This window comes from Nonomuraea sp. NPDC049646 (assembly GCF_044465525.1).
Classification (GTDB): domain Bacteria; phylum Actinomycetota; class Actinomycetes; order Streptosporangiales; family Streptosporangiaceae; genus Nonomuraea.
In genome coordinates this window covers 1-55,976 of record NZ_JBITLU010000029.1, presented here as the reverse complement: position 1 = coordinate 55,976, position 55,976 = coordinate 1, and the positions used below count along the sequence as shown (strand labels likewise).

The window sequence follows — 55,976 nt, the reverse complement described above, 5'->3', positions numbered from 1 at the left end:
GGGGCCTGTAGGGGCGGTTAGCTGTACCGACCACAGAGGTCAGGCACGCGCACGACACGATGTCGATGACCTTGTGAATGGGTGTACGACCGCGCCTCCGACGACGTCGAAGGGGTGACCGGCGTGCCGGCCGGGACGATCGAGGCGTTCGTGGACGCTACCCCGGTCGGCCAGCCCAGACCGACAGCGCGTTGTTTCTCCGCCGCCCCGAGCCGCCGACCCGCGAGAAGTCGGCTGCGCGGTTCGTGACCTCGGCCGGCGCCGCCGCGCCCGCAAGGTCTCCACTCTCACCATCGGGCGACTGCGACAGATCGCCCTCGGCACCAGGTGGCGGCACGCCGTCCGATGAGGCCACTCTCCTGTCGGCGAAGGCTCGCAAGTTCGTCAGGCGCAGTTGGCTCCCCAGATCCACGTCCGCGTCACGCTCAAGGGATGCTCGACCACGAGGGCGAAGCGATGCGCCTGACCGCGCTCGGCTGCCGGGCGGGCATGCCGTCGCCCGGAGTGGCCAGTTCCGGCCGTCTGGTCACCCCCGCCGGAACCAGGCTGCTGCTCGACTGCGGGCCCGGAACCGCCCTTGAACAGGGTGTCTCCGGTGAAGAGGACTCCTTGGTCCGCCGCGTGCAGGCGTCGGCAACGCTACGGGGCAATGCAGCTAGCCGGCGGCCGCCTGGGCGACCGACCGGAGTCCGGCGGCCAGTTCCTGGGCCGTCGGGGCGTTGTCCGGGTCGATCTGCCAGCGGACCAGCAGGCCGATGAACAAGGTCAGCAGCACCTGCCCGCCCGCCGCGTCCTGGCCGGGCAGGCGATGGCTCAGCTCGCGCTGGGCGAGCGCCTGCCCCTCGGCCAGCCGGGTGCGCACGTCGGGCAGGTGCGGCGCCTGGGCCAGTGTCTCGACGTTGGCCCGCCAGACCATCGGGTTGGCCTGGAACGACTCGATCAGCCGGGCCCAGAACTCCTCGAACCACTTGGCCGACTCGTCAGGGAAGGCCTTGAGCACTTCTGCGACCGCCTGACCGGTGACTTCGATCATCGCCTGGGCGAGCAGGGCGTCCTTCGAGCGGTAGTGGTAGTTGATCGCGGCCAGGTTGCTGCCGGAGACTGCCACGATGTCCCGGACCGTCGTGCGGGCGTAGCCGCGCTCGGACAGGCACTGTTTGGCCGCTGCCAGCAAATCCTCGGGGACTCCCATCAGGTGATCTTACCAGCGCCACGAACAACTGTTTCAAACAGCCGCTTGGCGCTCGGTCACAGGGCGGAGCAGGGCGTCGAGGCCGCGCGACCAGTACGCATCGACCTCACGCTCGGTCCGGCCGAACCCGCCCGCCGTCTCCAGGGTGACGTAGCCGTGAAAGGTGCTGTGCAGCGCGCCCTGGGCAGCCAACAGCCGGGCGGTCGCCGCTCCGATGCCGCTGGAGGCCCCGGTGACGACGGCGACGCGGGTGGAGAGAGTCATGGTGGGGTCCTGCATGTCATTGGCGGTTCTCGCACGTCCGACTCTCGCGGCTGGTCAATTCGGGAGAAAAGACAGACGTCCGAACAGAGGTGCGGGCGGTGGCCCTGGAGCGCAGCGAGATCGAGACCTTCTGGCCCTCGCCCAGGAACTGCACTTCGGCCGAACGGCCGACTGGTGTCGCGCGCCCACGTCAGCCAGACCGTCCAGAAGCTGGAACGGCGCGTCGGCGTTCCGTTGTTCGAGCGCTCCGCCCGCCGGATCCGGCTGACTCCGATCGGCATCCAACTGCGGGACGGCCTGGCCCCCGCCACCGGACAACTCGCTTTCAGAACGGCCGAGGTGTTCCGCGAACGGCACCCGGACTGGCCGACCGTGCTGGCGGTGTCGTCGGGCCGTCGTCGTCCATTCCCGAATACCTGCGCGCCGCCCGTCGGGGCGGTGGCCGGCACCTTTCAGGAGGTGCTCACCCTGGTGGGGGCGGGCACGGGCGTCTTTCCCTGCGGGGCGAAGGGTGTCCGGTACGGAGGTGACGTCTAGCGCATCTCGTGCCTCGCGGGGTGGTTCAGGCGAGGATGTGGCCGGTTCGCCTGCCGTACGGCACGCAGCATGACCGGCGCGGCGAGCGCCATCAGGACCAGTGCCACCGCCGCGGCGATCATGGCGTAGTGCTGGCCCTGGGTGAACGCCTCACGCGCGGCGGCCGCCACAGCGGTCCCCGCCGGCTCCGGCAGGTGGCGCGCCGACTCCAGAGCGCCGCCGAGGGTGTCCAGGGCCGGGGCCGGAACGCCGGTGAGGTGCGCCCGGTAGACGGCGGTGCCGATGCTGCCCAGCAGCGAGATGCCGAGCGCGCCGCCGAACTCGGTGGCCACCTGCGACAACCCGGCGACCGAGCCTGCCCGCTCCGGCGGAGCGGTGGCGATGATCAGGTCGGAGGAGACCGTCAGGACGAGGGTGACGCCCCCGGCCATCAGCATGATCCCGGCGATCAGCAGACCGCTCTGCCCGGTCACGTCCAGCCTGGACAGTAGCGCGAATCCGCTCGCGCCGACGAGCAGCCCGGCGCAGACCACCAGCCCCGGCCTGACCTTGCGGACCAGCACCGGCGCGAGCCCGGCGGCGAGCATCGCCATGCCCGCCGAGGGCAGGGCGTACAGACCGGCGACGAGCGGCCTGGCGCCCATGACCATCTGCAGGTACTGCGTGGTGAAGAGGCTGGAGCCGACCATGGCGAAGACGCCGAGGGTGTTGGCGCCGATCGCGGCGGTGAAGGCGCGGCTGCCGAACAGGCGCACGTCCAGCATCGGATCGGCCATCGAGCGCTGCCGCCGCACGAAGGCGGCGCCCATCGCCGGCCCGGCGACGATGGCCAGCACCGGCGCCCAGCCGAGGCCGTCCTGCGCGATGTGCTGGATCCCGTAGATCGTGGGCAGGATGGCGCCCAGCGACAGGGCCACGCCGAGCAGGTCGAACCTGCCCGGACGCGGGTCGCGCGACTCGGGCAGCAGCAGCGGCGCCAGGATCAGCAGCAGCGCCATGACCGGCAGGTTGACCAGGAAGACCGAGCCCCACCAGAAGTGCTCCAGCAACGCGCCACCCATGAGCGGGCCCAGCATGGCGCCGCCGGCGAAGGCGCCGGTCCAGATGGCGATCGCGACCCGGCGCCGGCCGTCGTCGTGGAACATGTTGCGGATCAGCGACAGCGTCGAGGGCATCAAGGTGGCGCCGCCCACCCCGAGCAGGGCCCGGGTGACGATCAGCAGGTCGGCGCTGGGAGAGAACGCGGCCACCGCGGAGGCGGCGCCGAACGCCGCGGCCCCCGCCATCAGCAGGCGACGCCGCCCGACCCGGTCACCGAGCGTGCCCATCGGCAGCAGCAGCCCGGCCAGCACGAACGGGTAGATGTCGATGATCCACAGCAGCTGGGAGCCGCTCGGCGCCAGGGAGGCGCTGATGAACGGCAGCGCGTACGACAAGACGTGCAGGTCAACGGAGATCAGGAGCACGGGCAGGACCAGGACGGCCAGCCCGATCCACTGCTTGCGTCCGGCTTTCATGAACGGCCTTTCTCGCGGAGGGGTGCACCGGCGTGGTGCAGGTGACGCAGGGCCTCGGCGTGCGAGGCCGCGAAGCCGACCTCGTGGTACGGCAGGCCGAGCTGCCCGCAGTAGGCCCGCACGATGGGCTGGGCCAGGTGGAGATTGGGGGCGGGCATGCTGGGGAACAGGTGGTGCTCGATCTGGTAGTTGAGGCCGCCCATGGCCAGGTCGATGAGGCGGCCGCCGCGCACGTTGCGGGTGGTGAGCACCTGCTTGCGCAGGAAGTCCAGCTCCGCCGTACCCGTCAGGGTGGGCATGCCCTTGTGGCCGGGGGCGAAGACGCAGCCCATGTAGAGGCCGAACAGACCCTGGTGGACGGCGAAGAAGATCAGTGCCTTGCCGGGCGGCAGGACCCAGACCAGCGCTCCCAGGTAGAGGACGAAGTGGGCGAACAGCAGCGCGCCCTCCAGGACGCGGTGTCTCATCCAGGGCCGGCGCAGGGCGCGGACGCCGCCCAGGTGCAGGTTGAGCCCTTCCAGCAGGAGCAGAGGGTAGAACAGCAGCGCCTGCCTGCCGCCGATGAGCCGGGCCAGCCCGCGGCTGTCGCGGGCCTGCTCCTGCGACCACACCAGGACGTCGGGAACGACGTCGGGATCGAGGTCCTCGTGGTTGGGGTTGGCGTGGTGGCGGGTGTGCTTGTTCATCCACCAGCCGTATCCGAGGCCGATCCCGAGGTTGCCGCCGAGCCGGCCGAGGATCTCGCTCGGTCTCCTGCCGAGGAAGATCTGCCGGTGCGCCAGGTCGTGCATGACGAGGGCGACCTGGGCGAAGACGATCGCGAAGCCGGCCGCCAGCGGCACCTGGAACCAGGAGTCGCCGAGCAGGAAGAAGGCAGCCACACCGGACAGGTAGAGGGCTGCCACCACGCTGATGCGCCGCAGGTAGTGGCGGGGGCGGCGGTCGAGGAGCCCGGCCTGTCTGACGCGTCTGGACAGGCGGCTGAAGTCGCTCACGGCTGTGGCCGTTGCGGTTGCTTGTGCCATGCCTGGGACCATACACACGTTTGGAACGCTTGTGCAAAACATTTGTTTGTGACGATTGTTTGACTAGAATGAGCGCATGATCGAGAACGCCGCATACGCGCTGACAGCGTTCGAGACACACGCCGGCTGGGCGCACGAACCGGACAAGGGATACGAGACTTCCTGGCGGCGGGCGATCGAACTGCTCGCCCACGTGGCCGGCATCGAAGTCGTCGCCCCCAGTGCCGAGACGCCGCCAGGGCCGCTGCACGCCGTCCGGAAGCGGGCCGCGGGATGACGGCCCTGCCTCCGCTCAGCCTGCGGCAAGCCCTGCTGATCGTGGACGCGGTGAACGGGCTGCCCTCCGTCGACCGCCTGACCAGAGAGCGGCTGCTGGCGCAGGAAGTGGCGGCAGTGATCGCCTTGGGTGCGCCCGAGGTGTGGGCGGCGGACGGGGCTGCCTTGCTGGACATGATCGAGGCCTGGACGACCGGCCAGAGCCTGGCGGTCATCGATGCGGCCGAGCGATTCTGGGCCTGCACCGAAGGTGGTTATGAGCAAGGGCTGCGGGCCGTGGGACTGTTGCGGTGAGTTCTCACAGCCGGTCATGGAACTGACCGATCCCCAGCAGCTTCACGGATGCCTATGCCAACAACAATCCCGTCATGTGACCCATCTGGCCTGCTGACAGAACCACACCTCGTGCGGCAGATACGTCACGCCTGCAGCCGATCAGCGATCAGGCTGCGGTTTCCCTTCCGCCCCTTGCGTTTCCGGCACTGCGGGACCTCGACCATCCGCCCCAGGGCGTACGAGCACGCACGGAGCAGGGCGGCATCCCGCGACCACATCTCGCAGGTGATCATTCCGGTTCCAGGCGCACCGTGCCCGCTGTTCCGTCAATGGAGATCAGCTGCCCGGTCTTGATCTCGTTGGTGGCGTCACGGACGCAGATGACGGCGGGGATGCCGTACTCGCGCGCGACAGTGGGGCCGTGCGCCACCGGAGAGCCGGTCTCGGTCACGAGGCCCGCCGCGGTCATGAACAACGGCGTCCATCCAGGGTCCGTGGTGGGCGCCACCAGGATCTCGCCCGGCTCGATGCGCGCGCCGATCGGGTCGCGGATCACCCGCGCCCTGCCGGTCGCCTGCCCGGCCGCTCCGGACATCCCGGCCAGCACGCCGTCCTGCATCGGCGGGGCGGGGGCGAGTGCCTCGACGTCCGTCCCGTCGGACAGCAGGGCGCCGGGCACGGCACGCCGACGTAGCTCCCGCTCGTACTCCGCGCGCCGCGTCGCGGCCAGTTCCCGCTGGTCCGCCCCATCGTGGGCAGCGGCCCAAGCCTCGTCCAGCGTCAGGAACATGATGTCGTCGGCGCGCTCCAGCCGATTCCGGCCGGCCAGGTCGGCGCCGGCCCGCAGGAGTTGTCGCCGGCACGCCTGGATCGCGGGCAGCCAGGCGTACTTCGCGATCTCCCGAAGCCCGGTGAGCTGACGCGAGCGGCGCATGAAGAACACCGCCAGCCGGCCCCGCACCGGCCGCCTGCGCCGCGCCCGCCGCGCCAGCGTCTCGACCATCTGCTCCGCCTTGACCGCCGCCGCGTTGAAGCGCACGTCGGGCGCCTGCTCAGGATCGCCGCTGCGCAGGTAGTTGGCGATGACGGCGTACAGCGGCGCCGGGTCCTCGTCCCAGTGAGGCACGCCGACGTCGATCTCGGCCGCGGCGCGCATGCCGTACCTGTCCAGGAAGTCGCTCATGCCGATGTCCGGCAGTTCGCCCGCGAAGTAGCTGGCGGCGAGGTCCTCCGGCGGGGTGTCCAGGAACAGGTCGCGGTGCTCGCGCGCCCGCACTGCCAGGTCCCAGAGCTTGAGATCCATCTCGGTGGTCACGTTGTACGGCATGCCGCCGAGGACGGTGTCGAGTTCAGCGTCCGTCGCGACGCCCTTGAGCAGGACGGCCGGCATCGTCCCGGCCACCATGCCGGTGACCAGCGGCCACAGGATCCCGTTCATGTCGAGGCTCATGACCGCCTTGTGGGAATCCTCGATGACCCAGCGCAGCCGCTCCGCAGCAGTGGCGGACTCGCCCGGTGGGACGATCATCCGCTTGATCTCCGCGACCCCGCGAAAGGCGCGGGCCCGCGCACGAGCCGGGTTCGCCAGGCTCGACGCCACTCCGGCGACCCCGGCGGGCAGCATGCGCAAGGCGCCCTTGAGCACGGTGCCGACGTCGAAGGGGAGGCCGGGCCGCGGCGCGAACCGTGGGTCATCGAGCATCCGCAGCACGGCGCTCTGGACTCTCGGCCCGTAGACCTCCAGGGAGGTCCCGATGCGCTTGCGCGTGGTCTTGTTGCGCATGAAGTCGGTCGCGTCGAAGTAGATCCGGCCGCCGATGGGGACCAGCCGGGGCAGCGGGTCACGCCGGTCGATCCTGGCTCCCGCTGCCTTGAACCACAGGCTCCCGCCCGCCTTGAGCAGCGACACGCCCATCGGAGTGCATGGGCGGAGCATGCCCTGCATGTGACCGAACTCCAGATAGAGCCGTGTGTCGCCGGTGTCGGGCGGCAGCGGGAAGAGTGTGGTGACCGGCCGCGACTGCAGCAGCCACAGCACACCGCCGGCGTCGATCGCCCACTCGATGTCCTGCGGCGAGCCGAAGTGCTCCTGCAGGCGCAGCCCGGCCGCGCGCAGGTGTTCGAGTTGCTGCGCGCTCAGGCAGCCGTCGGAGTTCGGTACGGCCGACGCCCCCCGCCCGAGCACGTAGTGGTCCGGCACCACGGTGCCCTCGACAATGGCGGTCCCCAGACCGGGGGCGGCGTCGATGACCGTCTCCGTACGGCAGCCGGTGATCGGGTTGGCGGTGAACAGCACGCCCGCCACGACGGGGTCCACCATGCGCTGCACCACCACCGCCATGGCCGCCTCGCCGACGCCCGCAGCCGCCCGGTAGGCGACGGCGCGTTCGGTGAACAACGAGTCCCAGCACCGCCGGACTGCGGCGATCAGCTCACCCATTCCCTCGACGTCGAGAAAGGTGTCCTGCTGACCGGCGAAGCTGGCCTCCGGCAGGTCCTCGGCGGTGGCGCTGGAGCGTACGGCCACCCGCCCGCCGCCGAGCCGCTCGTAGGCTTCGGCCAGCTCCTTCTCCGGCAGATTCCCGGACCGGTAGGACTCGACGGTCAGGCAGAAGCCGTCGGGGACGCGTTCCCCCGCTCTGATCATCTCCCCGAGGCCGGCGCCCTTGCCTCCCACGAGGTCGATCATGGAGCGGTCGATGTCAGAGAGCGGGATCAATTCCATGACGCCTTCTCCTCCGGGCCGGCGACATCACCACATGTCCGACCAGACTTCCCGACGCTAACACCGCCAGAAAACGCGCACCAGGCCACGTCTTCACTGTCGCTCGGCAGCCCCCCACCGCACTCCGTGCAGCGGCCCAGGAGTGCCTCGCCTGCCACTGCATCGGGACCGTTCACCCCATGCGGCACCATCGGGCCATAGGCCGCGCCATGAAGGTCGTTGACTTGTACCCGCTTCGACGATCGACGGGAAAGCACGCAGCAGCGCACGCTTCGCGGCATGAGAGTGGCTTCCGACATCAGCACGGCCAAACGGCTGAGGAATGACTCGGCAGGCGGCCGAGGAGCGGGTGAGTTGGTCCAGTCAGCCCAGCGATGCGCTCGCGGCGCGCAGCTCGTCGAGGGCCTTCAAGAGGTAGGCGGCGAACCCGACCTCGGGGGCACGGTCGCCTTCGGACCATTCGGCGTACCCCCGCTTGAAGGCGAGGACGCCGAGCTCGCTGGCGAGGGCGGCGGTCGGATCGGGCACGCCGCGGGCGACCAGGGCGGCGGTCATGGCGGCCGCGAGGCTGACGCTCTTGAGAGCGTCGCGCTCCTGAAGTTCGGCGCTGGCGGCGACGGCCGCCTTCAGCCGCGGGGCGATCTCCCGGCTCATCGGGCCCATCGCGGTCGAGGCGCGCTCCAGGCCGGCGGCGACCGCCTCGAGCGGGCTGGCGTCGGCGGGCGCCTCGGCGATGCCTTCGGTCAGCAGCCAGCTCAGCGTCTCCTGCCCGGCGACCAGCAGCTCGCGTTTGTCGGGGAAGTGCCGGAAGAAGGTGCTCTTGGTGACCCCGGCGCGCTCGGCGATCTGCGCGACCGTCGTGGCGTCGTACCCGTGCTCGGTGAACAGGTCGACGGCCGCCATGACGAGACGTTCGCGCGCGCCCGGCTCCCATCGTCCCATGGCGCCCATCATACGTGATGGGACACTTGTCCCGTCACTCTGCTACGGTGATGGGACAAGAGTCCCATCACTCGCGGGAGAATTCCATGCGCGTCTTCATCACCGGCGGCACCGGTCTGATCGGGTCCGCCGTCGTCGCCGAGCTTCTCAGCAACGGCCACACCGTCCTCGCACTCGCCCGCTCCGACGCCTCCGCGCAGGCCGTCTCGGCGGCCGGCGCCGAGCCGATCCGGGGCGGTCTGGCCGATCTCGACGTCCTGCGCGCCGGCGCCGCTCAGGCCGACGGCGTGATCCACCTGGCCTTCGCCCACGACTTCAGCAGCCCCGAAGCCCTGGCGAACGCGGTCGCCGAGGAAAGCGCCGCCCTCGCCACCCTCGGCGAGGCACTCGTCGGCAGCGACCGTCCCTTCGTCGCCTGCTCGGGCACGCCCGCCGTGCCAGGCCGCGCCTCCACCGAGGCCGACCCGATTCCGACCACGGGGCCGGTCGGTGGTCGCGGTCGCGCGGTCACGGCAGTCCTGGGCCTGGCCTCGCGCGGGGTCCGGAGCTCGGCCGTCCGCCTGCCGCGGACCGTGCACAATGAGGGCACGGGCGGGTTCGCCGGCATGTTGACCGGGATCGCGCGTCAGAGCGGAGTGTCCGGCTACCCGGGCGACGGCACGCAGCGCTGGCCGGCCGTGCACGCCCTCGACGCCGCAGTCCTCTTCCGGCTCGCCCTGGAGCAGGCCGGAGCGGGCACCGCCTGGCATGCAGTGGCCGACGAGGGCGACCAGGTGCGTGACATCGCCGCGGTCATCGGCCGGCGACTGGGCCTGCCCGTCGAGTCCGTGCCGGTGCAGACCTACGGTCCTCTCGGCGCCATCTTCGCGGCCGACCAGCCCTCGACCAGCACCCACACCCGGCAGGCGCTCGGCTGGGAGCCGAAGCACCCGAGTCTGCTGGAGGACCTGGAGAACATCCAGCCCTGATCGGCAGCCCGGAACAGGGGCGGGCCCGCCGCCGCCGCACCGCCGGCCATGGCGACGGCTCCCGGCCGGGAAACGATCTTCCGGTCTCACCTCCGTCCGAGGCCGAGCCCGTTCGTGAACACTGCAGCGAGAAGGCTCATCTGCCAGCGGCCATACCAATTCGAATATCGGTCTTCCGTTGATATCGATATTGGACACGATCTATGTCCCGTGATGTCCTCTGCGCATGAAGAAGACAATCCCCCATGCCTTCCATTCCGGGCTGGGCGTCATCGCGCTCACCTCGCTCACCCTTCTTGGTGCTCCCTCGTACGCGGCCACCGCATCACCGGGCACCCCCGCCGCGGCCACAGAGGCACGGCCGGGAACCACGGTGCGCGACGACCTGCGTGCGGTGTTCGACACGGCCGGCGTGCGAGGCACGTTCGCGCTGCTGGACGTGTCGTCCAAGGAGACGACCGTGGTGGACCGGCGACGGGCCGGGACGCCGATGGTGCCCGCCTCCAGTTTCAAGGTCCCGCACGCGCTGGTCGCGCTGGAGACGGGCGTGGTCAAGAGCCCCGACGAGGTGATCCCCTGGGACGGCACTCCGCAGCCGTTTCCCGAGTGGGAGAAGGACATGACCATGCGGGAGGCCGTCCGCGTCTCCAACGCGGCGGCGTTCCAGGTGATCGCCCGGCGCATCGGCCTCGCGCGCGAACGCCAGTGGTTGCACCGGCTGGGCTACGGCAACCGGCAGACCGGGTCAGTGGTCGACCGGTTCTGGCTGGACGGGCCGCTGAAAATCTCGGCGGTGGAGCAGACCCGGTTCATGGCACGGCTGGCCGCGCTGCACCTGCCCGCCAAGCGCGAGAACCAGCGCACCGTCCACGACTTGATCCTGCAGGAGAAGAAGGACGGGTACGCGCTGTACGCCAAGTCCGGCTGGCAGAACGCCCCCGGCCCCGGCACGGGCTGGTGGACCGGCTGGGTCGAGCGCGGCGGACGCGTGTACACCTTCGCCCTGAACATGGACATCGCCAAGGACGGCGACGCCGCCAAGCGCGCCACGCTCGCCCGCGAACTGCTGCACCGGCTGAACGTCCTGCCCGCCGCGTGAGCGTCTCATCCGCAGAGCACGGTGACCGTCGCACGGTCACCGTGGTGGTCGCCGTCCAGGCGGCCATCTCGCTGGGCTACTTCGCGGCCATGACGCACGTCGTCCTGCACCTGCGAGCCGACCTCGGGCTGGCCGCCGGGCTGATCGGCCTGGTGCTGGCGCTGCGCAATCTCGTGCAGCACACGCTCTCCCTTCCGGTCGGCGTGCTGGTGGACGTGCTCGGCCCGGTACGGATGGGGATTCTGGCGTGCCTGCTGCGCGCGGCCGGGTTCGTCCTGCTGGGCACCGTGTCCACCCTGCCCTGGCTGATCATCGCCGTGGTCCTGCTGGGCACGGGCGGAGCGCTCTTCCACCCGGCGGCACAGTCGCTGCTGGCCGGGCTCGCCGAACGGCGAAGGGCGCGCGGATACGCGGCGTACGCGATCACGTTGCAGGCCGCGGCCGTGCTCGGCCCGCTGCTCGGGCTGGCGCTGCTGAACGTGGGCTTCTGGCTGGTCGCGCTGACGGCGGCGGCGCTGTGGGGCGCGGCGGCATTCCTGTTCTCGCTCGTGCGGCACGTCCCGCGCGTGCCGGTCGTGCGCGGGGTCGCCTCCGGGGTGCGAACGGTGCTGCGGGACCGGGTCTTCGTCTGGTTCGCGGCCGTGTCGGCGCCCGCCATGCTGCTCACGGAGCAGTCGTCGGTGGTGGTGCCGCTCGGCGGCGTGGACGCGACAGCGGTGGCCGTGTTCTCCTGCGTGCTCGCCGTTGTGTCGGCCGCGGTCCAGCCGTGGTGCGCGGTGCCCGGCCGCGCCGACCGCCCGCACGTGCTGCGCGCGGGATTGCTGTTCACCGCGGGAGGCCATCTGCTGCTGGCGGCCGGCGCGGGCGACGGATTGACGGGCCTGGTGCTGGTGGCCGTGCTGCACGGGCTCGCCGACGGGCTGCTGCAGCCGGCAGTGTTCCAGACGATCGTCCGGCTCGCCCCGCCGACGCGTTTCGGGGCGTACCTGGGCGTGCAGACGTTCCTGTCGGGCCTGTTGGCGTTCGTCGGCGGCAGCGCGGTGGGCTGGTTGTTCGACCGGGGACCGGCCGGTGCCACCGCGGCGCTGGCCATCCTGACGTTGACCGGCTGCGTCGCGGCGACCTGCGTCCGTCCACTGTCTGTCCAGGCGCTTGACGCCCGAGAGGTGATGCGGCCGGTCACGACCGATGCCGGCACCTTCCCGAGCCCTGCCGCAGAGCACAGGGACGGCGTCCGCGGCCCAGCGAGGTCATGACCCGGCGTTTCCGACCTGCTGCGTACCGAGGTCGCCGTACTCGCCGGCGTCAGCGTCGAGTACCACGCCGAGCTGGAACGCGGCCAGGTCGCCGGCGCGTCCGCCTCAGTGGCGGAGGCATCGCGCCGGCGCCGCACCAGAGCTGGACCCCATCGCCGACGCCGCCGCCCTCGTCCGCGACACCCGCCGGAACCTCCCGGCGGCCGGCGCAACTCCGCAGGACGGACGCCTTCTCCGCGAAAGCGCTCAGGAGCGGTCGAGGGCTACTCGTCGTAGGGCTACTTGTCGTAGGGCTTCGGCAGGCGCATGCCGCGGTCGGCCATGATCCGCCGGACCCGGTCCGGGTAATCCGTGATGAGACCGTCGATCCCCATGTCCATGAGGGCCTCGATCGTGGCCGGGTCGTCACAGGTCCACGGGATCACTTTCAGGCCGCGCGCGTGCGCGTCCGACACCATCTTCTCGGTGACGTAGAAGCGGAAGGTCGGGTCGCTGATCGTGCCGTTCTGCGGAAAGCCGTACACCGGGGACAGTGCCGTGACGCCCGGGACGGCGGCGGCGGCGCTGACGAAGTCGCCGCCGAAGTCGTCGGCGTCGAGCCCGCCGAGCCACGGGGAGGCGCCCGGCTTGCCCACCTGAAGGAAGTCGTAGTTGGTCAGAGCCACCAGCGGCCATTCCGGTGCGAGCCGGTGCATCTCCATCAGGGCACCCCAGTCGAAGGACTGGATGGTGACCTGGCGCTCGATGCCCGAGGCGCGGATCTCCTCGAACACGCGGCCCACGAACAGCTCGCGCGGCGCGGTCTGCTCCGGTGCGCCCGCCTCGACCTTGGTCTCGATGTTCAGCTTGACCTGCTTGGCCCGGTGACTCCTGACAAGGTCCAGCACGTCCTTGAGCTCGACCATCCGGAAGCCGTCGACCACCTCCTGCTCGGGGAAGCCGGGCAGTTGCTTGTAGCCGCAGTTCATGGTCTTGATCTGGGCCAGGGTCAGGTCCTTGATGAACTTGCCGACGTACGGGAACATCGGGTCCCCGGGGGTGACGGGCGCGGTGTCCTGGCACTTCTGGGCGCTGATCTGCCGGTCGTGGTTGACCACCACCTTCAGGTCCTTGGTCACATGGGTGTCCAGCTCAAGTGTGGTCACCCCGAGGCGCAACGCCTTGGCGAACCCCTCCAGCGACTCCTCGGTCGTCATACCGAGGCCGCCGCGGTGGGCCTGCAGGTCGAAGTGGGTCTTCTGGGGCAGCACGCCGGGGCCGTCGGCCGTCGACGCGTGGGCGACCGCCGGCGCGGCGAGCACGCAAACGAAGGCCAGACTTGCCAGGGCATGGTGATGACGCACGGGACACTCCGCTTGTTCAGGGTCTGAATGACCTTGGCGAGGCTAAGGGCCCGTCCGCACCCTCGTCCCGGCGCTGGCGTGATGAGATCATGAACGTTCGCAGAACGCTTCGGACGAGCAGATCTCCTCCCCGAATGTGCCCCCCAGTCCCGAAGTACCTTTGGAGGGCGTGGCGCCGAACCCGGGCGGGTGGACTGCAACGGGGACAGCACGGCCGACCACTGCCGCAGGACCGGCTCGGTCACCGCCCAGGGGATGGGGTGCACGCCGTCGGCCGGAGCCGGTTTCGGCACGTCGTTCTACTCTGCCGGGATCCACTGGGGTCAGGAGAACTGACCGGCTCGGTGAGCGGCCCCGGCCGTCCGGACGCCTGCCGCGCCCGGACGGCCTCGGCCCGCTCCCTGAAGGCCCGCCGGTAACGGCGGGGCGAGATGCCGTGCCGCCTGACGAAGTGGTCGCGCAGCACGGCGTCCGAGCTGAACCCCACGAGCCTGGCGATCTCCTGGACGGGCAGGGCGGTGGTCTCCAGCAGTTCCTCGGCCCGGTCGAGCCGGCGGCCGGTCAGCCAGGCGTGGGGCGTGGTGCCGGTGGCCTCGCGGAAGCGGCGGGCGAACGTGCGCGAGCTCATCAACGCGTGCCTGGCCAGGTCGTCGACGGTCAGGACGTCCCGCAGCCGGTCCGGTGTCATGGCGAGCACCTCGGCCATGCGGCCGTCGCCGTCGGCGTCCGCGCGCCCGGCGTGGCCGGAGGGCGCCGGGACGTACCGCACCTGGCCCCGCTCGCCGCGCGGCGCCACCATCGACTCCCACGCCACCGCGTTGGAGACGGCGGCGCCGTACTCCCGGCGCAGCAGGTGCAGGCACATGTCGACACCGGCGGCCCCGCCCGCCCCGGTCACGACGCGTCCCTCGTCGGCGTACAGGACGTCCGGGTCCACCGTGACCTTGGGGAAGCCGTCGGCCAGCAGGCCGGTCAGGCGCCGGTCGGTGGTGGCGCGCCGTCCGTCCAGCAGGCCGGTGCCGGCCAGCAGGATCGTCCCGCTGCAGTAGGCGGCGACGACGGCGCCGCGGCGGTAGGCGGCGACGAGGGCCCGCGAGACCGGTTCGCCCAGCGTCATGGCGCCGGAGCCGGCCGGCAGCACGATGATCAGGTCTGCCCGGTCCATGGCCTCGGGGCCGTGCTCCACCTGCATGCACAGGCCGAGGTCCGTCCGCAGCCGGCCGCCGGCCTCCGCGCAGACGGTGAAGGAGAAGGCGGGCAGCCCCAGGTGGGAGCGGTCGGCGAAGACGCCGCTCAGCGCGCTCACCCCGTACGAGCTGACCCCGTTCGCGGCGAACGCCACCACGGACCGGAACATCGTCACCCCCTGCGATCGACACGCCGAGCGTAGGAGAGCCGGTTTTCCGGGCACTGGACGCCGCCTGGAGCCCCCATCGTCCGGACGACCTGCGGGAACGGCGGGCACCGGCACCGTACCGGAAGGAGGTCAGGAGATCCTGTCGGCGCGGAGCAGTAGCGTGTCGGCATGAAGTTGGCGGAGAGCCTGCTCGCCTACCGGAAGCGGGAAGGCGTCACCCAGCAGGATCTGGCCGGCCGCGCCGGCGTCAGCGTGCGCACGCTGCGCGACATCGAGCGGGGCCTGCTGCGCGATCCGCGCGCCAGGTCGGTCCGCCTGGTGGCGGAGGCGGCCGGCCTGTCCGTCGCCGAGCCCGACCCGGCGCTGCGGATCGGGCTGCTCGGGCCGCTGACGCTGCGCGTGCGCGGGTGCGCCGCCGAGCTGCGGCCGCCCATGCAGCGCCGGCTGCTCGGCCTGCTGGCGCTGCGGGCCGGCCACGTCGTCACGACGGCCGACATCGTGGAGTTCCTGTGGGGCGAGGAGATCCCCGCCAGCTACCACAATCTGGTGCACACCCACGTGTCGCGGCTGCGCGGCTTCCTCTCCGGGGTGCGGGCCGGCTCGGGCACCGAGCTGATCGGCCGGGTCGGCGAGGGCTACCGGCTCGGGCTGGCGGGCGACGAGAGCGACCTGCTCGTGTTCACCGCCACGCTGGCGGTCGCCGCCGCCCACCGGGCGGCAGGCGCGCCGGAGGAGGCGGAGCGGGCCTACGAGCAGGCGCTGCTGCTGTGGCGTGGGCAGGTGCTCGCCGGTCTGGCCCCGCGTGCCGCCCATCATCCTGTCGTGGTCGGGGTGTCCCAGCAGCGCCTGACCGCCGTCCTGGCCTATGCCGACCTGGCCATGGCCCACGGGCGGCACGAGCCGGCGCTGGCGCGGCTGCGGGAGGTGGTCGCGGCCGAACCCCTGCACGAGGGCCTCAACGCGCGCGTCCTGCTGGCCCTGGCCGGGGCCGGTCAGCGGGCCGCGGCGCTGCGGCTGTTCGGCGAGCTGCGCGGCCGGCTCCGCGACGAGCTGGGCGTCGAGCCAGGCCCCGAGCTCTCCGGCGCCCACGCCCAGGTGCTGCGCCGCGGGGCCGTCGCGCCCCACGGCCCGGGAGCTGCCATGGCCTCCGATCAGGCCGTGACGTCCAGCGGCAGCCGGTCGGCGGAGCCGCCGCCGTCCTCCAGGCCGCCCGTTCCGGCCCAGCTGCCGCCCGACATCGCCACGTTCACCGGCCGCGAGCGGGAGTTACGGGAGCTGACCGCCCATCTCGGCATCGGCGACCCGGCCCCGACGGCGGCCAGGGTCGCGGTCGTCAGCGGCACGGCGGGGGTCGGCAAGACGGCGCTCGCCGTCCACTGGTCCCACCGGGTGCGCCGGCGCTTCACCGACGGCCAGCTCTTCTACAACCTGCACGGCTACTCCCCCGAGGCCGCCAGGACCGCCGCCGACGCCCTCACCGGCTTCCTGCTCGCGCTCGGCGTGCGGCCGGGGGCCGTCCCGGCCGACGTGGAGTCCCGCGTCTCCCTGTTCCGGTCCCTGACCGCCGACCGGCGGCTGCTGCTGGTGCTCGACAACGTCACCGGCCCCGAGCAGGTCTTCCCCCTCATCCCGGCCAGCGGCCACAGCGCCGTCCTGGTCACCAGCCGCAACGACCTGTCGGGGCTCAACGTCCACGGCGACGCCTTGATCACGCGGCTCGACGTGCTCGGCCCCGGCGAGGCCGCCGGCCTGCTGGCGCACGTCCTCGGTGCGGGCGCCGCCGCCACGCCGCCCGAGGTCCTCGCCGAGCTGGCCCGGCTATGCGCGAACCTGCCGCTCGCGCTGCGGATCGCGGCTGCGAACATCCAGCGGGGCGGCTACGGCACGGCGGCCGCCTACGTCACGGCCCTGCGCGGCGGCGACCGGCTGGCGGAGCTGGCGATCGGCAGCACCGGCGGCGCCGGCGGCACGGCGGTCGAGGCGGCGTTCGCGCTCTCCTACGCGGCGCTGGCCCCTTCGACGGCCCGGGTGTTCCGGCTGCTCAGCCTGGTGCCTGGGATGGACTTCCCGCTCGACGCGGTCGCCGCGCTCACCGGTTCCGGCACGGCCGAGGCCCGGAGGGAGCTGTCCGCGCTGACCGGCGCCTACCTGGTCGACCAGCACGTGCCCGGCCGTTACCGCTTCCACGACCTGCTGCGGCTGTACTCCTCGGAGCGGGCCGCCGCGGAGGAGAGCTCCGGCGACATCGCCGAGGCCCGGCAGCGGCTGCACTCCTGGTATCTGCTCAACACGCGCGCCGCCGTCGGCCGCTGCCACCCCTACTACGCCAGGCTGCCGCTCGGCCCGGCGCCCGCGGGCGTGGCTGTGCGCTCCTTCGGCGATCTGGCCTCCGCCGCCGCCTGGCTGACGGCCGAGCAGGGCAACCTCGTGGCCGCGGTCCACCAGGCGGCCCGGTCGGGCCCGCGGGCCTCGGCGTGGCTCCTCACCGACGCGCTGCGCAGCCATTTCTGGCACACCGGCACCATGCAGCACTGGCTGTCGTGCGCGCGGTCGGCGATGGCGGCGGCGTTCGAGGAGGGCGACGCGGCCGGGCGGGCGGCCGCCACGCTCGCCCTGGCCAACGCGCGCGCCTTCCAGGAGGACCCGGAGGCGCTGCCGCTCTACAACCGTGCCCTCGCCCTGGCCGAGCAGGGCGGCTGGAAGGAGGGGGTCTCCTCCGTCCAGAACAACCTGGCCGTCCTCCACCTGCGGACGGGCCGGCTGCACGAGGCCGCCCGCTGCCTGCTGGAGGGCATCGCCCGCGACCAGGCCGACGGCCTGCCGCTCTGGCAGGCCGCCAAGCTCGTCAACCTGGGGGCGGTCCACGCCCGGCTGGGCCGTCTGGAGTCCGCCCACCGCCATCTCACCCAGGCGCTGGGGCTGCGTCCCGCCGACACCGACGGCATGATCTCCCGCAACCTGGGCGAGGTCTGCCACCTGCTCGGCCGCTTCGACGAGGCGTTGCAACACCTGAGCATCGCTCGGGCCCGGTCCGAGGCGGCAGGGTCGTCCGCCGTGCTCCTGCCCTGCCTGGTCAACCTCGCCGAGGTGCACTGCGAGCTCGGTGACCACGACGCCGCCCGGTCCCTGGCCGAACGCGCCCTGGCGGTCAGCCGCGACCTGGGCGACCGCCTGTCGGAGGCGTTGGCGCACAACAGTCTGGGGACGGTCTGCGGGCGCTCGGGCCGCCGGGCCGAGGCCGCCGAGCACCACCGCAGGGCGCTGCACCTGGCCGGCGACATGCACCTGGCCGTCCGGGCCGCCGCGCTCATCGGCCTGGCGGGCGCGGTGGATTCCGGCACGGGTTCGGGCGGGGATTCCGGTGCGGAGGCCGCTGCTTTCGCCGGGGAGGCCCTGCTGATCACGCGCGAACGCTCGTTCCGTCTGCTGGAGGGGCTGGCGTACACGGCGCTCGCGGAGGTCGCGCTGGCCGCCGGTGATCGCGCGGAGGCGGTCCGCCAGGGCCACCTCGCCCTGGCCGTGCACCGTGAGACCGGCCACCGTCCGGGAGAGGCCCGTGCGCTCCGGGCGCTCGCGCAACCGTGACCGCCGGCAGGCGGTGCGCCGCGGCCCCGACAGCGGGACATGGACCCGCTCCGCCCGGTGAAGGCTGCACCGGCTCCGCGGGTCGCCACCGCGGCGTGCGCGGCGCAAACACCCTGCCCTGCGACGAGATTCCGCATCGCTTGGACACAGCGCCGGCCTTCGGCCCGCCACACGCGCTGAACGGCAGCTACAGCGGCTTCTCCATCAGTGTCATGCTGTCTCGCCTGTTCCAGGCCGCGCGGTTCCTGTGATCACGACGAACGCGCGGACCGCTCCGGCCGATGGCGCGGTCGGGAGAAGGCGGCAGCGGCGCGGAGCCGACCGCCGTTGCCTTCCCTGAAGCTTGTCGGCAGCCGGATGGACGCCGTCACCGCTGAGAAGCGCCCCCGGCCTGCTGCTGTTCGCCGGTCTGGTCGTCGATGCGACTGTCGGCGTTGCGTCGCACCGCGTCGATGCCGTTGAGGGCGCTGGCCTTGGTCGTGTAGCTCTCGCTGGTGGCGATGATCTCGCCATTGCCTGCCACCAGGTTGAACCGGTAACCCGAAGGGGTCTTCTTCAGAAGATAATGGCCTGCCATGCGACTCTCCTTGTCTCGAGATCTTGGGGATTCAGACATCGGACTGGATACTCCGGTTACCCGGAGAACATGACCAAAACATTGCGTCGCCGGTTCCGGGCCCTGTTCGGCTGAACCGTGCCAGAGCTCACGCCGACCAGTTCCTCCATGCGCGCGAAGCCTCCGGCGGCCATGACCTGAGCGGACCTGCGGCACCGCACCCCGTTGATGACCCGTCCTCGTGGCTCGTCGGCGCGTCTTGCACCTGGGGCTCTCTCTTGCATCATCTCATCGGCAGCCCACGCCCGACGGCGCGGTGTCGTTCACAACCACCCGCTCCTGCGCAGCAGCCGGTACACGATGATCACGGCGATGACCATGACCACCAGACTCAGCGGATAACCGAGCAGCCAGTGCAGTTCGGGCATGTGGTCGAAGTTCATGCCATACACCCCCGCGATCATGGTGGGAACGGCGATGAGCGCCGCCCACGACGAGATCTTGCGCATGTCCGCGTTCTGCTGCATGGCCGCCGCGCTCTGCTCGCGACCCACCAGCGCCAGGTGGGCGTTCAGGGCGTTGGTGAGCAGTTCGTTGTGCTCGTCGACGGCGGCGTCCACCCGCAGCAGATGATCGAGTACGTCGCGGAACTGGTCGCGGGCCGCGACGCACAACTCCACCCGCCCCTTGACCATCTCCTCCAGGACAGGGATCAGTGGATCTTGCGCGGCCCGGAACTCCAGCACCTCGCGCTTGAGCGAGTAGATGTCCTCGGTCACGTCGGCCTGCTCGCCGCTGAAGATGCGCCGCTCCAGCACGATGAGGTCGTGCTCGATCTCGTGGGAGATCTCCGAGTAGGTGTCGACGACCTGGTCGCAGATCGCATACAGCACTCCGGCAGGCCCGATGGCCATGAGGTCGGCGTCGGCCTCGATCCGCCTGCGCACCCGTGTCAGCGGGTTGGCCTGCCCGTGCCGAACGCTGATCACGAAGTCCGCGCCCACGAACAGGTTGATCTCGCCGACCTCGATGTCGGAACCGTCCTCCACGTACAGCAGCGTCTTGAGCACCACGAACAGAGTGTCGCCGTAACGTTCGAGCTTGGGACGCTGATGGGCGTGGATGGCGTCTTCCACCGCCAGAGGGTGGAGCTTCACCTCGCTCGTGATCAGGTCGAACTCCTCCTGGCTGGGCTCGTGCAGGCCGATCCACAGGAAGCAGCCGCCCCGAGCCCTGGCGTCGCCGAAGGCGTCGCTGATGTCGCCGCGGATGGTGTGGCGTACGCCGTCGCGGTAAATCGCCTTGTCCACAATCACATCCGGCATTGTCGCCCAGCGGGGCGACTCACCGGCCGAAGCCGCTTGACTTCACGTCAGTGCTGTAGACGGGTCAGCATGGACTGGGTTCCTCCCTTGTCGCAGGCCTCGGCCGCCGGCCTCGCGGCCCCACTTCGATCTGCCTCGGGCCCAGGAACCGCTGGAACGCACCGACCTTGACGTCTCAGTCCATCCGGCGCGAACCGTGCTCGATGACAACCGATGTTCTCGGCATGCTGCTGGATAGTCGCGCGCCAGTGGCGCCGGGTCAGTCTGACGTGCTCACTCCGTCGAGATCAGACTTGCAGCTCAGAGGCCAGTTCGTCAGCCAGGCCCTTCTGGAGTTGGGCTGCCGGCAGCAAGTGCACCCGACGTGCAGGGCTCCGCATCGGCTTGATGACCAGACCGCGGCCGCGTTCTACCGCTTGACGCCGAAGGACGAACGCGAGGCCGCTTTCGAGGTCTTCCTCGACGTGCCGGTTTGACGTGTTGCCGTACTGGCGCCCACACGAGGGGTCAGCCGCGGCGATGATCGCCTGGACGTCGTGACCACAGGCCGGCTCGCCCTGACATGCCGGTCCCGAGTTGGAGCTGCGCATGGCAACCGCCGTGAGTTCAGCCCGTCGTCAAGGCAGCCAGCGCGGTGCTGGTGTTGGGGTGCAGCCGGAAATGGTCGGTCAGTCGCGTGATCTCGATGAGGCGGGCGGGGGCACCGTGCAGGCCGGCCAGATGGACCATGCCGCCGTGCTGTCGGGCCGCGGTGTAGGCCGTCAGCAGCACGCTCAAGCCGGTGCTGTCCATGAACGCGACGTCGGTCATGTCCAGGATCAGATGTTCGGCGGGCAACCAGGCCACCTCGGCGAGGTACTGACGCAGGCGGCCGGCGCTGGCCAGATCGATCTCTCCGGCGATCGTGATCACAGTCGCGCCGGTGTAGTACTGATGGTGCATACGAAGCGATGACAAGCCAGTCCTTTCATGAGGCGTCCCCATGTGGGCGAGTATGTCTGCTGGCAGGTCAGCCTAGAGGTCACCTGCGCTTCAGGCACGAGAAACCGCGCTGCCGACCACCAGGACCTGTACGGATCGTCCAGGAACAGGATGCAGTGGCCCCGGCGCGGTCGCCACAACACAGGCAGGCTCGGTGACGGTCAGTTCGGTGCGGAACATGCCGGGCGGACCGCTGAGTGCTCGGCCGCGATGCGCCTCTCCAGCCACTTCACCTCCACGCCGATCGAGGTGACTCCACAGCCCGCGTTCTCCGCGCACCGCGGTGGACGTTCAGGAGCGAGGTGAGCGGGGAATGGGCCGGTGATGAACGCTCCAGACCCGCGGACGCATCCTCGCCCGCCGGCCGTGCCCGCCGCGGCCACAGATCGCCAGGCCACTGCGGAGATCGTCTCGCTGATGACCGACAGGGTCCCCGCCATTGGCGGAGCAAGGGCGCGCAGGGCGGGACGAGAACTGAAGGCATGGCTGAACGCGCCCGAGACGAGGTTCGCGGCCATGGCGGGTCTGCTGATCGTCACTGTCGCAGCCGTGCTGATCGCGGTGATGCGCACTGCCCGCGCAAGGCGGGGAACGCGAGCGTAGAGACCCGGTCTGATGACGCCCGCAGGCGTTCGGATCCCCCGCCGCGGTGATCGCGCGCATCGCCGGCGGACTCAGCGTCGCCGCCGCTTACGGCCGAGCCGGCCACTTCGTGAGGATGGCAGGATCCCCCGCCACCGGCGAGGGCGGCGAGCGAGCCTGCCGCCACTGCCCGGGCCTCGTCGCCTGACGTGTCAAAAGCCCAGATGGGGTTGGTCCAGGGCTCGCTGAGCTCGGGAGTGCCGTATCGGCCTTGCGCGTGACAGTCATGGTGCCGCTCGTCAAGCGGGCCTCGCCTACCGTTGGGGCGGCGCGTGCATGCCCTTACCTGAGTTCGGCGCCACGGTAGCTGATGCGGGGGGGCCGCCTCAGATCGCAGCCGATCGCAGCCGTCCAGCAGCCGTATCAGCCATGGCCAGCGTGGCGGCTCCTCACCGGGCGGGACAAAGCCATAGAAGCCCGCCATCAGGAGCAGGGGGCGGGACAGGCATGGGAGTCCTCGGAGGGTGAGGCGACTCGTAAGGGCAGCCGAGGGGCGGCGGGACCCGCCTCCCCTCAGCTGGGCCGTCCCGATGCCGGGCCGCGCATCGGGGCGGGAAACTGCGAGCCATGCCAAAGGTGGGGCGCGCAGCTGCGTGGATCAGTAGCACCGGCAGGTTCATGTCACTCCCACCGGGACAACGTCAGAGGGAGAGCACGCCCAGAGCGCACGGGCTGGACCGAAGCCGCGGTCGGCCTGGGAGCTTCGGTGCGAGGCGTGGGCGCCTGCGGGAGGGGGTGACCGGCCCGCGCCATGGAGGCCAGGACGAGGTCCTCCACTCCGTTGCGGTGATCTTCGGCACGCCGAAGGCGGCAGTCTCCGCAGAGCGTGGAGCAGTAGGGCCAGTAGCCGTCAGGCAGGATGCTGGAGTCGCAGGCAAGCTTCGAGTCCTCCCCTCCCCCCGGGGGCGTTCATGGCGGTGTTCGCCGAGCTGGCGGGACGGTCGTGGGACGGCGTGGCTGGACAGCAGGACCGGACGCCGTCCCACGGCCTCATCCTGGGCCGCGCACAGGCCCCAGGATGGGCGGCTGCCGGCCGGGGGCACAGGGGCGGCACGGGCGGGCAGCGAAAGCGGGGTGTGAGGGAGGCGGGCAGCGAGCAGGCGCCAGGTGCCTGTCCTCCCTCACACTTCAGCTGTTGCGGAGCGGGACTGGCTGGGCTCGTCCCGGCACCGGCTGGAGTGGCCCACGACAAGCCCGATGCTGCCGTGGGCCACGAGAACAAGTGGCGCGAGCCCCCGAGTGAGCACATGAAAGGCTCTTGCTCGCGCCGCAGTGCGTGATCTGGCAGAAGGTGCCCATCAATCCGCCGGGCCGCGGACGGCGCGGACCCACGTGAGGGGAATCGTCATGGCGGCGACTTTGTCAGCGCGCACCGACAATCGGTCCGGTCCCGAAGGCCGGAGGGTGCTTGATCACGGTTTGGTGTCGCACGGCCGGATGATCTTGACGCGGGAGCACCCATGAGACGTTATTAGAACACACGTTCCCATCTTGGCAGGAGGCTCTCATGCCCCCATCCCTGGTTCGCCGATTAGCCGCTTACTGCGGCGCCGCCGGCCTGATCACCGGCCTGCTTACTGTCACGGCCCCCGCCGCCTCGGCGGCTGGCACCACCACCGACCTCGGGGTCGCCGACTCCTACGCCGCGGACCTGGCCGTCGGCGGCGGCCGGGTGTTCGTGCCCGCCGGCGACCGCATCATCGTGGCCGACACTGACGGAAACCTGACCGGCGGCGTCGTCACCGGCCTGCCCGGCGTCCAGCAGCTGGCCCTGAACGCGGACGGCACCCGCCTGTACGCCGCTGTCACCGCCTCGAACGAGGTCGCCGAGATCGACACCGCGAGCCTCGCCGTCACCCGCCGGATCGACCTGTCGGCCCACCCCTGCCCGTCCACCCTGGCGCTGCTGGGCGAGCGGTTGTGGGTGGGGCACGGATGCGACAACGGCCCCGGCGGCGTCGTCGGCCTGGATCTCAGCGCGAGCGTCCCGGCGCCCGTGGCTGTCGGGGGCGAGCACCTGCGGCCTCCCGTGCTTGCGGCCGCCGGCGACACGCTCGTGGTCGGCCAGACCGCCCTGCACCACGCCGACATGCTGGTCTATGACCTCGGCGAGGGCGCTCCCGCGCTGCGCGGCACGATCGACGGCGAGGAGTCGCACATCGACTCCCTGCGCGATCTCACCCTGAGCTCCGACGGCGGCACCCTGTTCAGCGCGGCCGACGCCCCCGGTCACCTCTCCAGGTACGACACCAGGACCCTGGCGGCGACCGGCACCTACGGCGACGGCTGGAACGGGTACCTGTCCTCCGTGGCACTCGGCTCGGACGGCGCGTACGTCGCGGCCGGAGGCCCGTGGGGCAGCACCGACCTCACCCTCTACGACGCCGCGACGGGCGCGGAGCTGTTCGCCGTCGACCAGCCCGACGCCGAACTGCTCCCGGACGGCGTCGCGTTCTCCGGCACGGACGTCTTCGCGCTGCTGCGCAGCTCCACGGACCGGCTGCTGCTGTGGCGGGTGACGGGCGTCGCGCTACCGGCCACCAAGCTCACGGTGACGGCCCCCGCAGTCGCGTACGTAGGCTCGCCGATCACCGTCGAGGGGCGGCTCACCAGCGCCGATGGCGAGGCGCTCGGGCTCAAGCCGCTCACGGTGATCCAGTACCAGCCCGGCTGGACGAAACTGCCGATCACCGGCGTGACGACGCGGCAGGACGGCACGTTCACCTTCCAGGACACGCCCGTCTTCGAGCTGCCGCCGTACGTCGGCGAGGTGATCTACTGGGTGTTCTGGGACGGCGACGACGGCCACCGCCGCAGCAGCGCCTCCGGCCTCGTGACGGTCAAGCGCGAAGCCACGCTCACCCTGACAGGGCCACAGTCCGGCGTCGCCGGCACGGCCGTGGAGCTGAGCGGCGTCCTGGCGGGGGGCGGCAGGCCGCCTTCTCCGGGGTCCACGCTCACCGTGCAGCGCACCCTGTACGTCAAGGGCACCAGCGGCAAGGCCGTCAAGCTCCCGCCGGTGAGGGTGAACGCCGACGGCAGTTACACGTTCACCGACATTCCCGCCAACGCCGGCAGGTACAGCTACCTCGCGAGCTATGCGGGGGACGGCGGGACCGGGCCGGCCCAGGCCACCCATGAGATCATCGTCAAGTGACCCGACGACCGGTGCCCGGCCGCCGGGCCGGGCACCTCGGCCGGGATCCGGTGGTGACTCACCAGGCCCTGACGGTTCCGGGAGTCCATGACTACTGCTTCGGTGACAGTTCGCGATCTTGTGGGATCGGGTCACGCGGCAACGGCCACCGCATGATCGTTCGGAGTTCGTGAAGACAAACCAAGATCGGGCGGGGGCCGCGCGCCACAGCGTAGACCCTGACGGCTGCCGATGTGTCGATGGTGGGCGATGGCTGCGGCAGGCCCCGCAACTGGCCAAGGCCATCATGGGCGCCCAGAACGTGGCCCGGCTGCTCGCCTCGGTCTTCCCCCGGATGGTCTTGATCGGTGTGACGGGCGAGCCGGCAGGGGCGTGCGTCCATTTCGGTGAAGGCAGTCCGCCATGCCCAGGATGTCGGTGATTTCGCAGCAGACAGGTTCAGGAGAGATGGCGAAGCCTGGATCTTGGCGTTCGGGGACCAGGTGGCTCACATGCCCGACGCAAGGGGCCTGCGTGACCTCCGCCGTCCTCGGCCATCTCCACACCGACCTCCTGGCCGTACGCTTCCTCGCCCCCGAGGGCGGCGACGTTGTGGTCGCCCTCGGTACAGCCTTGCTCGGCCGGCAGATGGGCCAACCGCACAGGGGCGTGAACGTCGCCCGGCGGCGGAGGAAGCGGTGGCGCGGTGCGTGTCCTTCATTAGCCGTGATCGCGCTCCGGGCCGCTGACGTCGCGTCGCGGGCGCTGACCTCATCGCCTTAATCAACCTCGCTGAGGGAGGGGCTGTGCCCAGCACGGTCTGGTAGGTGGCGTGGGTGACCCGGTCGCCCCCGGCCGGGCCGGTACGTCGACCGGCTGAACAGCGGCGGAACCGCCTGCGGGAGTGTTTCTGCATGTGGTTCCGCCTGTTCCGCAGCGCCCGCGCACGGTGTGATTGACCCAGCAAGCCTCCCGGTGGCCGGTCAAGCCCGGCTCGTCGACGGCCTGTCGGCGTACCGGCCCGAGGTGTTCAGCGCGGCGGTGCTGCCGCTGATCAGCCCTTGCCGACGTCGACCCGCTTCGCGGGATCGCCGCACGAGGCAACGTCAACCACACAGGAAATGAGCCTCCACCATGCACAAACCAGTTCTCGAACCCGCGGCGCAAGCGTTCGTCGAGGCGACCGCGAACCCGCCGTACCTGTTCGATCTGGGCCCGGTCGAGGGCCGCAAGGCCGTCGACGAGGTCCAGAGCCCCGAGATCGTCGTGTCCGGCACCACCCGGCAGACCCTCGGCGAACCCGCCTTGACGATCTACCGGCCGGAAGGCGTCAGCGGGCCGCTCCCGGTGATCCTCTACGTGCACGGCGCGGGCTGGGTGTTCGGCAACGACCACACCCATGACCGGCTCGCTCGCGAACTGGCCGCCGGCACCGGCGCCGCCGTCGTCTTCTCCAACTACAGCCTCTCCCCGGAGGCGAGGTATCCGGTCGCGATCGGCGAGAACTACGCGGCCGCGCAGTGGATCGTGCGGCACGGCGCCGAGCACGACCTGGACGCCTCGCGGATCGCCGTTGCCGGCGACTCGGTCGGCGGGAACATGGCCATCTCGCTGACCCTGACCGCCAAGCAGCGCGGCGACGTGCCGCTGCTCGGGCAGGTGCTGTTCTACCCGGTCACCGACGCCTCCTTCGACACCGGCTCCTACCACCAGTTCGCCGAAGGCTACTTCCTGCGCCGCGACGCCATGCAGTGGTTCTGGGACCAGTACACCACCGACGAGGCCCAGCGCGCCGAGATCACCGCCTCCCCGCTGCGCGCCACCGTCGAGGACCTGACCGGCCTGCCCCCGGCGCTGGTCATCACCGCCGAGGCCGACGTACTGCGCGACGAGGGCGAAGCCTACGCGGACAAGCTGCGGCAGGCCGGGGTGCCGGTCACCGCCGTGCGCTATCAGGGTGCCATCCACGACTTCGTGATGCTCAACGCCCTGCGCGGCACCCACGCGGCCGAAGGTGCGATCCGTCAGGCCGTCGACTTCCTGTCCACGATCCTGTCCACCCGCTGAGCCCGGCCGGAAAGAAGCGATCATGTCATCCGGTACGGCCCAGCCGACCATCGTTCTCGTCCACGGCGCGTTCGCCGAGTCCGCCAGCTGGAACGGCGTCATCCGGCGCCTGCACGCGCACGGCTACCCGGTCATCGCCGCGGGCAACCCGCTGCGCAGCCTGTCCGGTGACGCAGCGGGTGTCTCCGCCGTCCTGGCCACCGTCAAGGGGCCGGTCGTGCTCGTCGGGCACTCCTACGGCGGCGCCGTCATCTCCAACGCCGCAGTCGGCCACGACCACGTCAGGGCCCTCGTCTACGTCGCCGCGTTCGCGCCCGAGGCCGGTGAGAGCATCGGGGAGCTGTCCGGCAAGTACCCCGGCGGGACGCTCGGGCAGACCCTGGCCGAGGTGCCGCTGCCCGACGGAAGCGTCGACCTGTACATCCGGCAGGACCTGTTCCACCAGCAGTTCGCCGCCGACGTGCCGGCCGAGCGCGCCGCGCTCGACGCCGCGACCCAGCGGCCGCTGAACACCGTCGCGCTCAACGAGGGCGCCGGCGAGCCGGCGTGGAAGACGATTCCGTCCTGGTTCGTCTATCCGGAACTGGACCGCAACATCCCGCTCGCCGCGCACCGCTTCATGGCCGAACGCGCCGGCTCACGCCAGAGCGTCGAACTGCCCGGCGCCTCGCACGCCATCCCGGCCTCGGAGCCAGAGGCGGTGGCAGCCGTGATCATCGCCGCCGCGAAGACGATCCGCTGACCTCGGCCGGGGTACGGCGGCGCTACCCGCGCCTTCTCACACCCCCGCCGTGTCGAACACCCCGGCTGCGAGACCAGCCTTGCCGCGGCCCTGGCGTCGCGGCCCGCACGCGGAGATCCCGCACACCCTGAAGGAGAAGACATCATGACCAAGGTCGCAGTCAACCGGGTTCGCCGCCAGGCGGCGCTCGCCCTCGGGCTCGCCACCGCCGTGGGCGCACTACTGGCCGCGCCCTCGCCCGCGCACGCCGAGGCGGCCGCCCCGCCCAAGCCGACGATCGTGCTGGTGCACGGCGCCTTCGCCGACGCCTCCAGCTGGAAAGGCGTGATCACCAAGCTGAAGCGGGACGGCTATCCGGTGCTCGCCACCGCGAACCCGCTACGCGGCCTGACCGGGGACGCCGCCTATCTCACCAGTGTGCTCAAGAACGTCAAGGGCCCCGTGGTCCTCGTCGGCCACTCCTACGGCGGCGCGGTGATCAGCAAGGCCGCCGTAGGCAACTCCTCGGTCAAGGCCCTGGTCTACGTCGCGGCGTTCCTGCCGGACAGGGGTGAAAGCGCGCTGGCCCTGTCGAACAAATACCCGGGCAGCACCCTCGGGCCCAACACCCAGCAGTGGACCTACCAGCTGCCGGGCGGTGGCACGGCGGTCGAGCTGACGATCAAGCAGGACAAGTTCCGCGAGCAGTTCGCCGCCGACGTACCGGCTCGCAAGGCTGCGGCGATGGCGGCCTCCCAGCGGCCCGTCGCGGTCGCCGCGCTGGAGGAGAAGGCGACGGACGCAGCCTGGAAGACCATCCCGGCCTGGTCGTTGATCGCCACCGGCGACAGGAACATCCCGCCGGCCGCCCAACGGTGGATGTCGCGGCGCGCGCACGCATCGACGGTCGAGGTCGCGGCCTCCCACGCCGTGTCGGTCTCCCAGCCGGGCAAGACCGCCGAGATCATCGACAAGGCCGCACGCGCCACACGCTGATCCCACCCGCTTCGACGACTGCCTGGAAACGACCGTCCCGGAGATGCTCCCTCCGGCAACGCGATCGTCGCCAGGCGTCGTCGAGCGGCGGCAGCCGACTCCCCGCCGACAGGACGGACTCATGCCCTCCACTTCCGACCTCGCCCAGGTCCGCCGCGCCAACGCCACCGGCCGGACCCCCGTCGTGTTCGTCCACGATCCGTGGCTGCTCCCCTCAAGCTGGAAGCGCTGGGCCGACGTGTTCGAGGAGGCGGGATTCGCGTCCGTCCTCCCCGCCTGGCCTGGCGGCGAAGCGGCCGACCACTTCGCGGACCTGATCGGCGGGCTGGAGCACAGGCCCGCCGTCGTCGGCCATGGCGCCGGCGGCCTGCTGACGCAGATCGTCGCGGGACGCGGCCTGGCCCGCGCCGCTGTGGCGATCAGCCCGTCGCCCTTGCCCGCGGTGCTGCCGTCACCGATGTCCCCGGCCCGTGTCAGCGGCACCGCACCGCTCACCCACGAGCAGTTCCGCCGCGCCTTGGCCAACGCGGTCGGCGAGGAGGAGGCCGGGCGGCTGTATGAGGCGTTCGTCGTGCCCGCGCCGGGCGCACCGCCGCTCCAGGCGCCCGCCACGGACTTGCGACCGTGGGGCGAGTGCGATGCCACCGCCAAGGACCGGGGACCGCTGCTGCTCATCTCCGGGGAGCTGGATCGCATCGTCCCGTGGGCCGCCGCGCACGCCTCCTACAAGAGGCAGGCTCGCAACGAGCAGCACCTGACCGAGATCATCGAGCTGCCCGGCCGGGGCCACTCGCTGACCGTCGACCACGGCTGGCGCGAGGTCTGCGGCACCGCCCTGACGTTCATCCAGCGTTTTGTGGAGCCGTGAGGGGCCTCACCGCGTCAAGCTCCGCGAGCACCTGGGCCGCCCGGTCGGTGTCGCCGGCGGCCTCGTACAGCTCCAGCGCCTCCTTGAACGCCTCGCGAGCCGCCTCCACCTGCTCCAGCTCGACCAGCGCGCGGCCCAGTTTGGTCAGCGACGTCGCCATGGCCCGGCCGATCGGCACGCGCATCTCCCGCAACGCCTCACGGTAATGGTCGGCGGCCTCCTGCCAGCGTCCGAGTGCTCGGTAGCCGTCACCCACCTGGTCCAGCACCATCGCCAGAGCCTGACCGACGAGGTCCGGGGAACCGCCGAAGGCGGGATCGCGCAGCCGATCCACCAGAGCCAGGTTGTGCCGGACGGCGTCCTCCACCCTCCCCAACCGGTTCAAGCAGTGGCCCGCACCGATCAAGGCCTGGGCGTAACCTTCCCTGTCCCCGGCCTCCGGGAAGAGCTCCGCCGCCTGCCGGAGGTGGTCCAGCGCGGTTTCGTCGCTCACCCGATCGTTGCGGCCCCACAGCGCCCAGGCCGCGTAGATCAGCGCCCAGCCCTGCTGGCGCAGGTCGCCGACACCTCGGGCCAGCTCCAGCGCGCGCAGCGCGGTCGCTTCCGCCTCGTCGTAGCGGGCCTGGCAGTGGGTACGCGCCCAGGACAGGTAGTTGAGGTGGACCGCCTCCTGCTTGCGGTCGTCCATCGCGTGGGCGGCGGCTGCGGACAGGCCGAAGATCTCGGGCCAGTGCTCCCAGTGAATCCACTGGTCGGAGAACCAGTGCATCGCCTCGGCGACCTCGACCACCCGGGCGTGCTCGCCGAGGCCGGCCGCCGTACGCAGAGCCGCGAACCAGGCCTCGCCCTCCGCCATGAGCCATTCCCGGGCCTGCCGCTGGTCGTCCAGCTCGACCAGCGCGCTCCAGTCCGGCGGCGGCGCCCCGTAGTCGGGCTCGAACCAGCGCCCCGCGACCGTCGCGACCTCCAGCAGCCACTCGTCCATCCGCCGCCGCGCCCGCCGCTGGGCCTCGATCGGCTCCTCCTGCGACAGCCGGGCGCGAGCGAACAACCGCACCAGGTCATGGAAGCGGTAACGCCCGGGGAAGGGCGACAGCAGCAGGCCGAGGTCGACCAGTTCCTCCAGGGCGTCCTCGGCGTCGGCCAGGCCGAGTTCGGTGAGGACCGCGGTCATCGGGACCCCGAAATCCGGTGCCGCCGCCAGCGCCAGGCGACGGAAGCTCTGCCGCGCGGGCGGCGAGAGCTGCCGGTAGGACAATGCGAAGGCGGCGGCCACGGAAAGGTCACCCGCCGACAGCGACTCCACCCGCCGTCCCTCATCGCCGAGCCGCTCGGCCAGGTGCCCGGCCGTCCAGCCGGGCCTGCTCTGCAGCCGGTTGCCGGCGATACGCAACGCCAGCGGCAGGTTCCCGCACAAGCTCGCCACCCGCGCCACGCCGTCAGGATCAGCTTCGGCACGTTCGGCGCCGACGATCGAGCGCAGGAGCGCGGCGGCCTCGTCGGCGGCCAGATGCGCCAACGGGAGCTGGTGCACGCCCTCCAGCCCGGCCAGCGGCCGGCGGCTGGTGATCAGCGTCATCACGGGACCGGCCGAGGGCAGCAGCGGACGCACCTGGCTCTCGTGCGCGGCGTTGTCCAGGATGATCAGGCACCGCCGTTCGCGCAGCAGGGCCCGATAGTGGCCCGCGCGGTCCTCCTCGGAGACGGGGATCCGCCGCTCGGCCACGCCCAACGCGGTGAGCAGCCGTGACAACGCGGTCCCCGAGTCCAGCGGGATCGGGTCCATGCCGCGCAGGTCCAGGTAGAAGCAGCCGTCGGGGAACAGGTCCGCCAGCTGCCCGCCGGCACGCACGGCCAGCGCCGTCTTGCCGATCCCCGCGGCGCCGGAGACCGCCGCCACGACGGCCGCTCCCGTGGCCGGCTCGCCGGCGGCCTCCGCGTCCGCGGCACGGGCCGCCAGGTCGCGCAACGTGCGCAGTTCCCGGCTCCGCCCGGTGAAGTCGCCCACCCCGCGGGGCAGCTCACACGCGCCCTGAGCAGGGGCGTCCTGGCGCAGCCGTCCCGCCCGCGCCGCCTGCGCCAGCGCCGCCCGCTGCGCGTCGTCGAGCGGCAGCGCCTCGGCCAGCGCCTCGACAGTACGCCGCTGCGGGCTCCGGCTGATTCCGCGCTCCATGTCGCTGATGGCCCGCACGCTGACGCCCGAGGCGTCGGAGAGCTCCTCGATGGTGAGCCCGGCGGCCTGCCGACGGCTCCGCAGCAGACTGCCGAACGACTCCACCATCTGTCCCCCTCAAACGTGCCCCAACGCCTTATCGACTCTACCTACCTGGGCTTATGGGTCGTCCTGGGCGGAACGAGCCCTTCTGGGGGTTTCCGACCGTCGACCTCCGAGCGCGTGCAGCTTCTTGACAGTGTTCTGCCGGGTCCGCCATCCACCGTTCGGTGGATCAGGCGATCAGCCGCATCCGCGGCCAACGGTAGCTGCCGGGACGATCCGCCGGCCGGGGCCGCGAGGCGATGCTTGTGCCATGGCAGTCATCGAAGTCGCAGACCTGGTCAAGAAGTACGGAAGCCAGTCGGTCCTGGAGGGCGTCACCTTCTCGGTGGAGGCCGGGGAGATCTTCGGCATCCTCGGCCCGAACGGCGCCGGCAAGACCACGACGGTGGAGTGCGTGGAGGGCCTGCGCCGGGCCGACGGCGGCCGGATCAGCGTCCTCGGGCTCGACCCGCTCACCGCGGGCGGTGAACTCCGGCGGCAGATCGGGGTGCAGCTCCAGCACACCCAGTTGCCGGAGAACATCAAGGTGTGGGAGGCGCTGGACCTGTACGCCTCCTTCTACGGCAACCCGCGCGACTGGCGCGAGCTGCTCGATCAGTGGGGATTGAAGGACAAGCGCAACGCCCGCTTCGGCAAGCTGTCCGGCGGCCAGAAGCAGCGGCTGTTCATCGCGCTGGCCCTGGTGGGCAATCCCCGGGTGGCCTTCCTCGACGAGCTGACCACCGGGCTCGACCCGCAGGCGCGGCGGGCCACCTGGGAGCTGATCAAGCAGGTGCGGGACGGCGGGGTGACCGTCGTGCTGGTCAGCCACTTCATGGACGAGGTCGAAGAGCTGTGCGACCGGGTGGCGGTCGTCGACCGGGGACGGGTGGTCGCGCTCGACACGCCCGCCGGCCTGGTGGGGGCCGAGCACGAGATGCGCTTCACGCTGCTGGACGGGACCGCGGCGGAGCTGCCGGCGCTGCTGGGCGGCCTGCCCGGGGTCACCTCGGTCGAGGTGGTCGGGGCAACGGCGGTCGTCACCGGCCGCGGGGACTTCGCCAGCGCGGTCACCTCGCAGCTCGCCCGGCACGACCTGCTCGTCTCGGGCCTGCGTATCGACAAGCGCACGCTGGATGACGCCTTCCTCGCCCTCACCGGCCGCACCTTCTCCTGACTCCTCCCCTCCTTCCTGAAAGGCCCGAAGATGAGCGCGCTCGCCAAGCTCACCACCGTCGAGATCAAGTTGCTCGTCCGCGAACCCGGATCGGTGTTCGCCCTGCTCATCCCGCTGTTCATCCTGGTGGTCTTCGGAAGCTCGGTCTCTGCCGGCGACACGGTGGTGGTGCCCATGGCCCTGTCCATCGCGGTCGGCCTCGTCGGGTTGTACCTGGTGCCGACCACCCTGGCGACCTACCGTGAGCGCGGCATCCTGCGCCGGTTGTCCACCACGCCGGTGCCGCCCGCGCGGCTGCTGGCGGTGCAGCTCATCCTGCAACTCGTCCTGGCGGTCGCCGCCTGCGGGTTGCTGCTCGTGGTGGCCGGCACGTTGCTCGGCGCGCGGCTGCCCGGCGCGCCCGCCGCCGTCACGCTGGCCTTCCTGCTCGGCACCGGCGCGATGTTCGCGATCGGCCTGCTGATCGCCGCGCTGGCGCCGAACGGCCGGGCGGCCAACGGGATCGGCGTGCTGCTCTACTTCCCGATGGCCTACCTGGCCGGGCTGATCCAGCCGCCCACCCAGATGCCCGCTATTCTTGCCCAAATCGGCACATATACCCCGCTCGGCGCCTTCCGTCAGGCTCTGCAGGAGGTCTGGGCGGGCGGTTTCCCGAACTCGTTGTCGCTGGTCATCATGGCGGGATACGCGGTGGTCATCAGCGTCGCCGCCGCCAAGCTCTTCCGCTGGGAGTAACGTGACCTCGCTCGACCTGCAGGAGGCCCGCCTCGAACGGCTCCAGGCCGTCGTCCCGTACCTCCTGCTCGTGGTCTCGGTCGCCCTCGCCTGGCTGACCGACGGACGGTCGCTCGCCGAGCATCTGCTGATGCTCGGCGTCGCCGCCGTCACGGCGGCCTGGATCGCCCTGCTGGGCCGCAGCCGGCACCACGCGCTGTACGTCACCGGGCTGATCGTCCTGATCGGAGTGTTGTGCGGCCAGGGGATCTGGTTCGCCGGATTCTTCGCCTTCACCGGCTACCTGGCCTCCTGGCACCTGCTGAGCGGCAAGTGGCGCTTCGCCGGGGTCGCCGCGACCGCCACGATCAGCGTGACCGGCTTCACCGGCGGCCTGCCCGCCCCGACGCTCCCCGCGATCCTCACCCACCTGTTCTTCGTCGCCGCGATCACCTCGCTGGTCGCCCTGTTCAGCCTCGTCGGCGAGGTCACCACGGCCCGCAGCACCGAACGCAAGCGCATGGTCGCCCAGCTCGAAGAGGCGATGCGGGAGAACGCCGTCCTGCACACCCAGCTCCTCCTCCAGGCCCGCGAGGCCGGCGTGCTGGACGAGCGCCAGCGCATGGCGCAGGAGATCCACGACACCCTCGCCCAGGGGCTCACCGGGATCATCGCCCAGATCCAGGCGGCGACGCAGGCCGGGGAGACCGGCGCGCGGTGGCGCGGGCACCTCGACACCGCCGCCCGGCTGGCTCGCGACAGCCTGGCCGAGGCCCGGCGCTCGGTGCACGCCATCGGGCCGGGCCAGCTGGAGACGGCTCCGCTGCCCGAGGCTCTCGCCGACGTGGTCGCCGGCTGGTCGGGGCTGCATGCCGTGCCGGGGGAGATGATCACGACAGGCACGGCACGACCGCTGCACCCGGAAGTCGAGCAGACCTTGCTGCGGATCGCCCAGGAAGCGCTCGCGAACGTGGCCAAGCATGCCGGGGCCCGCCGGGTCGGCCTTACCTTGTCCTACATGGAAGATGTGGTCACCTTGGACGTCCGGGACGACGGTGTCGGCTTCGCCCTCGACCGGGCCGGCGACGGCGGCGGTTTCGGCCTGACGTCGATGCGCAAGCGGGTGGCGCGGCTGGCCGGCAGCCTGGAGATCGAGTCGGAGCCCGGCGGCGGCACCGCGATCTCGGCCACCGTCCCGGCGGTCGCCAGGGAGGACGCGTGAGCACGCCGATCCGGCTGCTGATCGTGGACGACCACCCGATCCTGCGCGACGGCATCCGGGGCATGTTCACCGGCGACGACCGCTTCGAGGTGCTCGGCGAGGCGGGCGACGGCGGCCAGGCGGTCAAGCTCGCCCTCGCCCTGCGGCCGGACGTGATCCTGATGGACCTGCGGATGCCCCGCATGGACGGCGTCAGCGCCATCAGGGAACTGGCACGGACCGGCAGCACGGCCCGCGTCCTCGTCCTGACCACCTACGACACCGACCGCGACGTCGTGCCGGCCATCGAGGCCGGAGCGACCGGCTACCTGCTCAAGGACGCGCACCGCGACGAGCTGATCCGCGCGGTCGAGGCGGCCGCCCGCGGCGAGTCGGTGCTCTCGCCGTCGGTCGCCACGCGGCTGATCGGACAGATCCGCGCGCCGGTCGCCGATCCGCTCAGCGCCAGGGAGCTGGAGATCCTGCGGCTGATCGCGCAGGGCACGACCAACCGGGAGGCCGCCGCCCAGCTGTTCATCAGCGAGGCGACGGTCAAGACGCACGTGCTGCACATCTACGCCAAACTCGGAGTCAACGACCGGGCCGCCGCGGTGGCCGTCGCCTTCCAGCGCGGCCTGCTGACCTGACCGCCCGCCACGGTCCGCCGCGCCGGCGGCGGCCAGCTGATCGACCTGGACATTCCCCAGGAAGGCTCGCACTCGCGAAGGGCGTGTGACGCCTGCCGTACGCGACAGCACCGCCGCCGACCCCGTCGAGATCCCGGCCCGCGACCTGTTCTCCCTGCCTGTCCTCGGCACCTGGCTCGCCGGCCGCCCCACCCACCCGCGTCGCTGACCAGGCCCGTTCCACCTACCGTCGTCGCTGACCAGGCCCGCCCCTCCCTCACCGTCCCGGCGAGCGCTCTTCTCTCCGTCCGCCCTCAGGGCGCCCCACTGCCACCGTCCCAGCGAGGACCTCCCACCCCCCTCGGACCCCCCATGACCGAGCCTGTCGTCCCCGCCACTCCCCCGGGATCCGCCTCAGGATCGTCCAGCGCCCCTCACCTGCAGCGCGGCACTCTCGGCGTCGCCGACATCGTCTTCTTCGTCGTGGCGGCGGCCGCGCCGCTGACGGTGATGGCCGGAGTCGCCCCGCTGGCCCTCGTGCTCGGCGGCATCGGAGCCCCCGTCGCCTACCTGGCCGTCGGCGTGGTCCTCTGCCTGTTCGCGATCGGCTTCACCGCGATGACGCCGTACATCCGCAACGCCGGCGCCTTCTACTCCTACATCGCCCAGGGAATGGGGCGGCCGGCGGGTCTCGGCGCGGCGCTGCTCGCCGTGTTCTCCTACAACGCCCTGCAGATCGGCATGTACGGCGCCTTCGGCTTCTTCGCCGCCACCACCTTCGGCACCCTGCTCGGCGTCGAGCTGCCCTGGAGCGTGTACGCCTTCGCCGGGATCGTCCTGGTCCGGTTCCTCGGCTACCGGTCGATCGACCTCGGCGCCACAGTGCTGGCCGCCCTGCTCATCGCCGAGACCGCCATCCTGCTCCTGCCGGCCGTCGCCGTCCTGCCCCAAGGCGGCGCGAACGGCCTGACGCTCGACTCCTTCACTCCCGCGAACGTCTTCACCTCCAGCATGAGCGGCCCCCTCGGCCTCGCCGTCGCCGCGTTCATCGGCTTCGAGGCCACCGCCATCCACCGCGACGAGGCCCGCCGCCCCGACCACACCGTGCCCCGGGCCACGTACGCCGCCGTCGGCTTCCTCGGCCTGCGCCTGCGCCGCACCCGCCCCGACGTCTACGCCGCCCTCGCCACCACGGACGTGGACGCCACCTGACCCGGCCAAGCCTCGGGCGCGCAGGTGTGAGCAGCGGCCCCGGGAGTGCGGGGAGACGGTGGTGAAGCAGCGGGAGGTCAGCGGGCAGCGGCGCGTTCGGGCACCGGGCGGCGACGGAGGTCGGCTCCTGCTTCTCCCGCTCGTCCACGGTCAGGCCCCACCGGCGTTTGACCGCGGTCCACTCGGCGATGCAGCGGCAGCGGACGGCCTCTATCGGCAGCCGGTCGGCGGGGCCGCAGGCCACAGCGGGTGACGGCTGCGGTGCCCGACCGCGAGTATCGGTCCGGGCGTTCGGGGATGAGTCCGGCGCTCGCCTTCGCGCGATGACAGCTGATGCCCGCGTCTCTATCCGGGGTCGAGTACGCGCGTCATCCAGATCGAGTCACCGTGTTCGACGTCCTCGTCAATGCGGTCGCTTCGGTGGAAGCCGAGCTTCTCAAGGATGCGGAACGAGGGTATGTTCCACTCCCGCACAGTGGCCCAGAGGCGGCGACGCCCTGTTCGAATCGCGGCTTCCAAGACCGCACGGGCGGCTTCTGTCGCATAACCATGGCCCTGGGCTCGTCGGGCCAGCTCGTACGCGATCTCAGGTTCGTCGAACGATCCCTGGCCGACGGTCAATCCGCAATACCCGATGAACTCGCCGGTGTCGCGCAGCTCTATGGCCAGCAACCCGAGCCCAGGATCGGCCGCCAGCGGATTGTCAAGGAGCCAGCGGCGGACGTCCTCGACCGTCGGCCGTCCCTCGGCGTCGATCCGCCGGGCCGCCGGCACTCGCGGGTCCCGCTCAAGCCACAACCCGCGGAACTTCTCTGCATCCGACGGCACCCACCGCCGCAACCGCAGCCGCTCGGTCACCAGCTCTGCCGCCAGATCCTCATATGTCCTCATCCCGGCCAAACTAGCCCAATGCCGGTCACCTCGGATGATGACCCTTACTTGGAGCGCCTAACAGCATGATCTTTGTTGTGCTGTGGTCTCTCGCTGTAGCCGGGCGAGGGGCGTGCGCGGGGCCAGCACGTACCGGCGTCGTCCCTCGGAAGAGCGCCGTTCGGCGCCGACCTGACGGGTCCCGGCGCCTCGCCTCCAAGGCCATGCCTGCGACGCCAGCCAACGTGCCTGACAAGATCATAACGCTCTGACGACGCCGATCCGGTCGGTGACGAGGCCGGCGAGGATGGCAAGGGCGGCGGGCACGTGCGCGGCCATGGGGAGTCCGTCGAGGGACATCAGGAGGTTCCTGTCTCACAACGGGGGGGCGGCCCGGTGAGGACCGCGCCGAAGACCCGGCTACTGGTCGGTGTCGGGGATCCAGGAGCCGTGGATGCCGCCGGTGACGCGGCGGGGCAGGTGGACGGTGGCGATCCGGTCGAGGCCGGCGGCATCCAGGACCAGAAGCTGGGAGGCGTCCTGCTTGAGGTCGGAGACGACGGTGAGGAGGTAGCCGTCGTCCTCGCCGGTGGCGCCTTCGGCGGGGACGAAGACGGCCTCGCTGGGCAGGCGGGCGTCGCCGGCCTGGTGGACGCGGCGGGCGCCGGTGGCGCGGTCGTACTTGACGACGCCGTAGCCGCCGAAGCCGTCCTGGTCGGGGAAGGAGATGGCGTAGGTGTAGCGGTTCTCGGTCCCGAGGTAGTCCTCGTTGAGGGTGGGGAACTCGACGGCGAGGTCGTCGATCGTCTGTTCGCCGACGCTGCCCTGGGCGAGGTCGACGACCCAGCGGCGGGTGTAGGAGCGGGTGTTGGGCTCGGCGCCGCGGCCGGGCGCGCCGACCCACCAGTTCCAGGAGAGCTGGAAGCCCTCGCGGTCGACGGTGGGGCCTTCCAGGACGATGCGGCCCTGGGCGTCCTCGTAGGCGTTGGCGGCGTGCAGCATGTTGCCGGGCTCGATGTCGAACCAGCGGATCCTGGCGGCGCCGTCGGCGGTGCGGGGCATGACGCCGATGCGGGAGGGCTGGGCGTCGCTCCAGCCGTAGGGGATGCCGGAGTGCTCGGTCGGGTCGAAGGTGACCGACCCCTCGACGAAGACCACGTGGTGGCGGGTGATCGCGAAGTCGTGCTTGAGGGAGGCGGTGGCGCCGGGGATCTCGGCGCTGTGCACGATCCGGCCCTCGGCGTCGGCGACGTAGTACAGGAGGTAGGGCGGGAACGGCGAGGAGCCGAAGAAGTGCAGCTCGCCGGTGACAGGGTCGGTCTTGGGGTGGGCGGTCATCGCGCTGCGCAGCTTGCCGTCGAAGTCGTGGACGCCGACGGTCTCCAACTCGGCGTCCAGCTCGAACGGGAAGTTCGCCTCGCACAGGGCCAGCAGGCGTCCGGCGTGTTCGATGACGTGGGTGCCGGCGGGGCTGGCGGCCATGTCCGGGCCGTGCTCGGTCATGTAGGGGGCGCCGTCGAGTGCGGGGGTGCGGACCCACCGGTTGCGGTACCACTCGGCCCGGCCGTCCCGCAGCCGGATGCCGTGGACCATGCCGCTGCCCTTGAACCAGTGCGTGGGGGTGACTCCCGGCTTGGGGTTGTGGCTGTTGCGGACCAGCCGGCCGTTCAGCTCGGGCGGCAGGTGGCCCTCGACGGTCAGCCCGGTCGCGGTGATCTCGTCGACGGCGGGGGTGTAGTGGCCGGTCAGGTAGGGCTTGATGGTCATGGGGATTTCCTCGTCCTTGATGTGGTCGGAGTGTTCTGCGGTGAAGGGGGTGGTCATCAGGCGGGCTGCTCGGCGCGGGTCTTCAGGGCCGCGAGCCAGGATTGGAGCGAGGCGTGCAGGGCCTGGCCGAGCTGCTCGGCGGCGGCCTCGACGGGCGCTCCGGCCCACGACTCCTCGGTACGCACGGTGACGCGGTCGCCGTCGGCGGTGAACGTCCACACGTGCACGCCGTCGATGCCGCCGGCCGGGCCGCCCCACACGATCCGCTCGCGGGGCACGACCTCGAAGACGGTGGAGGTGATGTCCAGGCCGTGAGTGGTCCATCGGAAGGAGCCGCCGGGCTCCACCGGGCCGCTGAGCGTGGCGGTGTCGATGTCGCCGTTCCAGCTCGGCCAGGCGTCGATGCCGGTGTGCAGTGCCCATACCCGCTCGATCGGGGCGTCGATGGTGGTGGACAGGCGGACGATCACCGGGGCGGTCTCGTCGATGGTGCGCATTTCGGGATTCCTTTCGGTTGAACGGGTCAGACAGGCGGCCAGGACGGCCGTGGCGAGCAGGACGGCGGCCGAGGCGGCGAACGCCGCGCGGTAGCCGTCGGTGAGGGCCTGGAGCTGTGGTGAGGAGGAGCCTGCGGTGACCGAGCCGGCCAGCGTGGCCAGGACGGCCAGGCCGATCGCGCCGCCGACCTGGCGGGCGGTGTTCACCAACCCGCCGGCCGTTCCGGAGTCCTCCTTGGCGACTCCGTCCATGGACAGGTCGGTGAGCTGGATGAAGGCGACGCTGAGACCGAGCCCGATGAGGACGCTCGGACCGAGCACGTCGGCGAGGTAGGAGCTTCCGGCGCTGATCCGCGCCAGCCACAGCGTCCCGGTGGCCTGCACAAGCAGGGCGGACAGCAGCGTCCGGCGGGATCCGAGCCGGGCGGTGAGCCGGGGGGACAGAGCTGAGCCGATCATGATGGCGCCGGCGAGCGGAAGCTGGCCCAGACCGGTGAGCAGCGGGCTCTCGCCTAGGACTTCCTGCTGGTAGAGCGGCAGGAAGAAGAACAGCGCGAGCCACACCGACCCGAAGAGGGCCATCAGCAGGTTGCCGGCGGCCACCCGGCCGCCCCGCACCAGCCGCGGCGGCACCAGCGGATCGGGGTGACGGCGTTCCACCAGGACGAACACCGCGCCGAGAACGGCGGCGAGGGCGAGGGCGCCCAGGACGCGCCCGTCGGTCCAGCCTTGTGCGCGGGCTGTGCTCAGCCCCCAGACCAGGCCGGTCAGGGACAGAGTGATCGTGAGAGTGCCGAGCGGGTCGAACCGGCCGCCGGGGCGCGGCTGAGCGCGCGGGGTGGCGAGCGCGACGGCGACCAGCACCGCGAAAGTGCCGGCGGTGACGGCGAAGAACAGCGCCCGCCAGCCCCACGCCTGGGCCAGGAGACCGCCCAGGAGCACCCCGGCGGCGCCGCCGGCGCCCGAGACCGCGCCCCACACCCCCAGCGCCCGGCCCCGGCCGGGGCCGGGCGGGAACAACGTCATCACCACCGCCAGCGCAGCCGGGGCGACCGCCGCCGCTCCCATCCCCTGCACGGCACGGGCCGTGATCAGCACACCCGCCGAGGACGCCACCCCCGACACGGCCGAGGCCGTCCCGAAGACCGCCAGCCCGCCCACCAGGAGCCTGCGATGGCCCAGCAGGTCCGCGGCCCGGCCGCCGGCCAGCAGCAGAGCGCCGAACGCCAGTCCGTAGGCGTTGACGACCCAGGTCGTGCCGCCGCCGGAAAGACCGGCGCCGTCCCGGATCTGCGGGAGTGCCACGTTGACGATCGAGTTGCCGAGTACGACGAGGAACTGCGCCGCGGCCAAGGCAGCGAGCGCCGGACCCGTGACTGTCTTGCGCATCTCCGACTCCAAAAGTGTGTGGTTAACCACTCAGTCTTTGCGGGGAAAGAAGGCGGGGCGCGAGCCCCGCCGCGTCGCCCCCGGGCGGATCGCCCGGGAGGGCTCAGTAGTGCGTGATGCCCGCCGAGAGGGTCCGCGTCCAGGGCGCCTGGACCTCGTCGGCTCCGGTGGACACCAGCAGGTGGCACAGCATGCCCCGGGCGAAGAAGTCCTGGACCTGGACCTCGCTGCCGCCGGAGGCGCCGCGCACGTACTCCACCAGCCGGGCGTAGCCCTGCCGGACCGCCTCGCGCACGGCCGGCTCGGACACCGCCGCCGCCTGGGCGTGCAGCTGGATCAGCATCAGGTCGTTGTCGCTGATCAGCTGCGCGTAGGCGTCGCCCATCGCGTGCAGGACGGTCTCGGCCGAGCCGCCACCGTGGGTGGCCACCGCCTGCTCCAGCGCGCCGCGCACCTTCACGAAGCAGTGCTCGACGACCGCCACGAACAGGGACTCCTTGCTCGGGAACAGCCGGTAGACATATGCCTGGGAGATGCCCGCCGCCTTGGCCACCTCCGTCGTGGTCGTGCCCCAGTAGCCGCGGGCCGCGAAGGCGCCGATGGCGGTGGCGAGCACCGTCTCCCGGCGCTCCTCGGCGGTGGACAGCTGTCGCGCTCGGCTCGTCATCATGTGAGTAATAAACCACTCACACCTTCTCGTGTCAAGATGGGGCACTCGACCGCCGGTCCCGCCCGTGCGGCCTTCCCGGCACGTACGTGCGCGCCGCCGTGCCGCTCGCCCACGAGGCGCAGGCGGCCCGTACCAGCAGGCACACGCGGCGGGAGTGGGCGCCGGCCCCCGAGGAGGCGTTCGCGCGCGGCATCGGGGCGGCGTGCCGGCAGGTCACACTCCACGATGACCGAGCGGCCAGTCCTACTATGCCCGCTGAAAGCCCATATGATCGGATTGGGCGCAGGGGAAGGTCGTGCACCTCTGGGCGATCGAGTGGATGCGCCGTGACTGCTGAGGATCTTCATGTTGCACGGCCGTCAGGCGGAACAGGCCCGGATCGACCAGATGCTCGACGGACCGGGCGGCGCTCTGGTGGTGCGCGGCGAGGCGGGCATCGGCAAGACGGCCCTTCTGGAGTACGCCTCCCGGCGGACGCCCGGGCGCGTGCTGCGCGTCGCCGGGATCGAGTCGGAGGCCGAGTTACCCTTCGCCGCCCTGCATCTGCTGTTACGCCCCGTACTCGACGGCGTCGCCGCGCTGCCCACGCAGCAGGCGGAGGCGTTGCTGGGCGCGCTCGGCCTCGGTGAGGCGACCCGAGGAGACCGCTTCCTCGTCGGCCTGGCGACACTCAGCCTCCTCGTGGAGTTGTCCGCGGAGGAACCCCTGGTCTGCCTGGTCGACGACGCGCAGTGGCTGGACAGCGAATCCGCCGACGCCCTGGTGTTCGCCGCGCGCCGCCTGCACATCGAGCCCGTTGTCGTCCTGTTCGCGGCCCGGGAGGACGGCGGCGCCTTCCCCGGCGGGGGGCTGCCCGAGCTCCGGCTGGACAAGCTCGACGCCGACACGGCGGGGCACCTGCTGGCCGAGCAGGCGGCGGACCTGCCGCTCGCCGTCCGCGACCAACTCGTCGCCGAGGCGCAGGGCAACCCGCTGGCCCTGATCGAGCTGCCCCGCATGCTCAGTCCCGAGCAACGGGCGGGCGCCTTCACCCCCCTGGCCTTCTCCCTCGGGCCGGTGGAGCCGGTGACGGACCGGGTGCTCGCCGGCTTCCGCACCCGGATCGCCGCTCTCCCCGCCGCCACTCGCTCCTGCCTGCTCACCGCGGCCCTGGACGACCGCGGCGAGCTGAAGGTTCTCGCCGCCGCACTCGAACGGCTCGACGCCTCGCTGGCGGACTTCGCGCCGGCGGAGCGAGCCGGACTGGTCCAGGTCAGCGCGGCCGGTGTCGTCTTCCGTCACCCACTGGTACGCACAGCGGTCCTGCTCGCCTGCGACATCGCCGCCCGGATGACCGCACACCGGGCCCTGGCACATGCGGTCGACGACGACCGGCGCGCCTGGCACCTGGCGGCCGTCACCCTGCGACCGGACGAGGACGTGGCCGGAGAACTGGAGAGCCTGGCGCTGCGCGCCCGGCAGCGCGGCGGGCAGGCGACGGTCTCGGCAGCCTACGCGCGGGCGGCCGAGCTGTCCGCCGACCCGGCCCACGCCGTACGCAGGTGGACGACCGCCGCCGGGGCGGCCGCCGAGGCGGGGCTGAGCCGGCGGGCGGCCGAGCTGGTCGCCGCGGCGCTGCGGCAGGCGGGCTCATCCACGCTGGACCGATCGGTCCTGGCCGAACTCGCCCGAGTGCGGGCACAGCTCGCATTCGAGGCCGACAGGCCGCTCGAGGCCGCCCGGCTGCTGCAGGAAGGCGCCGAGACGGCGGATCCCTCCACGATGCTCTCGCTGCTCGGCCTCGCCGGCTTCTACGTCTGGACCAGCGCGCCCCACCCCGATCAGATCGCCCTGACCCGTCGCACCGAGGAGCTGACCCCCGACGGTGGCGGGCTCGCCGCCGCGGTGGGCGCGATCAACCGTGGCTACCGCATGATCCTGGAAGGGGACACCACCCCCGTACCGGCCTTCCCCGACGGCATGGGCGAGCTGACGGCCGTGCCGTTCGAGGTTCGCATGGTCATCACCTACCACGCGATCGTCCGCGCAGAACGCGAAGAGATGCTGACCGGCGCGACCGCCCTGGTCGAGGAGTGCCGGGCACAGGGGCGCCTGGGCCGCCTCCCCCAGGCCATGACGGTCCTCACCATCGCCCAGCTGATCGACGGGCGTCACCGGCCGGCGCGTGCCACGGTGGCCGAGGGGCTGAACCTGGCCGCCGACGTCGGCCAGCCGTTCTGGCGCGGCTACCTGGGAGGCGTCCAGGCCTGGCTGTACGGGGTGGCCGGCATGGAGGAGGAGTGGGCCGCGTGCACCGCCGAGGCCCTGCGGCACGCCGACGACAGGTCCTGGCTGCCGGCGAGCACGTGGGCCCAGTACGGGCGCGTGATCCTCGACCTCGGGCTGGGTCGCAACAAGGCGGTGCTCGACCGGCTGGACAGGGTGACGGAGGGCAGCTCGCGGTACGCGTTCATCTGGAGGTATGCCTGGCCGGACTACGTCGAGGCGGCCGTCAGGGCGGGCACGCCGCGACGCGCCGAACCGGTCCTGCGCCGCTACGCGGCCTGGGCCGAGGGCGTCGGGCAACCCGGTCCGCTCGCCGTACTGCATCGGGCACGAGCCCTGCTGGCCTCCGACGAGCGGGCCGCGGGCCTCTACGAGCGTGCGCTGGCCGTGCACGGCCGGCACGAGCAGCCGTTCGACCAGGCCAGGACCCGCCTGGTGTACGGCGAGTGGTTGCGCCGCCAGCGGCGGCGCGCCGAGGCCCGCATCCAGCTCGAGGCAGCGATGGAGGCCTTCGACCGGCTGGACGCCTCCCCGTGGTCCGCCCGCGCGGCCGCGGAACTGCGCGCCACCGGCGCCTCGCCGGCCCGCCGCGTCAGGGCCGACGACCCGCTGGCCACGCTCACCCCGCAAGAGCTCCAAGTGGTACGGCTGGCCGTCACCGGCGCGTCGAACCGGGAGATCGGCGCTCAGTTGTTCCTCAGCCCGCGCACGGTCGCCTACCACCTGTACAAAGCCTTCCCCAAGCTGGGCGTCTCCTCGCGCGGTGAACTGGCCGCGTTGGGCCCGATGACCTAAGCGAGCCGCGGCGGCTCCAGCAGGATGACGGAAGCGGCGTCAGGGCGGCCGTTCCTAGCGTCTTCTCCATGAACGTTCCCACCTACTCCCTCGCCGAGCGCGACCGCCGCTGGGCACTCGCACGGGAGATCATGGAAGCCGAGGGCGTGCAGGCGCTCATCGCCTACGGCGAGCACGAGTGCGCGGACCTCGCGCCCTTCGCGCCGGATGTCTACTTCACCAACGACCGCCCCGGCGCGATCGTCGTCTTCTGCCGTGACGCCGACCCGATCGAACTGACCTGGTCGACCCTGCCGGTCGCCGACCACATCCAGGCGCTGCGCCGCGGCGAGGAGCTGTGGATCCCGCCCGAGCGCATCCGCGTCGCCAAGCACGCGGCCGGGGTGGTGGAGGTCCTGCGCGAGCACCGCCTGGAGAGCGGGAAGGTCGGCGTGCTCGGTCTGGACCCCTACCCGCCCTTCCACATCAACCCGATCATGCCGCACGGCCTGTGGAACCAGGTGCTGGCCGAGTTGCCCGGCGTGGAGTTCCAGCCGGTCGGGCTCAGCTACCTGTTCGCCACCATCTGCCAGTCGGAAGAGGAGCTGGCCGTCGTCCGCCACTCCGCCGCCACCGGCGACGCCATGGCCGAGGCGATGGTCGAGGCGGCCCGGCCAGGCGCGAGCGAGGCCGACGTGTACGCCGCGGGCATGACGGCCGCTTTCCGCCGCGGGCTGGCGGCTCCCGACATGCTGATCTCCTCCGGGCCCGGGTTCGTCTCCTGGGGTCCGCCGGCCTGGTCCTACCGGCCGCAGGCGCCGCGCGTCATCGAGGACGGTGACGTGATCATGGCGGAGGTGTTCTGCCGGTTCGGCATGAAGGAGACCCAGCATCAGGTCGCCATCGCCGTCGGCGAGGTCCATCCCGATATCGAGGTGGGCGCCAAGGTGGCCCGCGCCGCCTACGACGCCGGGCTGGCCGCCGCCCGTCCCGGCAACACCTTCGGCGACCTGGTCGAGGCCATGCGCGCGCCGCTGGAGGAGGCCGGGGCCTGGAACGTGCACCCGCTGGTGCACACGCTCAACCCCATGGGGCCGGTGTGCGGGTTCGGCGCCGGGCTTCGCCGCCTGCCCGAGGCCGCCCGCTACGGACGGCTGTTCGAGGTGCCCACGATGGGCGGCGAACTGCCCCTCGCCCCCGGCATGACCTTCGCCTTCGAACCCAACGCCGTCATCGGCGACCGCCTGACCAACCTGGGCGGCACCGTCGTCATCGGCGAGGACGACCCCATCGAACTGAACCCGCTGACCGCCCAGCTGCTGAGGAGCCGGCCGTGATCACCATCGACCACACCGCGACGTACGCGCGTCCCGCCGCCGCCGTCTTCGCCGTCCTGTCCGACCCCGCGCGTTTCCCCGAATGGCAGGCCGACGTCCTGGAGTCGCGGGCGGACGGGCCGCTGCGTGACGGCGTCCACGTCGAGCAGGTACGCAAGGTGATGGGCCGCCGCACCGAGATCGGCCTGACGGTGACCGGCTACGTGCCGGGTGCATCGCTCACGCTGCACACCCCGCCGCAGGCCAAGCCGGGGGTGAGCCAGGCGTACCGAGTCAGCGACGTCGACGGCGGCTGCCGGGTGGAGTTCCGGCTGGAGCTGGAGGGGGTGCCGAAGATGGCCGAGCACCTGGTGCGCACCCAGCTCGGCAAGCAGGTTCCCGAGCTCTTCAAGCGGTTGGGGACGCTGCTGTGACCATGCACATCCCCGAGCGGGAGATCGCCGAGCGGCCCGCGGCCTACAACGGGCCCAACCTGTCGCCGGTCGGTCTGGAGCTCGTCCCGAGGCGGCTCGCCGACGGCGTCCACGCGCTGATGGCCGTCCCGGCGCCCAAGGACAACAACGGGCTCATCGCCGGACGGGACGCCGCGCTGGTGGTCGACGCCGGCATCACCCCTGGCGTCTCGCGCACGATCCAGTCGCTGGCCGCCGAGCTGACCGACCGGCCGCTGCGCTACCTGGTCAACACGACCTACCACGGTGATCACACGTTCGGGAACATGGCCTTCCCCGCCGACACCGTGATCATCTCCTCCCGCGCCAACCGGGACAACATGACCGACCTCGGCTTCGAGAAGCAGGTCAGATCGGGCAACATGTACGGCGACGAGGCCCTCTTCGACGCGGTGACCACCTGGCGACTTCCCGATGTCGTCTTCGACTCCTTCGCCGAGGTCGACCTGGGCGGCCGGACGGTTGAGCTGTGGCACTTCGGGCCCGGCAACGGCCCGGGCGACACCGTGGTCTACGTGCCCGACGTCAGGACTGCGTGGACCGGCAACCTGCTGTGCCACGCCGGCATCGCCCACATGCTGCTGCAGGGCGGACCCGCGCCGTACCTCGCCACCCTGCGTGCCATGAAGGCGGCGCTGGCCGAGATGCGGACCATCGTGCCCGGCCACGGCCCCGCCGGCGACGGCCACCGGGCCATCGATGCCCTGATCTCCTACCTCGAACGGCTCCACGAGGAGGTCCACACGGCGACGCGGCAGGGCCGAACCTTGGAGGAGACCACGCGGACCTGCACCGATCCGTGGGCCGAACGCCTCGACCCGGCGCTCGCCTCCGCCCTCGGGCCGCCCCAGGCCCAGGACGCGATGCTGCACCTGTGCCGCAACCTGCACAGGCTCAACATCCTGACCACCTACCGCCTCTACACGATGGAGGCATCCGCTGGATAGAGCGCTTCACCGATTCGGGGCGGGCCCGCGACGAGCGCGGTCTGAAGCGTAGGGACGTGCAGCAGCCCCGGACCGTCCCCGTCCCGCCCGAGCTGGTGTCCGTCCTCCGGCGGCACATCGCGACGTTCGGGCGCGGAGAGGACGGCCGGCTGTTTCGCACTCGCACTGGCGGCGTGATCTCCGGGTCGGCGTGCGCGAAGGTCTGACACCTGGAGAATGATCGTTTTCGTCGCGGTAGCCCAGGTCTCGACCCTGAAGGAGCTTTCGTGCATCCCGCCCTTGAACCGCAGCATGGCCGCGCCCCAGGGGATGTCGGTCGGGCCGGTTCCGCGTCCCAGCGCGGTCGTCCTCATCGACGACGCCGATCGGCTTCTGTTGGTCTCCAGTCGTGACCAGCGCACCGGGGGTGGTGCGCGCGGCGCTTCGTGACTGCGTGAGGAGACGGGGGTGACGGGAGCGACGCTGGGCCCGCTGCCGCACTTGCTCGCCGCCCTGCTCGTCGATGCCCCGCCCGCCCATCCGGTCCCGGTCGCGTTGCCGATGCTGCGTGCCGCGATGCTCCTGTGGTCGCTCGGCGTGATCGTCGTTGCGCCCGCCAGCGCGGCGCCGACGGCGGTGAGGGCCGATGGGCTGGTGGTCAGGCCTGACCGCCGTAGAGCCGGGCCACTTGGTGGAAGGCTGCTTTCGGCTCCCAGCGATACGATCCCGCCGCATCGTCCTGGATGACTTTGACGATGCCGTAGCCCGCCATGTCGAGATCATGCCGGGGATCGGCGGAGTGCGGGTGGTGCGGCTCGATGAACTCGAACACGTACGCGCCCTGCACGTTTTCCTTCTCGTAGATCCCGATCAGTTCGGCGATCTGATCGGCCTGGACACGCTCGTTCCTGGCCCATGAGCCGTTGATGACCGGCGCTGGTCCGCCGCGGTCGATGATCGCGTGGCTGGAGGGGCCCTTCTCCGCGGCGCCGTCGTAGGCGCCGCAGCCGAACTCGACGATGACCACAGGCTTACCGAACCGGTGGAAGCCGCGCAGGTTCTTGACGTACCTGGAACCGTTGTACGGCATGCGGTAGTAGTCCAGGCCCACGACGTCGAACGGTGTCCAGTCCACTCTCTCCCACAATCCGGAGCCGTAGGTGATACGGCCCCCGAAAGCGGACCTGGCGACCGCGGCGGCCTTCCCCAGGAGGCGGTTCAGCTTCCTGTTGAACCACGGGAACAGCGGCCAGTACAGCGGGGAGGCCAGCTTGGCGCTTCTGTCCTCGTGGGAGGCGCCGGGGATGATGCCCGCGGAGAAGACGGTGAGCTCACAACCTACGTTGAGGTCGATCGCCTCATACTCCTTCCTGAGGAGGTCGGCGGCTTCGGCCGTTCGCGCCAGATGGTCCAGCATCTCGCGCGGACCGGCGTCGATCAGCCGGGGTTGCAGCCATACGTGCAGCCCGTGCTCCAGCGCGACTGTCGCGGTCTGGACGAGCCGGTCGAGGTCGGTGCCGTAGATGCCGACAGAGTTGGCGTGTAGCTGGTCACGGATGGCCCGGATCTCCTGCCGCATCAGATCGGGCCGCCACACGTCCCGGGAGAGGGCGCCACCGGGAAGATAGTTCGTGCCGACGTCGTAGTTGACGCCTTTGTGGGTCAGGCCCATGTGTAAGTTTTCCTACTTCCGGGTGGCACGGTCGAAAAGGGTGGTCAGCTCGACGGCATAGGCGGTGAGATCGACGGTGGGGTCCAGCGCCCACTGGCTGAGCGCTCCGATGAGGGCCTGGCCGACGGTCACGGCGACCACCTGGGGATCGAAGTCCCGGAACTCGCCGTCATCCAGGCCCTGGCGCAGGATGCCGGTCAGTAGCGTGATGACCGATTCGTCGGTGGTCGTCGCGAAGCGCGGCGTGCCGTCGGCTGCGCGGTGGCTGGCGACGATGTCTCCCACCGCCAGCACACGAGAGCGATGCGATCGCAGGTAGTCGAGGTTGGCCTGAATGTAGGCCCGGAGCTTGCCGGCTGCGGTCGTCTCGGTTTCGAGTCGCGCCTGGATGAAGGCCCACGTGTCGTCGTAGATCTGCTGGACTACCTGGTCCAGCAGCTCGTCCTTGCCGGCGAAGTGGTAGGAGATCACGCTCTTGCTGATGTGTGCGTGCTGCGCGATCCGCGACAGCGATGCTTGCGCATAGCCAACGCTCGCCACCGTTTCGATGGCGGCGTCGATGATCTGTCTCCGGCGGGCTTCTTCGATGATGGGGTTTCGCTTTCGGCCGATCGGCCTACTCTCAGGCTGCATGTACTGAGGGTAGGCCGATCGGCCTGATACTTCAATCAGCGCGAGCCGCGAGCGCTCGAGGAGAGGACGCGACCTACCCACCCGACCGAAGGCACCGACTTGCCAAGCGGCATCGGCCGGTTTCCGGGACAGTCTGGGCGCGTACCGGCACAACCGCGATTCGGCTGCTCCTACCAGGCGATTGCCGACGTCCTGTGACGGCCGCCCGCCACCTGCCCGCCGACCGGCTGGGCACCTGTGACGACTGCGGGTTCGCGCCGTTCGCCGACGACATCTCCACCTCACGGGAGACGGCGTTCGCCAGGACGGTCTTGTCGGTCGCGCTGCCCCCAATGGTCAGCTGACCGCGGTCACCGCCACCGGCCTCAGCGCCTGCTCGTCCGAGAAACGACCCGCCGCCGGCGGACCCACGTCCCGGACGGAGCCGGCCTCGGCCGAGCTCGGCATCCGATCGTTGCGCCTGCCCGTCCGTGAGAACGGTGCCCGAGGACGAGCAGGTCACCACGACACCCGCATCCGGCTCGGCGACCCGCAGCACGCTTCGACTGGCTGCTTCGATCGGTTCCGGACATCGGGCGCAAGAGGTGATCGGGTGGCTCCTATCCCTGGTAATCGGGAATGGAGAGCTCCGGGACGGTGCTCCCGGCGCAGCGGGCGCGCTGGTCGGCGGTGGGGGCGGCGTTGCGCATGCCCACGACCGGCACGGCGCGGCCGTCGGCGTAGGTGTTGTCGGACGCGGTGAAGGCCGCCGCGTCCCCGGCGACCTGGGAGACGTCGGGGCGGCCCGGGGTCCCGGCGAGCGGGTCGAGGAAGCGGTTGCCGAACACGGCGATCGCCTGCTCGGCCCCGGTACCGGGGAAGTTGCGCCAGTACATGATCCCGCTGTGGTCGGCGGCCGGCGTGACCATGCGGACGTCGTAGACGTTGCCGCAGACGACGACGTCCTGGAAGACCTTGGGGGCGTTGGTCACGTCGTAGGTGTAGAGCAGCAGCGCGGTGCCGTCCAAGAGGTTGCCGGCGATGGTCGCGCCGGTGCCGTTGCGCACCTTGAGCCCGCCCCTGGCGTCCTGAGGCCAGCCGCGCAGCCAGTTGCCGGTGATCTTGAGGCCGTCGAAGCCCCAGGCGTACACGCCGTGGTCGCTCTTGGCGCGGCTGCGCGGGTCGCGGTTGACGATGTTGCCGGAGACGGTCGCGTTGATGTCGCCCTTGATGCTGATGCCGCGCTGGATGTGGCCGAGGGCGGCGGGCAGGCCGGTACGGCGGCGTACCTCGGCCAGGCGCGCGGCCGGAGCCTGGGACCAGGAGCGTCCGCCGGCCCAGGTGCTCACCCATGCCGTCGAGGACAGGTCGGCGCCCAGGACGTTGCCGCTGATCGTCAGGTCGCGGGTGCGGTAGGTGAACAGCGGGGCGCCGCCGTCCACCTGCCGGTCCGACAGGAAGACCGAGTCCTGAACCTTGGCGCCGACCACGTTGGTGAGAGCCACGGCGACCTGGGCCGAGCTCGTCTGCTGCTCGTCGCCCCCGGTGGGCGTCTCCCCGTCGCCCATGCGGTTGACGAACACGCTGCGCCGGATGATCGGCCCGGTCTTGTAGGGGCTGTTGACGTCCAGGCGCAGCCCGTCGAACACCACGTTGTCCAGTACGGGTGTACGGTCCCACCGGTTGGCGTAGGTGGTGTCGGCGAGGGCCGCGTTGGTCGTGCTGCGCAAGATGGCGGGTGTGTCGGGGTCGCCGAGGAGGGAGGCGGGCTTGCTCCAGTCGAGACCGCCGGTGATGCGGTAGAGGCCGCCCGGCAGGTAGAGGCAGCGTCCCGAGGCGTACGCGGTGGTGATCGCCTGCTGCAGGCTCGCGGTGTCGTCGGCCTGCCCGTCGCCCTTCGCACCGGCGTCGGCGACGGCGTTCAGCACGCCACCCGAGCAGGCCGGGTCCGCGGCCACCGAATCCGGCACCGCGGGAGCGGCACCGGCCATGGCCGGCTCGGCACCGAGCCCCGACACGACGACCACGCCCGCGACCAGCGCCTTACGCATCCGCCCTGTGTTGCTTGCCCGCATCGCCCGACTTCCTCCGGTTTCCCCCGACGCCGGCCGCGACGTGGTTGCCGCGTCCGCCCGTTCAGCTAGGTGATCTTGCCATACGCGGCCGCCGCTGGGATGCCGTGTCAAGACGCCAAGGGCCGCACGAGCGACGAGGCCGGCTCCCGGTCGCGCTGCGTGCCGCTGGGTCCAGCGAAGTGTTCAGGTGTGGTGTTCGCCGACAGCGACGGCACCTACACCGCCGTGGAACACCTGCGCCCGGCCCGTACGCGTCAGGCCGGCCGTTGAGTCAGGACCGACGCCCGCCTGGAGAAGGCCGACGGCTCCATCGGCTCAGCAGCCTCCACCGTCGAGCTGCGCTTCTCCACCGGCGGCGACGCGCCACGGGCGACGTCGGCCTTGCCCAAGCCTCGGCGGACGTGGAAGTCGTCCAGCGAGGTGAGGGCGGAGTCGACGTGGACGCCGCTGCGCCTGGCGGGGCCGTCGCGCAGCAGCCACATCCGGTAGTCGCACCGCCCAGTCCCGCGCCTGCCGATCGGCGAGAGGACCGGCGAAACAGGTGGCGGTGTGATCGGCCGGCCAGGACAGGAACATGCGCACCCGGGAGCGGTAGGTGCGCCGGGTCTCGTCCGACAGCGCGCGCGCTCCAGCGCCGCGGCGTACGCGCCGAGGACGCCATCGTAGGCGGGCGGCAGCCGGGTGGGGCGGGCGCCCGGATGGCGCCTCGTGATCTCGGAAGCAAATCCGGACGGCTGCGAGGTTCAGAGCGCGTCATCTCGGAACCCGCGCCGGGGAGTCTACTTCCGAAATTTTTGGGCCGTGGTGACGTGCAGCCGGGCGATCACTGTCGCTCGCCGTAGCTGAGGCGAAACGCATGACCAGGCGCTTGACCGTCCCTGCGGTGCGGGTGGTGGCGGGGACCTTGAGCCTCGCCTCCACCTCGGCGGTGGGACTGCCGACCCGGGTTGCGATCCTCTTGATGACGCCCAACGCCACGCCACCGCAGATCTCGATGATGCGGACATCGCCTCGGTCGTTCGTCCAGGGCAGCGGGGCGCCGAACTCCTGAACGCCGTCGAAGAAGGTGAAGGTCTCGCGATAGATGTGTTCGTCGCCGATGCCGGCGAAGGGGTCGCGCTCAAGGATCGCCGCGAGCTGGTCGACAGGACGCACGAACACGGCGTCGTCGTAGCCGCTGACCGCCAGCAGCCGCGGCGCCGCCCGGTTCACCACCTCACGTGGCGAGGTGTCGCCGATCTCGATCAGGACCGTCCCGTTCGTCTGGAACGACCGTGCCGACGACGCCCCCGCGGTGCGCAGCGCGTCTTCGAGCACCGCACGGGTGGGGCTGTTCGGGTGGCCCAGGTTCATGTTCCGGTAGAAGGCGACGAACGAGGTCGGCATGCGCTGTGCGTTCCCGATCGGGTGAAGGCCACCGGTGCCGCGGCCGGTACGCCTGCGGGCGACGTCATCGGCGGAGGGTGAAGAACGTGCGGAGGTCGTCGGCGAGGAGTTGGGGTTCCTCTTGCGCGGCATGGTGCCCGCCTTTTTCGTAGGTGTTCCAGTGCACGATGGCGCTGTGGTCGCGTTCGGCGAGCGGGCGGATGGAGGGGAAGAAGTCGTCGGCGAAGCAGGCAAGGCCCAGCGGGATCGATGACGGCCCCGCAGGCGGCCTGGTGGAAGGCGTCGCTCAGCCGGTCGATCAGCGGGAGGAACTCCACGACCGACATGGGCCAGCCGTGGGTGAGGATGAGCGGCAAGGCGTCCGGCCGGGCCGAACGGATGTGCAGGAAGTGCACGTCAAGCCCGTCGATCTCGGTCAGGAACTGCGGATGGGCGTTGATCCGCCGCTCCCACGCGCGCCAGTCGTAGCCGTCGCGCCAGTACTCGACCAGATGCCGGACGCGGTCGGCGGGCACGCCGAGCCCCTGGCCGGGCAGCCGGCGGGTGAAGCGGGTCGCGGCCGGCCGGGCGGCCAGGTCGTCCAGCGCCTCTTGCGGAATGTTCACCCGGTACGGCCGCATCATGACCGGGCCACCTTGTCCAGCACCCGGGCCAGCGACTCCGGTTCGCTGATCATCGGCCAGTGCCCGGCGTCCAGCGTGATCACCTCCATACCCGGCATGCGCGGGGGGCCGCCCGGGTCGCCCGCGCAGGCGATGTAGGTACGGGGCAGGCCCTGCGCCGCGCGCAGGTCGGCCGGCGCCAGGTCCTGGTAGGTGCCGACGGGCTGGCCGACGCCGCGTGCCCGCAGCCAGGCCCGGTCCTCGGGGGTGAGCCCATGATCGCCGAAGTTGGCGTCGATGACCTCGTCGCTCATCACCGGGATCCGCCCGTCCCGGACGGTTTCCATGATCGCCTCCACGACCGGCGCGGGCGTGCTGTCGAACAGGCTCTTGCCCGGCTCGGGCAGCATCGCAGCAAGGTAGACCATCCGGGCGATCCGTCCGGAGATCGTGGTGGCGGCGACCGTGGCCGGGGCTCCGCCGTAGGAGTGCGCCACGAGCACCACCTCGCGCAGCCCTGCGTACTCGATCGCGGCCGTGATGTCGCGCGCATGCGTGGTGAGCGTCGTGTCCGACGAGCCCAGATGCGCGCGGTCGCCGAAACCGGTGAGCGTCAACGGATGCACCTGGTGGCCGTACGCAGCTAGCAGCGGCGTGACGCGCTCCCAGGCCCATGCGCCGAGGAACGAACCGCCGACAAGAACCATGGTCGACACCGGGTCGACTCCTTTCGATCGACTTCTTGCCGGCGCAAGGCTAGGGAGGATTGTGGACGCTTTCTGCCCTCATTAAGATCGCGGCCGTGTCCCGTCCCGCCATCCGCGTCCTGGCACTGCTGGAGATCCTGCAAGAGCGCGGCCTGGTGCCCGCCGACGAACTGGCCCGGCGCCTCGACGTCGACGCCCGCGCCGTCCGCCGCTACATCACCGCCCTGCGCGACATGGACATCCCCGTCGAGTCCGTCCGCGGACGCTACGGCGGCTACCGGCTGGCCCGCGGCGTGCGCCTGCCGCCCCTGATGCTCGCCGACGACGAAGCGGTCGCCGTCGCGGTCGCGCTGGCCACCGGCAAGCAGCACGGACAGGCGGGAGAGCCCGGCCCCACCGACCGGGCGCTGGTGAAACTCAACCGCGTCCTGCCCGCGCCGCTGCGCCGGCGCGTCACCGCGTTGATCGCCGCCACCTCGGCGACGGCGGGCCCGCTGACTCCCGAACCGCACCTGGCCCTGATGCTGGCCGCGGCCGTTCACGCGCGGCACACCGTCCGGATCGAGCACACCCGCGGCGCACGCGAGGTGGACCCGTACGGGCTCGTCGTGCACGCGCGCCGCTGGTACCTGGTGGGACACGACCATCAGCGCGCCGCCATCCGCATGTACCGCCTGGACAGAATCAGCGGCGCCGCCGAACTGCCCGGCCGGTTCATCCCGCCCGAGGGGTTCGATCCCGTCACCCACGTGCTGCGCACGTTGACGCTCGGCGCCTGGACTCACCGCACCGAGGTATGGCTCGACACCGACCTGGACACCGCCCGCGACCATCTGCCGGCCACCTTCGGCGACCTGCACGCCCATCCCGGCGGCGGCGTGCTCCTGGTCAGCGGCGCGGAGAACCTGCCAGCCATGGCGCGCATCCTCACCGGCCTGCCCTGGCCCTTCACCGTCTGCAATCCGCCCGCGCTGGTCGCGGCGCTCGCCGAGCACGTCACCGCGCTCACCCTGGCCGTCGCCCGTTCCCGTCCCGGGCCCTAGGGCCTGTTTCGAAGTGTTGATCAACGGCGTGTCGAAGCCGGACATGCAGAGAGGTCTCCGGTAAAGGGTTCAACGACCAAGAAGAACCAAC

At 71.3% G+C, this 55,976-nt stretch carries 49 protein-coding genes; 26 read left to right on the top strand and 23 right to left on the bottom strand.

Annotation, left to right across the window (positions count from 1 at the left end; all coding sequences use genetic code 11):
- Positions 1-655: 655 nt before the first annotated feature.
- Both ACIBQ8_RS48345 and ACIBQ8_RS48340 read right to left on the bottom strand, forming a co-directional pair.
- On the bottom strand, positions 656-1,192 hold the full coding sequence (locus tag ACIBQ8_RS48345; protein ID WP_397169187.1) for a TetR/AcrR family transcriptional regulator: 537 nt from the start codon (positions 1,190-1,192) through the stop codon (positions 656-658).
- 33 nt (positions 1,193-1,225) lie between these two features.
- Positions 1,226-1,456, bottom strand: coding sequence for a WHG domain-containing protein (locus ACIBQ8_RS48340; RefSeq protein WP_397195565.1), 231 nt, complete (start codon positions 1,454-1,456; stop codon positions 1,226-1,228).
- Between the two features lie 174 nt (positions 1,457-1,630).
- On the opposite strand from ACIBQ8_RS48340, the gene ACIBQ8_RS48335 reads away from it, so the two are divergent.
- Positions 1,631-1,993, top strand: a complete 363-nt coding sequence (locus ACIBQ8_RS48335) for a LysR family transcriptional regulator (protein ID WP_397195564.1) — start codon at positions 1,631-1,633, stop codon at positions 1,991-1,993.
- Here ACIBQ8_RS48335 and ACIBQ8_RS48330 read toward each other — a convergent pair.
- Both ACIBQ8_RS48330 and ACIBQ8_RS48325 read right to left on the bottom strand, forming a co-directional pair.
- On the bottom strand, positions 1,990-3,510 hold the full coding sequence (locus ACIBQ8_RS48330; protein ID WP_397195563.1) for an MFS transporter: 1,521 nt from the start codon (positions 3,508-3,510) through the stop codon (positions 1,990-1,992). The genes ACIBQ8_RS48335 and ACIBQ8_RS48330 overlap by 4 nt on opposite strands.
- Complete coding sequence (locus ACIBQ8_RS48325) at positions 3,507-4,535, bottom strand: fatty acid desaturase family protein (RefSeq protein ID WP_397195562.1); 1,029 nt, start codon at positions 4,533-4,535, stop codon at positions 3,507-3,509. Before ACIBQ8_RS48325 ends, ACIBQ8_RS48330 begins: the two co-directional genes overlap by 4 nt.
- Positions 4,536-4,611: 76 nt before the next feature.
- Between ACIBQ8_RS48325 and ACIBQ8_RS48320 the strand changes: the two genes are divergently transcribed.
- Together ACIBQ8_RS48320 and ACIBQ8_RS48315 are read left to right on the top strand one after the other, a co-directional pair.
- Entirely contained in the window at positions 4,612-4,812 is a 201-nt protein-coding gene (locus tag ACIBQ8_RS48320) for a hypothetical protein (protein ID WP_397195561.1), read from the top strand.
- Positions 4,809-5,105, top strand: coding sequence for a hypothetical protein (locus ACIBQ8_RS48315; protein WP_397195560.1), 297 nt, complete (start codon positions 4,809-4,811; stop codon positions 5,103-5,105). Before ACIBQ8_RS48320 ends, ACIBQ8_RS48315 begins: the two co-directional genes overlap by 4 nt.
- A 271-nt stretch (positions 5,106-5,376) precedes the next feature.
- Here the strand turns inward: ACIBQ8_RS48315 and ACIBQ8_RS48310 are convergent, their stop codons facing one another.
- Together ACIBQ8_RS48310 and ACIBQ8_RS48305 are read right to left on the bottom strand one after the other, a co-directional pair.
- Entirely contained in the window at positions 5,377-7,812 is a 2,436-nt protein-coding gene (locus ACIBQ8_RS48310; protein ID WP_397195559.1) for a PEP/pyruvate-binding domain-containing protein, read from the bottom strand.
- 363 nt (positions 7,813-8,175) lie between these two features.
- Positions 8,176-8,754, bottom strand: a complete 579-nt coding sequence (locus ACIBQ8_RS48305; protein ID WP_397195558.1) for a TetR/AcrR family transcriptional regulator — start codon at positions 8,752-8,754, stop codon at positions 8,176-8,178.
- Between the two features lie 86 nt (positions 8,755-8,840).
- On the opposite strand from ACIBQ8_RS48305, the gene ACIBQ8_RS48300 reads away from it, so the two are divergent.
- From ACIBQ8_RS48300 to ACIBQ8_RS48290, 3 genes are all read left to right on the top strand, one after another.
- Positions 8,841-9,722, top strand: a complete 882-nt coding sequence (locus tag ACIBQ8_RS48300) for an SDR family oxidoreductase (RefSeq protein ID WP_397169200.1) — start codon at positions 8,841-8,843, stop codon at positions 9,720-9,722.
- Between the two features lie 226 nt (positions 9,723-9,948).
- Positions 9,949-10,821 carry a class D beta-lactamase gene (gene blaOXA / locus ACIBQ8_RS48295; RefSeq protein ID WP_397195557.1) on the top strand — a complete coding sequence of 291 codons (873 nt, stop codon included), beginning with the start codon at positions 9,949-9,951 and terminating at the stop codon, positions 10,819-10,821.
- Complete coding sequence (locus ACIBQ8_RS48290) at positions 10,818-12,077, top strand: MFS transporter (RefSeq protein ID WP_397169203.1); 1,260 nt, start codon at positions 10,818-10,820, stop codon at positions 12,075-12,077. Before blaOXA ends, ACIBQ8_RS48290 begins: the two co-directional genes overlap by 4 nt.
- Before the next feature lie 278 nt (positions 12,078-12,355).
- Here ACIBQ8_RS48290 and ACIBQ8_RS48285 read toward each other — a convergent pair whose 3' ends face one another.
- Positions 12,356-13,378 (bottom strand): glycerophosphodiester phosphodiesterase family protein, encoded by a 1,023-nt coding sequence (locus ACIBQ8_RS48285; protein ID WP_397195556.1) that lies wholly within the window; start codon positions 13,376-13,378, stop codon positions 12,356-12,358.
- A gap of 283 nt (positions 13,379-13,661) precedes the next feature.
- On the bottom strand, positions 13,662-14,777 hold the full coding sequence (locus ACIBQ8_RS48280; protein ID WP_397169207.1) for a GlxA family transcriptional regulator: 1,116 nt from the start codon (positions 14,775-14,777) through the stop codon (positions 13,662-13,664).
- A 168-nt stretch (positions 14,778-14,945) separates the two neighbouring features.
- Between ACIBQ8_RS48280 and ACIBQ8_RS48275 the strand changes: the two genes are divergently transcribed.
- Positions 14,946-18,362, top strand: coding sequence for a tetratricopeptide repeat protein (locus tag ACIBQ8_RS48275; protein WP_397195555.1), 3,417 nt, complete (start codon positions 14,946-14,948; stop codon positions 18,360-18,362).
- Between the two features lie 367 nt (positions 18,363-18,729).
- On the opposite strand, the gene ACIBQ8_RS48270 is transcribed toward ACIBQ8_RS48275, so the two are convergent.
- Together ACIBQ8_RS48270 and ACIBQ8_RS48265 are read right to left on the bottom strand one after the other, a co-directional pair.
- A complete protein-coding gene (locus tag ACIBQ8_RS48270; protein WP_397169210.1) occupies positions 18,730-18,939 on the bottom strand; it encodes a YegP family protein in 210 nt (69 codons plus the stop codon).
- Between the two features lie 302 nt (positions 18,940-19,241).
- Positions 19,242-20,243 carry a magnesium and cobalt transport protein CorA gene (locus ACIBQ8_RS48265; RefSeq protein ID WP_397195554.1) on the bottom strand — a complete coding sequence of 334 codons (1,002 nt, stop codon included), beginning with the start codon at positions 20,241-20,243 and terminating at the stop codon, positions 19,242-19,244.
- Between the two features lie 224 nt (positions 20,244-20,467).
- Here ACIBQ8_RS48265 and ACIBQ8_RS48260 point away from each other — a divergent pair, with 224 nt between their 5' ends.
- Entirely contained in the window at positions 20,468-20,719 is a 252-nt protein-coding gene (locus tag ACIBQ8_RS48260; RefSeq protein ID WP_397195553.1) for a hypothetical protein, read from the top strand.
- Between the two features lie 130 nt (positions 20,720-20,849).
- Here ACIBQ8_RS48260 and ACIBQ8_RS48255 read toward each other — a convergent pair whose 3' ends face one another.
- Positions 20,850-21,185, bottom strand: coding sequence for an STAS domain-containing protein (locus ACIBQ8_RS48255; protein WP_397169216.1), 336 nt, complete (start codon positions 21,183-21,185; stop codon positions 20,850-20,852).
- Positions 21,186-23,373: 2,188 nt separating this feature from the next.
- On the opposite strand from ACIBQ8_RS48255, the gene ACIBQ8_RS48250 reads away from it, so the two are divergent.
- The 5 genes from ACIBQ8_RS48250 to ACIBQ8_RS48230 all read left to right on the top strand — a co-directional run bounded on the left by ACIBQ8_RS48250 (position 23,374) and on the right by ACIBQ8_RS48230 (position 29,654).
- Entirely contained in the window at positions 23,374-25,023 is a 1,650-nt protein-coding gene (locus tag ACIBQ8_RS48250; RefSeq protein ID WP_397195552.1) for a hypothetical protein, read from the top strand.
- 1,113 nt (positions 25,024-26,136) lie between these two features.
- Positions 26,137-27,069, top strand: coding sequence for an alpha/beta hydrolase (locus ACIBQ8_RS48245; RefSeq protein WP_397195551.1), 933 nt, complete (start codon positions 26,137-26,139; stop codon positions 27,067-27,069).
- 22 nt (positions 27,070-27,091) lie between these two features.
- Positions 27,092-27,811, top strand: coding sequence for an alpha/beta fold hydrolase (locus tag ACIBQ8_RS48240; RefSeq protein WP_397169221.1), 720 nt, complete (start codon positions 27,092-27,094; stop codon positions 27,809-27,811).
- Positions 27,812-27,955: 144 nt separating this feature from the next.
- Positions 27,956-28,786, top strand: a complete 831-nt coding sequence (locus ACIBQ8_RS48235; protein WP_397195550.1) for an alpha/beta hydrolase — start codon at positions 27,956-27,958, stop codon at positions 28,784-28,786.
- A 121-nt stretch (positions 28,787-28,907) separates the two neighbouring features.
- Complete coding sequence (locus ACIBQ8_RS48230) at positions 28,908-29,654, top strand: alpha/beta fold hydrolase (RefSeq protein ID WP_397195549.1); 747 nt, start codon at positions 28,908-28,910, stop codon at positions 29,652-29,654.
- Here ACIBQ8_RS48230 and ACIBQ8_RS48225 read toward each other — a convergent pair.
- Complete coding sequence (locus ACIBQ8_RS48225; RefSeq protein WP_397195548.1) at positions 29,629-31,935, bottom strand: tetratricopeptide repeat protein; 2,307 nt, start codon at positions 31,933-31,935, stop codon at positions 29,629-29,631. The two genes, ACIBQ8_RS48230 and ACIBQ8_RS48225, sit on opposite strands and share 26 nt — an antisense overlap.
- A 247-nt stretch (positions 31,936-32,182) precedes the next feature.
- On the opposite strand from ACIBQ8_RS48225, the gene ACIBQ8_RS48220 reads away from it, so the two are divergent.
- From ACIBQ8_RS48220 to ACIBQ8_RS48195, 6 genes are all read left to right on the top strand, one after another.
- The gene (locus ACIBQ8_RS48220; RefSeq protein WP_397169229.1) at positions 32,183-33,088 is read left to right on the top strand and encodes an ABC transporter ATP-binding protein; all 906 of its coding nucleotides are present in this window, start codon (positions 32,183-32,185) and stop codon (positions 33,086-33,088) included.
- Positions 33,089-33,118: 30 nt separating this feature from the next.
- Positions 33,119-33,823 (top strand): ABC transporter permease, encoded by a 705-nt coding sequence (locus ACIBQ8_RS48215; RefSeq protein WP_397169231.1) that lies wholly within the window; start codon positions 33,119-33,121, stop codon positions 33,821-33,823.
- A 1-nt stretch (position 33,824) separates the two neighbouring features.
- Positions 33,825-35,024, top strand: coding sequence for a sensor histidine kinase (locus tag ACIBQ8_RS48210; RefSeq protein WP_397195547.1), 1,200 nt, complete (start codon positions 33,825-33,827; stop codon positions 35,022-35,024).
- Positions 35,021-35,650: a response regulator gene (locus tag ACIBQ8_RS48205; RefSeq protein ID WP_397169234.1), complete on the top strand. Its 630-nt coding sequence runs from the start codon at positions 35,021-35,023 to the stop codon at positions 35,648-35,650. Before ACIBQ8_RS48210 ends, ACIBQ8_RS48205 begins: the two co-directional genes overlap by 4 nt.
- Positions 35,651-35,735: 85 nt before the next feature.
- Positions 35,736-35,858: a hypothetical protein gene (locus ACIBQ8_RS48200; protein ID WP_397169236.1), complete on the top strand. Its 123-nt coding sequence runs from the start codon at positions 35,736-35,738 to the stop codon at positions 35,856-35,858.
- Between the two features lie 143 nt (positions 35,859-36,001).
- Complete coding sequence (locus tag ACIBQ8_RS48195) at positions 36,002-36,841, top strand: APC family permease (RefSeq protein ID WP_397195546.1); 840 nt, start codon at positions 36,002-36,004, stop codon at positions 36,839-36,841.
- A gap of 345 nt (positions 36,842-37,186) precedes the next feature.
- Here ACIBQ8_RS48195 and ACIBQ8_RS48190 read toward each other — a convergent pair whose 3' ends face one another.
- From ACIBQ8_RS48190 to ACIBQ8_RS48175, 4 genes are all read right to left on the bottom strand, one after another.
- Entirely contained in the window at positions 37,187-37,732 is a 546-nt protein-coding gene (locus ACIBQ8_RS48190) for a GNAT family N-acetyltransferase (protein WP_397195545.1), read from the bottom strand.
- 399 nt (positions 37,733-38,131) lie between these two features.
- Positions 38,132-39,535, bottom strand: coding sequence for a carotenoid oxygenase family protein (locus tag ACIBQ8_RS48185; RefSeq protein WP_397195544.1), 1,404 nt, complete (start codon positions 39,533-39,535; stop codon positions 38,132-38,134).
- Positions 39,535-41,364, bottom strand: coding sequence for an MFS transporter (locus ACIBQ8_RS48180; protein ID WP_397195543.1), 1,830 nt, complete (start codon positions 41,362-41,364; stop codon positions 39,535-39,537). The genes ACIBQ8_RS48185 and ACIBQ8_RS48180 overlap by 1 nt, the downstream gene beginning before the upstream one ends.
- 103 nt (positions 41,365-41,467) lie before the next feature.
- Positions 41,468-42,034, bottom strand: coding sequence for a TetR/AcrR family transcriptional regulator (locus tag ACIBQ8_RS48175; protein ID WP_397169245.1), 567 nt, complete (start codon positions 42,032-42,034; stop codon positions 41,468-41,470).
- A 345-nt stretch (positions 42,035-42,379) separates the two neighbouring features.
- Here ACIBQ8_RS48175 and ACIBQ8_RS48170 point away from each other — a divergent pair, with 345 nt between their 5' ends.
- The 5 genes from ACIBQ8_RS48170 (at position 42,380) to ACIBQ8_RS48150 (ending at position 48,238) form a co-directional block, all read left to right on the top strand.
- Positions 42,380-45,094, top strand: coding sequence for a LuxR C-terminal-related transcriptional regulator (locus tag ACIBQ8_RS48170; RefSeq protein WP_397169246.1), 2,715 nt, complete (start codon positions 42,380-42,382; stop codon positions 45,092-45,094).
- A gap of 68 nt (positions 45,095-45,162) precedes the next feature.
- Positions 45,163-46,410: a M24 family metallopeptidase gene (locus tag ACIBQ8_RS48165; protein ID WP_397195542.1), complete on the top strand. Its 1,248-nt coding sequence runs from the start codon at positions 45,163-45,165 to the stop codon at positions 46,408-46,410.
- Positions 46,407-46,823, top strand: a complete 417-nt coding sequence (locus ACIBQ8_RS48160; RefSeq protein ID WP_397195541.1) for an SRPBCC family protein — start codon at positions 46,407-46,409, stop codon at positions 46,821-46,823. Before ACIBQ8_RS48165 ends, ACIBQ8_RS48160 begins: the two co-directional genes overlap by 4 nt.
- A gap of 2 nt (positions 46,824-46,825) precedes the next feature.
- On the top strand, positions 46,826-47,809 hold the full coding sequence (locus tag ACIBQ8_RS48155; protein WP_397169429.1) for an MBL fold metallo-hydrolase: 984 nt from the start codon (positions 46,826-46,828) through the stop codon (positions 47,807-47,809).
- 216 nt (positions 47,810-48,025) lie between these two features.
- Complete coding sequence (locus tag ACIBQ8_RS48150; RefSeq protein WP_397195540.1) at positions 48,026-48,238, top strand: hypothetical protein; 213 nt, start codon at positions 48,026-48,028, stop codon at positions 48,236-48,238.
- Between the two features lie 208 nt (positions 48,239-48,446).
- Here the strand turns inward: ACIBQ8_RS48150 and ACIBQ8_RS48145 are convergent, their stop codons facing one another.
- Both ACIBQ8_RS48145 and ACIBQ8_RS48140 read right to left on the bottom strand, forming a co-directional pair.
- Complete coding sequence (locus ACIBQ8_RS48145) at positions 48,447-49,460, bottom strand: hypothetical protein (RefSeq protein WP_397195539.1); 1,014 nt, start codon at positions 49,458-49,460, stop codon at positions 48,447-48,449.
- A gap of 12 nt (positions 49,461-49,472) precedes the next feature.
- Entirely contained in the window at positions 49,473-50,093 is a 621-nt protein-coding gene (locus ACIBQ8_RS48140) for a TetR/AcrR family transcriptional regulator (RefSeq protein ID WP_397169254.1), read from the bottom strand.
- Positions 50,094-50,287: 194 nt separating this feature from the next.
- Between ACIBQ8_RS48140 and ACIBQ8_RS48135 the strand changes: the two genes are divergently transcribed.
- Positions 50,288-50,437 carry a hypothetical protein gene (locus ACIBQ8_RS48135; protein ID WP_397195538.1) on the top strand — a complete coding sequence of 50 codons (150 nt, stop codon included), beginning with the start codon at positions 50,288-50,290 and terminating at the stop codon, positions 50,435-50,437.
- A 255-nt stretch (positions 50,438-50,692) separates the two neighbouring features.
- Here the strand turns inward: ACIBQ8_RS48135 and ACIBQ8_RS48130 are convergent, their stop codons facing one another.
- The 5 genes from ACIBQ8_RS48130 to ACIBQ8_RS48110 form a co-directional block, all read right to left on the bottom strand.
- Positions 50,693-52,123: a glycosyl hydrolase family 28-related protein gene (locus ACIBQ8_RS48130; RefSeq protein WP_397195537.1), complete on the bottom strand. Its 1,431-nt coding sequence runs from the start codon at positions 52,121-52,123 to the stop codon at positions 50,693-50,695.
- A 278-nt stretch (positions 52,124-52,401) separates the two neighbouring features.
- A complete protein-coding gene (locus ACIBQ8_RS48125; protein WP_397195536.1) occupies positions 52,402-52,629 on the bottom strand; it encodes a hypothetical protein in 228 nt (75 codons plus the stop codon).
- Positions 52,630-52,900: 271 nt separating this feature from the next.
- Positions 52,901-53,533 carry a DUF1697 domain-containing protein gene (locus ACIBQ8_RS48120; RefSeq protein WP_397195535.1) on the bottom strand — a complete coding sequence of 211 codons (633 nt, stop codon included), beginning with the start codon at positions 53,531-53,533 and terminating at the stop codon, positions 52,901-52,903.
- Complete coding sequence (locus ACIBQ8_RS48115; protein WP_397169263.1) at positions 53,497-54,156, bottom strand: epoxide hydrolase N-terminal domain-containing protein; 660 nt, start codon at positions 54,154-54,156, stop codon at positions 53,497-53,499. Before ACIBQ8_RS48115 ends, ACIBQ8_RS48120 begins: the two co-directional genes overlap by 37 nt.
- Positions 54,153-54,842, bottom strand: coding sequence for an alpha/beta fold hydrolase (locus tag ACIBQ8_RS48110; protein ID WP_397195593.1), 690 nt, complete (start codon positions 54,840-54,842; stop codon positions 54,153-54,155). Before ACIBQ8_RS48110 ends, ACIBQ8_RS48115 begins: the two co-directional genes overlap by 4 nt.
- A 95-nt stretch (positions 54,843-54,937) precedes the next feature.
- Between ACIBQ8_RS48110 and ACIBQ8_RS48105 the strand changes: the two genes are divergently transcribed.
- Positions 54,938-55,885 carry a helix-turn-helix transcriptional regulator gene (locus tag ACIBQ8_RS48105; RefSeq protein ID WP_397195534.1) on the top strand — a complete coding sequence of 316 codons (948 nt, stop codon included), beginning with the start codon at positions 54,938-54,940 and terminating at the stop codon, positions 55,883-55,885.
- Positions 55,886-55,976: the final 91 nt, after the last annotated feature.

What these genes read in the sequence shown, in the direction of transcription:
- ACIBQ8_RS48345 (WP_397169187.1), bottom strand. Translation starts at nt 1,192, where the DNA reads ATGGGAGTCCCCGAGGATTTGCTGGCAGCGGCCAAACAGTGCCTGTCC.
- ACIBQ8_RS48340 (WP_397195565.1), bottom strand. Translation starts at nt 1,456, where the DNA reads ATGACTCTCTCCACCCGCGTCGCCGTCGTCACCGGGGCCTCCAGCGGC.
- ACIBQ8_RS48330 (WP_397195563.1), bottom strand. Translation starts at nt 3,510, where the DNA reads ATGAAAGCCGGACGCAAGCAGTGGATCGGGCTGGCCGTCCTGGTCCTG.
- ACIBQ8_RS48325 (WP_397195562.1), bottom strand. Translation starts at nt 4,535, where the DNA reads ATGGCACAAGCAACCGCAACGGCCACAGCCGTGAGCGACTTCAGCCGC.
- ACIBQ8_RS48320 (WP_397195561.1), top strand. Translation starts at nt 4,612, where the DNA reads ATGATCGAGAACGCCGCATACGCGCTGACAGCGTTCGAGACACACGCC.
- ACIBQ8_RS48315 (WP_397195560.1), top strand. Translation starts at nt 4,809, where the DNA reads ATGACGGCCCTGCCTCCGCTCAGCCTGCGGCAAGCCCTGCTGATCGTG.
- ACIBQ8_RS48310 (WP_397195559.1), bottom strand. Translation starts at nt 7,812, where the DNA reads ATGGAATTGATCCCGCTCTCTGACATCGACCGCTCCATGATCGACCTC.
- ACIBQ8_RS48305 (WP_397195558.1), bottom strand. Translation starts at nt 8,754, where the DNA reads ATGGGACGATGGGAGCCGGGCGCGCGCGAACGTCTCGTCATGGCGGCC.
- ACIBQ8_RS48300 (WP_397169200.1), top strand. Translation starts at nt 8,841, where the DNA reads ATGCGCGTCTTCATCACCGGCGGCACCGGTCTGATCGGGTCCGCCGTC.
- blaOXA (WP_397195557.1), top strand. Translation starts at nt 9,949, where the DNA reads ATGAAGAAGACAATCCCCCATGCCTTCCATTCCGGGCTGGGCGTCATC.
- ACIBQ8_RS48280 (WP_397169207.1), bottom strand. Translation starts at nt 14,777, where the DNA reads ATGTTCCGGTCCGTGGTGGCGTTCGCCGCGAACGGGGTCAGCTCGTAC.
- ACIBQ8_RS48275 (WP_397195555.1), top strand. Translation starts at nt 14,946, where the DNA reads ATGAAGTTGGCGGAGAGCCTGCTCGCCTACCGGAAGCGGGAAGGCGTC.
- ACIBQ8_RS48270 (WP_397169210.1), bottom strand. Translation starts at nt 18,939, where the DNA reads ATGGCAGGCCATTATCTTCTGAAGAAGACCCCTTCGGGTTACCGGTTC.
- ACIBQ8_RS48265 (WP_397195554.1), bottom strand. Translation starts at nt 20,243, where the DNA reads ATGCCGGATGTGATTGTGGACAAGGCGATTTACCGCGACGGCGTACGC.
- ACIBQ8_RS48260 (WP_397195553.1), top strand. Translation starts at nt 20,468, where the DNA reads ATGCTGCTGGATAGTCGCGCGCCAGTGGCGCCGGGTCAGTCTGACGTG.
- ACIBQ8_RS48255 (WP_397169216.1), bottom strand. Translation starts at nt 21,185, where the DNA reads ATGCACCATCAGTACTACACCGGCGCGACTGTGATCACGATCGCCGGA.
- ACIBQ8_RS48250 (WP_397195552.1), top strand. Translation starts at nt 23,374, where the DNA reads ATGCCCCCATCCCTGGTTCGCCGATTAGCCGCTTACTGCGGCGCCGCC.
- ACIBQ8_RS48245 (WP_397195551.1), top strand. Translation starts at nt 26,137, where the DNA reads ATGCACAAACCAGTTCTCGAACCCGCGGCGCAAGCGTTCGTCGAGGCG.
- ACIBQ8_RS48240 (WP_397169221.1), top strand. Translation starts at nt 27,092, where the DNA reads ATGTCATCCGGTACGGCCCAGCCGACCATCGTTCTCGTCCACGGCGCG.
- ACIBQ8_RS48235 (WP_397195550.1), top strand. Translation starts at nt 27,956, where the DNA reads ATGACCAAGGTCGCAGTCAACCGGGTTCGCCGCCAGGCGGCGCTCGCC.
- ACIBQ8_RS48230 (WP_397195549.1), top strand. Translation starts at nt 28,908, where the DNA reads ATGCCCTCCACTTCCGACCTCGCCCAGGTCCGCCGCGCCAACGCCACC.
- ACIBQ8_RS48225 (WP_397195548.1), bottom strand. Translation starts at nt 31,935, where the DNA reads ATGGTGGAGTCGTTCGGCAGTCTGCTGCGGAGCCGTCGGCAGGCCGCC.
- ACIBQ8_RS48220 (WP_397169229.1), top strand. Translation starts at nt 32,183, where the DNA reads ATGGCAGTCATCGAAGTCGCAGACCTGGTCAAGAAGTACGGAAGCCAG.
- ACIBQ8_RS48215 (WP_397169231.1), top strand. Translation starts at nt 33,119, where the DNA reads ATGAGCGCGCTCGCCAAGCTCACCACCGTCGAGATCAAGTTGCTCGTC.
- ACIBQ8_RS48195 (WP_397195546.1), top strand. Translation starts at nt 36,002, where the DNA reads ATGACCGAGCCTGTCGTCCCCGCCACTCCCCCGGGATCCGCCTCAGGA.
- ACIBQ8_RS48190 (WP_397195545.1), bottom strand. Translation starts at nt 37,732, where the DNA reads ATGAGGACATATGAGGATCTGGCGGCAGAGCTGGTGACCGAGCGGCTG.
- ACIBQ8_RS48185 (WP_397195544.1), bottom strand. Translation starts at nt 39,535, where the DNA reads ATGACCACCCCCTTCACCGCAGAACACTCCGACCACATCAAGGACGAG.
- ACIBQ8_RS48180 (WP_397195543.1), bottom strand. Translation starts at nt 41,364, where the DNA reads ATGCGCAAGACAGTCACGGGTCCGGCGCTCGCTGCCTTGGCCGCGGCG.
- ACIBQ8_RS48175 (WP_397169245.1), bottom strand. Translation starts at nt 42,034, where the DNA reads ATGATGACGAGCCGAGCGCGACAGCTGTCCACCGCCGAGGAGCGCCGG.
- ACIBQ8_RS48170 (WP_397169246.1), top strand. Translation starts at nt 42,380, where the DNA reads ATGTTGCACGGCCGTCAGGCGGAACAGGCCCGGATCGACCAGATGCTC.
- ACIBQ8_RS48165 (WP_397195542.1), top strand. Translation starts at nt 45,163, where the DNA reads ATGAACGTTCCCACCTACTCCCTCGCCGAGCGCGACCGCCGCTGGGCA.
- ACIBQ8_RS48155 (WP_397169429.1), top strand. Translation starts at nt 46,826, where the DNA reads ATGCACATCCCCGAGCGGGAGATCGCCGAGCGGCCCGCGGCCTACAAC.
- ACIBQ8_RS48150 (WP_397195540.1), top strand. Translation starts at nt 48,026, where the DNA reads ATGATCGTTTTCGTCGCGGTAGCCCAGGTCTCGACCCTGAAGGAGCTT.
- ACIBQ8_RS48145 (WP_397195539.1), bottom strand. Translation starts at nt 49,460, where the DNA reads ATGGGCCTGACCCACAAAGGCGTCAACTACGACGTCGGCACGAACTAT.
- ACIBQ8_RS48140 (WP_397169254.1), bottom strand. Translation starts at nt 50,093, where the DNA reads ATGCAGCCTGAGAGTAGGCCGATCGGCCGAAAGCGAAACCCCATCATC.
- ACIBQ8_RS48130 (WP_397195537.1), bottom strand. Translation starts at nt 52,123, where the DNA reads ATGCGTAAGGCGCTGGTCGCGGGCGTGGTCGTCGTGTCGGGGCTCGGT.
- ACIBQ8_RS48125 (WP_397195536.1), bottom strand. Translation starts at nt 52,629, where the DNA reads ATGTGGCTGCTGCGCGACGGCCCCGCCAGGCGCAGCGGCGTCCACGTC.
- ACIBQ8_RS48120 (WP_397195535.1), bottom strand. Translation starts at nt 53,533, where the DNA reads ATGCCGACCTCGTTCGTCGCCTTCTACCGGAACATGAACCTGGGCCAC.
- ACIBQ8_RS48115 (WP_397169263.1), bottom strand. Translation starts at nt 54,156, where the DNA reads ATGATGCGGCCGTACCGGGTGAACATTCCGCAAGAGGCGCTGGACGAC.
- ACIBQ8_RS48110 (WP_397195593.1), bottom strand. Translation starts at nt 54,842, where the DNA reads ATGGTTCTTGTCGGCGGTTCGTTCCTCGGCGCATGGGCCTGGGAGCGC.